Annotated in this window: 58 protein-coding genes (1 of these 58 cut by a window edge); 18 read left to right on the top strand and 40 right to left on the bottom strand. The window is 73.7% G+C overall.

Annotated elements, in window-relative coordinates:
• Positions 1–125 precede the first annotated feature (125 nt).
• Both ABD990_RS08445 and ABD990_RS08450 read right to left on the bottom strand, forming a co-directional pair.
• Positions 126–257: a hypothetical protein gene (locus tag ABD990_RS08445; protein ID WP_345379564.1), complete on the bottom strand. Its 132-nt coding sequence runs from the start codon at positions 255–257 to the stop codon at positions 126–128.
• Between the two features lie 87 nt (positions 258–344).
• Positions 345–1,097: a Crp/Fnr family transcriptional regulator gene (locus ABD990_RS08450; RefSeq protein WP_345379565.1), complete on the bottom strand. Its 753-nt coding sequence runs from the start codon at positions 1,095–1,097 to the stop codon at positions 345–347.
• Positions 1,098–1,214: 117 nt separating this feature from the next.
• Between ABD990_RS08450 and ABD990_RS08455 the strand changes: the two genes are divergently transcribed.
• The 3 genes from ABD990_RS08455 (at position 1,215) to ABD990_RS08465 (ending at position 5,825) form a co-directional block, all read left to right on the top strand.
• The gene (locus ABD990_RS08455; protein ID WP_345379566.1) at positions 1,215–1,958 is read left to right on the top strand and encodes a hypothetical protein; all 744 of its coding nucleotides are present in this window, start codon (positions 1,215–1,217) and stop codon (positions 1,956–1,958) included.
• The gene (locus ABD990_RS08460) at positions 1,955–3,988 is read left to right on the top strand and encodes a hypothetical protein (protein WP_345379567.1); all 2,034 of its coding nucleotides are present in this window, start codon (positions 1,955–1,957) and stop codon (positions 3,986–3,988) included. Before ABD990_RS08455 ends, ABD990_RS08460 begins: the two co-directional genes overlap by 4 nt.
• Positions 3,989–4,187: 199 nt before the next feature.
• Positions 4,188–5,825: a flavin-containing monooxygenase gene (locus tag ABD990_RS08465; protein WP_345379568.1), complete on the top strand. Its 1,638-nt coding sequence runs from the start codon at positions 4,188–4,190 to the stop codon at positions 5,823–5,825.
• A gap of 128 nt (positions 5,826–5,953) precedes the next feature.
• Here ABD990_RS08465 and ABD990_RS08470 read toward each other — a convergent pair whose 3' ends face one another.
• Genes ABD990_RS08470 through ABD990_RS08495 form a run of 6 tightly spaced genes read right to left on the bottom strand, consistent with a single transcriptional unit; the run spans position 5,954 to position 12,427 of the window.
• Positions 5,954–7,873: an oxidoreductase gene (locus tag ABD990_RS08470; RefSeq protein ID WP_345379569.1), complete on the bottom strand. Its 1,920-nt coding sequence runs from the start codon at positions 7,871–7,873 to the stop codon at positions 5,954–5,956.
• Positions 7,870–8,064: a ferredoxin gene (locus ABD990_RS08475; protein WP_345379570.1), complete on the bottom strand. Its 195-nt coding sequence runs from the start codon at positions 8,062–8,064 to the stop codon at positions 7,870–7,872. The genes ABD990_RS08470 and ABD990_RS08475 overlap by 4 nt, the downstream gene beginning before the upstream one ends.
• Before the next feature lie 10 nt (positions 8,065–8,074).
• Positions 8,075–9,298, bottom strand: a complete 1,224-nt coding sequence (locus tag ABD990_RS08480) for a cytochrome P450 (protein WP_345379571.1) — start codon at positions 9,296–9,298, stop codon at positions 8,075–8,077.
• Complete coding sequence (locus ABD990_RS08485) at positions 9,295–10,098, bottom strand: ester cyclase (RefSeq protein ID WP_345379573.1); 804 nt, start codon at positions 10,096–10,098, stop codon at positions 9,295–9,297. Before ABD990_RS08485 ends, ABD990_RS08480 begins: the two co-directional genes overlap by 4 nt.
• An 8-nt stretch (positions 10,099–10,106) precedes the next feature.
• A complete protein-coding gene (locus tag ABD990_RS08490) occupies positions 10,107–10,916 on the bottom strand; it encodes an enoyl-CoA hydratase/isomerase family protein (RefSeq protein ID WP_345379574.1) in 810 nt (269 codons plus the stop codon).
• Positions 10,913–12,427: an acyl-CoA carboxylase subunit beta gene (locus tag ABD990_RS08495; RefSeq protein ID WP_345379576.1), complete on the bottom strand. Its 1,515-nt coding sequence runs from the start codon at positions 12,425–12,427 to the stop codon at positions 10,913–10,915. Before ABD990_RS08495 ends, ABD990_RS08490 begins: the two co-directional genes overlap by 4 nt.
• Positions 12,428–12,622: 195 nt before the next feature.
• Here ABD990_RS08495 and ABD990_RS08500 point away from each other — a divergent pair, with 195 nt between their 5' ends.
• Positions 12,623–14,479, top strand: a complete 1,857-nt coding sequence (locus tag ABD990_RS08500) for an acetyl/propionyl/methylcrotonyl-CoA carboxylase subunit alpha (protein ID WP_345379577.1) — start codon at positions 12,623–12,625, stop codon at positions 14,477–14,479.
• 36 nt (positions 14,480–14,515) lie between these two features.
• Here the strand turns inward: ABD990_RS08500 and ABD990_RS08505 are convergent, their stop codons facing one another.
• A complete protein-coding gene (locus ABD990_RS08505; protein ID WP_345379578.1) occupies positions 14,516–15,169 on the bottom strand; it encodes a TetR/AcrR family transcriptional regulator in 654 nt (217 codons plus the stop codon).
• Positions 15,170–15,225: 56 nt separating this feature from the next.
• Positions 15,226–16,059, bottom strand: a complete 834-nt coding sequence (locus ABD990_RS08510) for a mycofactocin-coupled SDR family oxidoreductase (RefSeq protein WP_345379579.1) — start codon at positions 16,057–16,059, stop codon at positions 15,226–15,228.
• A gap of 246 nt (positions 16,060–16,305) precedes the next feature.
• Between ABD990_RS08510 and ABD990_RS08515 the strand changes: the two genes are divergently transcribed.
• The gene (locus ABD990_RS08515) at positions 16,306–16,725 is read left to right on the top strand and encodes a DUF7144 family membrane protein (RefSeq protein WP_345379580.1); all 420 of its coding nucleotides are present in this window, start codon (positions 16,306–16,308) and stop codon (positions 16,723–16,725) included.
• A gap of 70 nt (positions 16,726–16,795) precedes the next feature.
• Here ABD990_RS08515 and ABD990_RS08520 read toward each other — a convergent pair whose 3' ends face one another.
• From ABD990_RS08520 to ABD990_RS08550, 7 genes are all read right to left on the bottom strand, one after another.
• A complete protein-coding gene (locus ABD990_RS08520; RefSeq protein ID WP_345379582.1) occupies positions 16,796–17,647 on the bottom strand; it encodes a mycofactocin-coupled SDR family oxidoreductase in 852 nt (283 codons plus the stop codon).
• Between the two features lie 137 nt (positions 17,648–17,784).
• Positions 17,785–18,201 (bottom strand): nuclear transport factor 2 family protein, encoded by a 417-nt coding sequence (locus ABD990_RS08525; protein WP_345379584.1) that lies wholly within the window; start codon positions 18,199–18,201, stop codon positions 17,785–17,787.
• 32 nt (positions 18,202–18,233) lie between these two features.
• Positions 18,234–18,659: a nuclear transport factor 2 family protein gene (locus ABD990_RS08530; RefSeq protein WP_345379586.1), complete on the bottom strand. Its 426-nt coding sequence runs from the start codon at positions 18,657–18,659 to the stop codon at positions 18,234–18,236.
• Between the two features lie 66 nt (positions 18,660–18,725).
• Positions 18,726–20,285 carry a class I adenylate-forming enzyme family protein gene (locus ABD990_RS08535; RefSeq protein WP_345379587.1) on the bottom strand — a complete coding sequence of 520 codons (1,560 nt, stop codon included), beginning with the start codon at positions 20,283–20,285 and terminating at the stop codon, positions 18,726–18,728.
• Positions 20,285–20,695, bottom strand: a complete 411-nt coding sequence (locus ABD990_RS08540) for a nuclear transport factor 2 family protein (RefSeq protein ID WP_345379588.1) — start codon at positions 20,693–20,695, stop codon at positions 20,285–20,287. The genes ABD990_RS08535 and ABD990_RS08540 overlap by 1 nt, the downstream gene beginning before the upstream one ends.
• 112 nt (positions 20,696–20,807) lie before the next feature.
• Entirely contained in the window at positions 20,808–22,334 is a 1,527-nt protein-coding gene (gene glpK, locus ABD990_RS08545; protein ID WP_345379589.1) for a glycerol kinase GlpK, read from the bottom strand.
• On the bottom strand, positions 22,331–23,092 hold the full coding sequence (locus ABD990_RS08550; protein ID WP_345379591.1) for an IclR family transcriptional regulator: 762 nt from the start codon (positions 23,090–23,092) through the stop codon (positions 22,331–22,333). Before ABD990_RS08550 ends, glpK (ABD990_RS08545) begins: the two co-directional genes overlap by 4 nt.
• A 169-nt stretch (positions 23,093–23,261) precedes the next feature.
• On the opposite strand from ABD990_RS08550, the gene ABD990_RS08555 reads away from it, so the two are divergent.
• From ABD990_RS08555 to ABD990_RS08575, 5 genes are all read left to right on the top strand, one after another.
• Positions 23,262–24,089 (top strand): MIP/aquaporin family protein, encoded by an 828-nt coding sequence (locus ABD990_RS08555; RefSeq protein WP_345379593.1) that lies wholly within the window; start codon positions 23,262–23,264, stop codon positions 24,087–24,089.
• Between the two features lie 31 nt (positions 24,090–24,120).
• Positions 24,121–25,638, top strand: a complete 1,518-nt coding sequence (glpK, locus tag ABD990_RS08560) for a glycerol kinase GlpK (RefSeq protein WP_345379595.1) — start codon at positions 24,121–24,123, stop codon at positions 25,636–25,638.
• Positions 25,639–25,680: 42 nt separating this feature from the next.
• Positions 25,681–27,390: a glycerol-3-phosphate dehydrogenase/oxidase gene (locus ABD990_RS08565; RefSeq protein WP_345379596.1), complete on the top strand. Its 1,710-nt coding sequence runs from the start codon at positions 25,681–25,683 to the stop codon at positions 27,388–27,390.
• Positions 27,391–27,556: 166 nt separating this feature from the next.
• Positions 27,557–28,096 carry a DinB family protein gene (locus ABD990_RS08570; protein ID WP_345379597.1) on the top strand — a complete coding sequence of 180 codons (540 nt, stop codon included), beginning with the start codon at positions 27,557–27,559 and terminating at the stop codon, positions 28,094–28,096.
• Between the two features lie 2 nt (positions 28,097–28,098).
• Complete coding sequence (locus ABD990_RS08575) at positions 28,099–28,539, top strand: SRPBCC family protein (RefSeq protein WP_345379599.1); 441 nt, start codon at positions 28,099–28,101, stop codon at positions 28,537–28,539.
• Between the two features lie 41 nt (positions 28,540–28,580).
• On the opposite strand, the gene ABD990_RS08580 is transcribed toward ABD990_RS08575, so the two are convergent.
• The 6 genes from ABD990_RS08580 to ABD990_RS08605 form a co-directional block, all read right to left on the bottom strand.
• On the bottom strand, positions 28,581–29,597 hold the full coding sequence (locus tag ABD990_RS08580; RefSeq protein ID WP_345379600.1) for an LLM class flavin-dependent oxidoreductase: 1,017 nt from the start codon (positions 29,595–29,597) through the stop codon (positions 28,581–28,583).
• The gene (locus tag ABD990_RS08585) at positions 29,594–29,959 is read right to left on the bottom strand and encodes a nuclear transport factor 2 family protein (RefSeq protein WP_345379601.1); all 366 of its coding nucleotides are present in this window, start codon (positions 29,957–29,959) and stop codon (positions 29,594–29,596) included. Before ABD990_RS08585 ends, ABD990_RS08580 begins: the two co-directional genes overlap by 4 nt.
• The gene (locus ABD990_RS08590) at positions 29,956–31,068 is read right to left on the bottom strand and encodes an LLM class flavin-dependent oxidoreductase (RefSeq protein ID WP_345379602.1); all 1,113 of its coding nucleotides are present in this window, start codon (positions 31,066–31,068) and stop codon (positions 29,956–29,958) included. Before ABD990_RS08590 ends, ABD990_RS08585 begins: the two co-directional genes overlap by 4 nt.
• 19 nt (positions 31,069–31,087) lie before the next feature.
• Positions 31,088–32,473, bottom strand: coding sequence for a phytoene desaturase family protein (locus ABD990_RS08595; RefSeq protein ID WP_345379603.1), 1,386 nt, complete (start codon positions 32,471–32,473; stop codon positions 31,088–31,090).
• A gap of 96 nt (positions 32,474–32,569) precedes the next feature.
• Positions 32,570–32,944 carry a hotdog family protein gene (locus tag ABD990_RS08600; RefSeq protein WP_345379606.1) on the bottom strand — a complete coding sequence of 125 codons (375 nt, stop codon included), beginning with the start codon at positions 32,942–32,944 and terminating at the stop codon, positions 32,570–32,572.
• A complete protein-coding gene (locus ABD990_RS08605; RefSeq protein WP_345379607.1) occupies positions 32,941–33,393 on the bottom strand; it encodes a hypothetical protein in 453 nt (150 codons plus the stop codon). The genes ABD990_RS08600 and ABD990_RS08605 overlap by 4 nt, the downstream gene beginning before the upstream one ends.
• 114 nt (positions 33,394–33,507) lie before the next feature.
• On the opposite strand from ABD990_RS08605, the gene ABD990_RS08610 reads away from it, so the two are divergent.
• Positions 33,508–35,127 carry an AMP-binding protein gene (locus ABD990_RS08610; protein WP_345379608.1) on the top strand — a complete coding sequence of 540 codons (1,620 nt, stop codon included), beginning with the start codon at positions 33,508–33,510 and terminating at the stop codon, positions 35,125–35,127.
• 64 nt (positions 35,128–35,191) lie between these two features.
• Here the strand turns inward: ABD990_RS08610 and ABD990_RS08615 are convergent, their stop codons facing one another.
• Both ABD990_RS08615 and ABD990_RS08620 read right to left on the bottom strand, forming a co-directional pair.
• The gene (locus tag ABD990_RS08615; protein ID WP_345379610.1) at positions 35,192–36,787 is read right to left on the bottom strand and encodes an AMP-binding protein; all 1,596 of its coding nucleotides are present in this window, start codon (positions 36,785–36,787) and stop codon (positions 35,192–35,194) included.
• Positions 36,787–37,959: an NDMA-dependent alcohol dehydrogenase gene (locus ABD990_RS08620; protein WP_425569556.1), complete on the bottom strand. Its 1,173-nt coding sequence runs from the start codon at positions 37,957–37,959 to the stop codon at positions 36,787–36,789. The genes ABD990_RS08615 and ABD990_RS08620 overlap by 1 nt, the downstream gene beginning before the upstream one ends.
• A gap of 86 nt (positions 37,960–38,045) precedes the next feature.
• Between ABD990_RS08620 and ABD990_RS08625 the strand changes: the two genes are divergently transcribed.
• From ABD990_RS08625 to ABD990_RS08645, 5 genes are all read left to right on the top strand, one after another.
• Entirely contained in the window at positions 38,046–38,957 is a 912-nt protein-coding gene (locus tag ABD990_RS08625) for an AAA family ATPase (protein WP_345379612.1), read from the top strand.
• Positions 38,958–39,157: 200 nt separating this feature from the next.
• A complete protein-coding gene (locus ABD990_RS08630) occupies positions 39,158–39,946 on the top strand; it encodes a vWA domain-containing protein (protein ID WP_345379614.1) in 789 nt (262 codons plus the stop codon).
• Between the two features lie 16 nt (positions 39,947–39,962).
• Positions 39,963–40,283 (top strand): putative quinol monooxygenase, encoded by a 321-nt coding sequence (locus ABD990_RS08635; RefSeq protein ID WP_345379615.1) that lies wholly within the window; start codon positions 39,963–39,965, stop codon positions 40,281–40,283.
• 2 nt (positions 40,284–40,285) lie between these two features.
• Positions 40,286–41,266 carry a threonine ammonia-lyase gene (locus tag ABD990_RS08640; RefSeq protein WP_345379617.1) on the top strand — a complete coding sequence of 327 codons (981 nt, stop codon included), beginning with the start codon at positions 40,286–40,288 and terminating at the stop codon, positions 41,264–41,266.
• A gap of 28 nt (positions 41,267–41,294) precedes the next feature.
• Entirely contained in the window at positions 41,295–42,368 is a 1,074-nt protein-coding gene (locus ABD990_RS08645) for an NAD(P)-binding domain-containing protein (RefSeq protein WP_345379618.1), read from the top strand.
• On the opposite strand, the gene ABD990_RS08650 is transcribed toward ABD990_RS08645, so the two are convergent.
• The 13 genes from ABD990_RS08650 to ABD990_RS08710 form a co-directional block, all read right to left on the bottom strand.
• Positions 42,365–42,877: a DUF2127 domain-containing protein gene (locus ABD990_RS08650; RefSeq protein WP_345379620.1), complete on the bottom strand. Its 513-nt coding sequence runs from the start codon at positions 42,875–42,877 to the stop codon at positions 42,365–42,367. The two genes, ABD990_RS08645 and ABD990_RS08650, sit on opposite strands and share 4 nt — an antisense overlap.
• Positions 42,874–44,061 (bottom strand): YncE family protein, encoded by a 1,188-nt coding sequence (locus ABD990_RS08655; protein WP_345379622.1) that lies wholly within the window; start codon positions 44,059–44,061, stop codon positions 42,874–42,876. The genes ABD990_RS08650 and ABD990_RS08655 overlap by 4 nt, the downstream gene beginning before the upstream one ends.
• A gap of 89 nt (positions 44,062–44,150) precedes the next feature.
• The gene (locus ABD990_RS08660; RefSeq protein ID WP_345379623.1) at positions 44,151–44,933 is read right to left on the bottom strand and encodes an HAD-IIA family hydrolase; all 783 of its coding nucleotides are present in this window, start codon (positions 44,931–44,933) and stop codon (positions 44,151–44,153) included.
• 93 nt (positions 44,934–45,026) lie between these two features.
• On the bottom strand, positions 45,027–45,419 hold the full coding sequence (locus tag ABD990_RS08665) for an ester cyclase (protein WP_345379624.1): 393 nt from the start codon (positions 45,417–45,419) through the stop codon (positions 45,027–45,029).
• A 166-nt stretch (positions 45,420–45,585) separates the two neighbouring features.
• The gene (locus ABD990_RS08670) at positions 45,586–46,458 is read right to left on the bottom strand and encodes a DUF2182 domain-containing protein (RefSeq protein ID WP_345379626.1); all 873 of its coding nucleotides are present in this window, start codon (positions 46,456–46,458) and stop codon (positions 45,586–45,588) included.
• The gene (locus ABD990_RS08675) at positions 46,455–47,114 is read right to left on the bottom strand and encodes a DUF1326 domain-containing protein (protein WP_345379627.1); all 660 of its coding nucleotides are present in this window, start codon (positions 47,112–47,114) and stop codon (positions 46,455–46,457) included. The genes ABD990_RS08670 and ABD990_RS08675 overlap by 4 nt, the downstream gene beginning before the upstream one ends.
• Positions 47,115–47,232: 118 nt before the next feature.
• Positions 47,233–48,666 carry an NADP-dependent phosphogluconate dehydrogenase gene (gene gndA / locus ABD990_RS08680; RefSeq protein ID WP_345379629.1) on the bottom strand — a complete coding sequence of 478 codons (1,434 nt, stop codon included), beginning with the start codon at positions 48,664–48,666 and terminating at the stop codon, positions 47,233–47,235.
• Positions 48,667–48,762: 96 nt separating this feature from the next.
• Entirely contained in the window at positions 48,763–49,350 is a 588-nt protein-coding gene (locus tag ABD990_RS08685; RefSeq protein ID WP_345379630.1) for a hypothetical protein, read from the bottom strand.
• A gap of 100 nt (positions 49,351–49,450) precedes the next feature.
• Positions 49,451–50,320: a 4,5-DOPA-extradiol-dioxygenase gene (gene ygiD / locus ABD990_RS08690; RefSeq protein ID WP_345379631.1), complete on the bottom strand. Its 870-nt coding sequence runs from the start codon at positions 50,318–50,320 to the stop codon at positions 49,451–49,453.
• An 11-nt stretch (positions 50,321–50,331) separates the two neighbouring features.
• Positions 50,332–51,135, bottom strand: coding sequence for an SCO1664 family protein (locus ABD990_RS08695; RefSeq protein WP_345379632.1), 804 nt, complete (start codon positions 51,133–51,135; stop codon positions 50,332–50,334).
• Between the two features lie 6 nt (positions 51,136–51,141).
• On the bottom strand, positions 51,142–51,732 hold the full coding sequence (locus ABD990_RS08700) for a DUF3090 domain-containing protein (RefSeq protein ID WP_345379633.1): 591 nt from the start codon (positions 51,730–51,732) through the stop codon (positions 51,142–51,144).
• A 61-nt stretch (positions 51,733–51,793) separates the two neighbouring features.
• A complete protein-coding gene (locus tag ABD990_RS08705; RefSeq protein ID WP_345379634.1) occupies positions 51,794–52,525 on the bottom strand; it encodes a histidine phosphatase family protein in 732 nt (243 codons plus the stop codon).
• 25 nt (positions 52,526–52,550) lie between these two features.
• Complete coding sequence (locus ABD990_RS08710) at positions 52,551–53,372, bottom strand: undecaprenyl-diphosphate phosphatase (RefSeq protein WP_345379636.1); 822 nt, start codon at positions 53,370–53,372, stop codon at positions 52,551–52,553.
• A 93-nt stretch (positions 53,373–53,465) separates the two neighbouring features.
• Here ABD990_RS08710 and ABD990_RS08715 point away from each other — a divergent pair, with 93 nt between their 5' ends.
• Entirely contained in the window at positions 53,466–54,413 is a 948-nt protein-coding gene (locus ABD990_RS08715; protein WP_345379637.1) for an aldo/keto reductase, read from the top strand.
• Between the two features lie 110 nt (positions 54,414–54,523).
• Entirely contained in the window at positions 54,524–54,772 is a 249-nt protein-coding gene (locus ABD990_RS08720) for a DUF5703 family protein (RefSeq protein WP_345379638.1), read from the top strand.
• A gap of 2 nt (positions 54,773–54,774) precedes the next feature.
• Here ABD990_RS08720 and ABD990_RS08725 read toward each other — a convergent pair whose 3' ends face one another.
• Together ABD990_RS08725 and ABD990_RS08730 are read right to left on the bottom strand one after the other, a co-directional pair.
• Positions 54,775–55,551 carry an SDR family oxidoreductase gene (locus ABD990_RS08725; RefSeq protein ID WP_345379640.1) on the bottom strand — a complete coding sequence of 259 codons (777 nt, stop codon included), beginning with the start codon at positions 55,549–55,551 and terminating at the stop codon, positions 54,775–54,777.
• 34 nt (positions 55,552–55,585) lie between these two features.
• Positions 55,586–56,347: the 3' portion of a M20/M25/M40 family metallo-hydrolase gene (locus ABD990_RS08730; RefSeq protein WP_345379642.1), read on the bottom strand. It continues 555 nt past the right edge of the window; only the last 762 of its 1,317 coding nucleotides appear in the window; its start codon lies off the right edge, out of view — the gene reads right to left on this strand; its stop codon occupies positions 55,586–55,588.

A 56,347-nucleotide genomic window follows, 5' to 3' on the forward strand; every position in this document is an offset into this window, starting at 1 on the left:
GCCGGGCGGGCGGCCGCGGCGGCGGTCAAGCGGGCGGCGGCGCGGCGGGCGTCGGTGGCCGCGGGAGACCGGGCGGGCGAGGCGCGGGCGCGCCGGTGGCTCGCCGCCCTCGCCGGCCGGGACCCTCACCAGGACTCGAACGGGTGCTCCGTCGGCAGGGCGGCGCCGTCGTGGCCGAGCAGCGCGAGCATGTCGTCGTCCGTGGCGAAACCGGACGGGGCCGGGACGGTCCCCTCCTCGGGCTCGTCGGAGCTCACCGCAGGTCCTTCCGGTCACGGGTCGTCGGACCCGGATGATCGCCCGGAGCGGCGCCGGTGATGTCGCACCCGTGCCACCTGCGGCGATCAGCCGGCGGACTCCCCCAGCCGGCGCTCCAGACCGGCGACGTCGAGGACGCGCAGCTTCCGTGGCGAGGACCGGTAGCCCGTGTCGACCAGCCCCGCCTCCTGCAGCCGGGCCAGCTCCAGCCCCACGATCCGCGGCCGGGCGCCGACCAGGTCCGCGATCCGCGGCTGGGCCAGCGGCACGTCGACGACCACGGAGTCGCCGGGGCCCGGGACGCCGAACTCCCGGGCGTGGTCGAGCAGCACGCGGCCGATCCGGGTGCCGATCCGGCCCTGCGTGTACCGGACCCGCCGGTCCGTGACCGCGCGCATCTTCGCGACGACGGCGGCCGTGACCGCCCGCTGCGCCTCGGGGTCCGCCCCGAGGAACCGGTCGAGCACCGGACGGGGCAGCACCCGGCAGCGGGTGCGGGTGGCGGCCCGGACCATCGCGGACCGCGGCCGGCGGTCGACGTAGCCGAACTCGCCGAGCAGGGAGCCGGGCCCGCGGAAGGCGAGGAACACCTCCGCCCCGTCCGCGGCCGTGACGCTCACCGTGGCGAGGCCCTCCTCCAGCAGCAGCATCGACTCCGAGGCGGAGCCCTGGAAGAGGATCGTGGCGCCGGCGGCGAACTCGGCGGTGTGCCCGAGGGCGCGCAGCGCCTCCCAGAGCGCGGGGTCCAGGGCGGGGTCCGGGGCGGACCCCGGGGCAGCGTGCGGCGCGACGCCGGCCCGCGGGCCGTGCGTCCCCTCCGTCCGCTCCTGGGTCGTCACCGACCGGTCACCCCCCGGCGCCGTGCGGACCGGGCGGCCCGCACGCCGAACCTACCGGGACGGAGGCCCCACCTCGTAGGCTCCCCGTCGGCGGCGGTTCGGGGTACGGGGGAACGGGTGGTCGGACGCCGGGGGGACGCGGGCGAACGGTTGTGCGTCGCGGTCGACCTGGAGGGCTACGGCAGGCGCTCGGACGCGGCGCAGGAACGGGCGCAGGACGCGCTGGCCGGGCTGCTCGACGCGGCCTGGCGGGCGGCCGGTGCGGCCGAGCCGCTGCGCCAGCCCAACGGGGACGGCGAGGTCGCCCTGCTCGGGCCGGCCGCCGAGCCGGCCGCGGTCGTCGCGATGCTGGTGGCGCTGCGCGCCGGTCTGGAGGCGCTCAACCGGTCCGCCCCGGCCGAACGGCTGCGGCTGCGCGCGGCCGCCCACCGCGGCCCGGGCCGTCCGGCGCGCAACGGGTTCGCGGGCAGCGGCGTGGTCCGCACCTGCCGCTTCCTCGGGTCGCACGCACTGCGGGCCGACCTGGCGCGCCGGCCCGGCGCCGACCTCGCCGTCGCCGTGTCCGACCCGCTCTTCGCCGAGCTGCGCGGCGTGCTGCGGATCCGGGACTTCCGGCGTGTGCTGGTCGTGGAGCCGGGCAAGGTCTTCTCCGGTTGGGCCTGGCTGCACACCGGCGGCCCGCTCCCGGCACCGGTGACGGACGCGGTCGAGGCCGACGAGCCGGGCACGCGGGCGGCAGGACCGGAGGAGGCCGGGATGCGGATCGAGATCGCCGACGGCGGCCAGGCCGGGACCGTGATCCAGGCCCGGGAGCTGCACGGTGGCCTCACGATCACGCCGGACGTCCGGGACGGCCGGTGACCGGGCCGGAGCTGGACCTGCAGGTCAGCGGGCCCGTCGGGACGGTCGTGCAGGTGGGACGGGTGGTCCTCGAGCCCACGGGGGCGCCCCCGGTCGAGGGGGACGCCCTCGCCGGCCGGGAGGACGAGCTGGCCGCGGTCCTGCGGGCCGTCGCCGCCGGGGCCCCGGGCGTCGTGCTCGCCGGCGGGCCCGGGCTGGGGACCACGGCCCTGGCGCTCGCCGCCGCGGCGCGGCTGGCCGGGCGGTACCCGGGCGGGGTCCGCTTCGTACCGGTGACCGGCCCGGACGCGGCTCCGGTGCTGCGGGAGCTGCTTCGCGACCTCGGTGTGCGCGCGGGCGAGGTCCCGCCCTCGACGCCGCACCGCACCGCCCTGCTGCGCACCCTCCTCGCCGCCGCGCCCACCCTCCTCGTGCTCGACGACGCCCGCTCGGCCGCGCAGGTCCGCGCGCTGCTGCCCGGCGGCGGGTCGTCCGTGCTGGTCACGACGGCGGCTCCGCTCGACGAGCTGCACCTGGACGGCCTGGCCGCGGTCGCGGTGCGGGGCCTGCCGCCCGCGACGGCCGCGGCGCTCCTTCCCGCCGGTGCGCACCTCGACCTGCCGACGCCGAGCCCGCCGCCCGGCGACCTGATGGCGCCGGGCGCCGCGCTGCTCGCGGCCTGCCACGGCTCGCCGCTCGCGGTGCGCCTGCTCGGGGGCGCCTGCCGTACCCCGGCCGCGGCGCTGCGGGCGCTCCCCGCTGCCCCGCCGCACGACGCCCGCGCCGCCGCCCGCGCCGCGGCGCTGGTCGCGCTCGCCGCCCTGCCCGCGGCCGAGCGGGAAGTGCTGGAGGCCGTCCGGGCCACCGGGCTGCCGCTGGTCGACCCCGCCCGGTGCGCCGCGCTGCTCCCGGACGGGGTGCCGGTCGGCACGCTGCTGGGTGCCCTGCTCCGGCGCGGCCTGCTCAGCCCCCGCCCCGGTCCGGGCGCGGGCCCGTGGTGCGCGCTGCCCAGGGCCGTCGCCGACGTCCTGCCGGCCGAGGTGCCGCCGGGCGAGGCGCCGGCGTACGACGGACTGCCGGGCGGGGGGCCGGCGGACGACGTGCTGCCGTGCGAGGCGTCGTCCTGCGAGGTGTGGCGGGGCGCGGTGCTGCCGGGTGAGAGGCCGCCGGCCGATCACGAGGATGCGCCTCGCTCGTCGATCCGTCCGGCCTTCCTCTCCCAGCAGGCCGCCCCGCCGGAGCACCCAGCCCGTCCCGCCGACCACCCGGTCACTGACCCCACCGCGCTCACCACCGCGCTCCTGCAGCGTCTCGCCCGGAACGCCGCCGCGCAGGCCGACCCGGCCACGGGCGCCGACGCCCTGGTCCACCTCGCCGCCGCCCACACCCGCCGGGGCGACGGGACACCCGCGCTCGCCGCGGCGACCGCCGCCCTCGATCTCGCCGACCGCACGGGCGACCCGGTGCTGCTCGGCCGCGCCACCCACCGGCTCGCCGCCGCGCTCGCCGAGGCGGCGGATCCCGGCACGCCGGACGGGGCCGCGACCGCACTGCGCGACGCCCGCACCGCCTACGACCTCGCCGTCGAGCTCCTGGCCGGTCGCGACGACGCCGCCCACGCCCACGCCCTCGCCGATCGCGCCCGCCTGTCCCGCCGCCGCGACCGCCCGGCCGAGGCCCTTGCCGACCTGCACGCCGCGCTCGCCCTCTACCGCACGCTCGGCCTGCCCGCCGACGTCGCCGCGGCCTGGCAGGAGGTCGCCGCCGTCGAGCGGGCGACGGGGAACCCCTGCCGTGCCGTCGCCGCCCACCGGTCCGCCCTGGCCGCGCTCGCCGAGGCGGGCGACCCGACCGCCGCGGGCTGGGCCCGGCTCGCCGCCGGCCTGGTGCAGGTCGGCGAGCTGCCGGCGGGCGCGCAGGTGGACCTGCTCGCCGGCCGGCTGGCCGACTCCCCCGCCGCCCGGTCCGTCCGGGAGCTCCGCGAGCTGGATCCGGCCGCGCCGGACTGGGCGCTCGTCGCCGCGCTGACCGGGCCGACCGGGCCCCGGTGACCCGGGCACCGCCCGGTCGGTGGTCCTGGTGATCGACACAGTGATCCAGAGCACATCCGACCCGCCGCGGTCAAGGTGTCCCCGGAACGAAGCCGCGTCCGGGACTGCGTCGCCGCGCACGTCGCGTCCTTGTCAAACGATCGGTTGACTCGGTGCATGTCACCCGTCTGCAGAGTCGCAGCCTGGAGGTAGCACGCGCATGACCAACGACAGGACGGTCGACGCCGTCATCGTCGGGGCCGGGTTCTCCGGCCTCTACCAGCTCCACCGCTTCCGCGAGCTGGGCCTGTCCACCCGGGTGTTCGAGGCCGCCTCCGGCGTCGGCGGCACCTGGTGGTGGAACCGGTACCCCGGCGCCCGGTGCGACGTCGAGAGCCTCGCGTACTCCTACTCCTTCTCCCCGGAGCTCGAGCAGGAGTGGACCTGGAGCGAGAAGTACGCGACCCAGCCGGAGATCCTGAGCTACGCGAAGCACGTGGCCGAGCGCTTCGACCTGGAGCGTGACATCACCTTCGACACGCGGGTCGAGAGCGCGGTCTACGACGCCGAGAGCCGGCGCTGGACGATCACGACGAACACCGGCGAGGTCGTCGACTGCCGGTGGTTCGTGATGGCCACCGGCTGCCTCTCGGTGTCGAAGGCACCCGAGATCCCCGGCGCCGAGCGCTTCCAGGGCCCGACCTACCACACCGGGCACTGGCCGCACGAGGGCGTGGACTTCTCCGGGCAGCGCATCGCGGTGATCGGCACCGGCTCGTCCGGCATCCAGTCCATCCCGATCATGGCCGGGCAGGCCGCGGACACCGTCGTCTTCCAGCGGACGCCCAACTTCTCGATGCCGGCCGGCAACCGGCCGCTCACCGAGGAGGAGATCGCCGCCCGCAAGGCGACGTACCGGGAGTTCCGCAAGGACCAGCAGACCTCCGCGTTCGGCGTGCCGGTCCCGCTGCCCACGCAGTCCGCGTTGGAGGTCGACGAGGCGGAGCGCACCGCCGTGTACGAGGCGGCGTGGGAGCAGGGCAACCTCGTCGCGGTGCTCACCTCGTACACCGACACCCTGGTGGACAAGGACGCCAACGAGACCGCCGCCGAGTTCGTCCGGTCCAAGATCCGGGAGAAGGTGCACGACCCGGAGCTCGCCGAGCTGCTCTCCCCGCGCAGCTTCCCCTACGGCACCAAGCGGCCGTGCCTGGACAGCGGCTACTACGAGACCTTCAACAAGGAGAACGTCCACCTCGTCGACATCCGGCGCACGCCGCTGGTGGAGATCACCGAGAAGGGCGTGCGGACCTCGGAGCACGAGTACGAGGTCGACGCGATCGTCTTCGCCACCGGCTTCGACGCCATGACCGGCGCGATCACCCGGGTCGACATCCGCGGCAAGAACGGGGTGTCGCTGAAGGAGAAGTGGGGCGAGGGCCCGCGGTCCTACCTGGGCCTGTCGGTCGCCGGGTTCCCGAACCTGTTCACGATCACCGGTCCGTCGAGCCCGTCCGTGCTGTCGAACATGATGGTCTCGATCGAGCAGCACGTGGACTGGGTCACGGACTGCGTCCGGTGGATGCGGGACAACGGCGTCGAGGAGCTCGACGCGATGCCCGAGGCCGAGGACGAGTGGGTGCGCCACGTCGAGGAGGTCGGCGACACGACCCTCTACCCGACCGCGGACTCCTGGTACATGGGCTCCAACGTGCCCGGCAAGCCGCGGGTCTTCATGGCCTACATCGGCGGGGTCGGCGTGTACCGCGAGAGGTGCGACGAGGTCGCCGCCAAGGGCTACGAGGGCTACACCAAGGTCCCGGAGGTCGCGCCCGCGGAGGTGAAGCAATCCGCCTGAGCACGGCGAACGGCGCTCTCGCTCACATCTGGTGAGCGAGAGCGCCGTTCGCGCAGGTCGACCGCAGCCGCACCTATCTGAGCGAGCGGCGCTGTCGTTCACAGCTAGTGAGCGAGAGTGCCGTTCGCTCAGACGGTGAGGCCCGCGTCGGCCCCGGCATTGACGGCGCGGACGAAGTCGGCCGGGGAGTCGGCGTCGCCGAGCACCCGCACCTCGATCCCGCCCACGGCCCCACCGCCCCCGCCGAGCTCCAGCCCGGCGGTGACCTCCGGGCCGGTCGGCCGCCAGCCGATGGCCAGCGCGACCAGGTCGGCGTCGAGGGCGTGCGGCGTCCCGTCGGCCTCCTGCCAGTGCACGACCCCGGGTTCGATCCCGACGACCGTGGCCCGGGTCAGCACCTCGACGCCGTCCCGCTCGAGCTGCCGGACCAGTTGCCGGCGGGTGATCGCCTCGATGCCGCGGCCGATGCTGCCGCGCATCTCCACGACGGTGACCTCGGCGCCCCGCGCGCGCATCAGCTCCGCGGTCTCGCAGCCGGTGGCGCTGCCGCCGACCACGACCAGCCGCGTCCCGGGCCCGACCGGGATCTCGCCCCGCAGCAGCCGCTGGGCGTCGTGCACGGTGGGCCCGTCGATCCCGGGGATCGGCGGCACGAGCGGGTCCGCGCCCGTCGCGACGATCACGACGTCCGGCCGCTCCGCCGCGACCGTCGCGGCCGACACCGGCGACGACGTGTGGATCTCCACCCCGAGCGCGGTGAGCCGCCGCGCCTGGTGCTCGCGGAAGCGCAGCACCTCGCGCTTGCTCGGCGCCAGGCCGGCGACCTCCAGCTTCCCGCCCAGCTCCGCGTCCCGCTCCCAGATCGAGACCTCGTGCCCGCGCAGCCGGGCGAGCCGCGCCGCCTCCAGGCCCGACGGTCCGGACCCGACCACCATCACCCGCCGCGGCCGCGCCGCGGCCTCGACCTCCCAGGTCAGCTCCCGGCCGACCTCGGGGTTCACCGAGCACCGCGCCCGCTCACCGCGCCCGACGAGGTCGACGCAGGCGTTGCACGCGATGCACGGACGCAGTTCGTCCCCGCGCCCGTCCCGCACCAGCAGCGGCCAGTCCGGCTCGGCGATGAGGCCGCGGCCCAGCAGCACCATGTCCGCCTCGCCCGACGCGACGACGTTCTCGGCGAGCTCCGGGTCGTCGAGCCGCCCGACGGCCATCACCGGCACCGACACGGCCTGCTTCACGGCCCGGACCAGGGGCCGCATGTGCCCGCGCGGCACGGACATCGGCGCGAGCGTCTGCTGCAGCGTCAGCCAGGTGCCCGACGACACCGAGATCGACGCGACCCCGGCCTCCTCGAGCATCCGCGCGACGGCCACCGCCGACTCGAGGTCGAACCCGCCGGGCTCGGCGTCCGTGCCGTTGAGCCGCCACACGAGTGGCAGGTCGCAGGCCGCGACGATCGCCTGCGCGACCTCCACCGAGAACCGCGCCCGGTTCTCCGGCGAGCCGCCGTAGGCGTCCGTGCGGTGGTTGTGCTGCGGCGAGAGGAAGTTCGACGGCAGGTACCCGTGCGCCCCGTGGACCTCCAGGTAGTCGAACCCGGCCTCCTGCGCGTACCGGGCCGCCTGCGCGTAGTCGGCGACGATCCGCTCGATCTCCGGCACCGTCAGCTCGTGCGGGACGGGCGACGCCGAGTTCAGCGGCACCGGCGAGGGCGCCACGGAGGGCCCCTCGACGACCTGCCGGCCGGGGTGCATGAGCTGCACGCCGACCGTGACGTCGTACCGCCGGAGGGCCTCGACGACCCGGCGCAGCCCGGGCAGGTACTCCGGCCCGCAGATCCGCGGCTCCGGCCCGACCGTGTCGCCCGAGACCAGGCAGCCCTCCACCGTGATCGCCCCGACGCCGCCCTCGGCGCGCCGGCGGTAGTAGGCCACCGTGTCGTCCGTGATGTACCCGCCGTTGTCCAGGCAGGTCCCCATCGGGGCCATGACCAGGCGGTTCTTCAGCGTGAGCGGGCCCAGCCGGACGGGCGTGAAGAGCACGCTCACGAGAGGATCCGCAGCGCGCGCACCGGGCAGGCGTCCACACCGAGCCTGGCCGTGTCCTCCTCGCCCTCGGGCACCTCGCGGTCGGGCCCGACGGCGGAGTAGCCGTCGTCGTCGAGGGGGAAGAGGTCCATGTCGACGATCGAGCACTGGCCGTGCGCCTCGCAGACCTCGGGGTCGACCCCGATCCTCATCGCACGGTCCTCACGAGTGGGTCACCACCAGCTTCTCCATGGAGCGGGAGGCCAGCACGTCCTTCCACTCCGGCTCCTCCGCCAGCGTCAGTCCCGGCAGCCGCTCGACGATGCGAGCCACCGCGATCCGGGTCTCCATCCGGGCGAGCTGGGCGCCGATGCAGGCGTGGATGCCCTTGCCGAACGCGACGTGCGGGTTCGGGCTCCGCCCCAGGTCGAGCGCGTCCGGGTCGGCGAACTTCTCCGGGTCCCGGTTGGCCGAGGCGAGCACCAGGTGCACCCGCTCGCCCGGCCGGATGGCCTTCCCGCGGACCTCCGTCTCCGCGACCACCCAGCGGTTGAGCACCTTGATCGGGCCGTCGAAGCGCAGCAGCTCCTCGACGGCCGGGCCGATCAGGGCCGGGTCGCGGCGCAGCCGGTCGAGCTGGTCGGGGTGCCGCAGCAGGGCCAGGACCGAGTTCGCGATCGAGTTCGTGGTGGTCTCGTGGCCGGCGAAGAGCAGCAACGCGCACATGCCGACGAGCTCGTCGTCGGACAGCCGGTCGTCCCCTTCCGAGGACGGCGCAGCCATGAGGGCGGACAGCATGTCCTCGCCCGGCTCGGCGCGGCGTTTCTCGATCAGCGTGTGGAAGTAGGACTCCATCTCGCGCAGTCCGCGCAACGCGCGCTCGTGCCGGTCGGCCCGCGCGGCGCCGCCGGTACCGAACGCGACCAGCGCGAGCTCGTCCGACCACTCGCGGAACCGGTCGCGGTCCTCGGGCGGCGCGCCGAGCATCGTCGCGATGACGGTGGCGGGCAGCGGGTAGGCGACCTCGGAGATCAGGTCCTGCGGTCCGGAGCCGCGCAGGAACGCGTCGAGGTGCTCGTCGACGATCCGGGTGATCATCGCGTCCATCGCCGCGATCCGCTGACCCTTGAACGCGCCGGCCGCGAGCTTGCGCAGCCGGGTGTGCACCGGCGGGTCGTTGACGACCATCCAGCCCGTCATCAGGCCGAGCACGCCGGTCGCGGCGGACTCGGCCCCCGCCTGCTTCCTCCGCTCCAGCACGGGGCGGACCCGGTCGTTGGAGAAGGCCTTGTTCTGGAACGCGGCGGAGACGTCGTCGTAGCGGGTGATCAGCCAGGCCCGGTGCGCCTCGCTCCAGTGCACCGGGTCGCCCTCGCGTAGGGCGCGGAGGACGGCGAAGGGATCTGCGCTGGCCGCGGGCGTGGTGAGGTCGTCGACGACGGTCACGACGCGCTCCCGACGGTGGGCCTGGAGAGGCTCCGGGCCAGCCCCAGACGGTCCCGTACGATCCGCCCGCCGGCCACCCGGCCGTCGGCCACCGTGACCAGCCCGACGAGGTGCAGCGTGCCGGGGGCACCGGTGAGCGCGGCGTCGTCGATCCCGGCGTCGGGGCCCAGCCCGCCGACGTAGGTGCCGGTCCGGGTGACCCGGAAGGCCACCTGCGCCCCGGCCGAGAACAGGTCGTCGACCTGCGACGACGCGTCGGCCAGCAGGATCTCCGGCGCCCCGTCGTCGAGGGTCACCGCGCCGGTGTCCGCGCCGGAGGAGATCCACTCCCGCACCACGGTCTCGGCCTCCGGGTCCGGGTCGAGGGCCACCGTGTCCCACGGCGCCAGCGCCGGTGGCTCGACGACCGCCGGCACGCCGGAGGCGAGCTGGCGCCGCCGGGCGAGGTAGTCCTGCTCCACGAAGTTCTCCACGAGCTTCCGCCCGTTCCACCGGTACAGGCCGAGCCCGGTCCACGCGGCCCCGCGTCCCTCGTGCCTGACCGACCGGCCGTGCTCGGAGAACCGCATGGCCAGCCGCTCGCCGTTGGTCACGATCTCGTGCACGGTCAGGCACAGGCCCGGGAACTGGGCGAACTGCTTCTGCGACGCCGGGATGTACAGCTCGTCGCGGCCCGCCACCTCGTGCGGACCCATCCGCAGCGTGTAGCCCGGCTCCATGATCTCGGGGCAGACCGAGACGTCGTGCCGGTTGGTGTAGTCGTTGACGTAGCGCCGCATGAGCGCGACGAAAGGCTCCATCGCCGAGTTCACCGCCCCTCGAACGTCGGCGCCCGCTTCCCGACGAACGCCGCGATCCCCTCGGCGGCGTCCGCGGTGGCGTGCAGGGTGGTCAGCGCGGCCGTCGAGTGGTCGAACTCGCCGCGGTCCACACCCCGGTTGACCAGGTTCTTCCCGGTGGCCAGCGCGAGCGGCGCCATCCCGGCGATCCGCACGGCGATCTCTCGCGCGGTGTCCATCAGCTCCGCCGCCGGCACCACCTTCTGCGCCAGCCCGATGCGCAGCGCGGTCTCGGCGTCGACCCGCTCGCCGGAGAACATCATCAGCTTGGTCCAGTGCCGCCCGATGACGGACGGCGCCCGCAGCACCCCGAAGCCGGGCACCAGTCCGACCGCGCTCTCCGGCATGCCGAACGTCGCGCTGTCCGCCGCCACGACGACGTCGCACGCCAGGGCCAGCTCGCAGCCGCCGCCCATGGCGTAGCCGTTGACCGCGGCGATCACCGGCAGCGGGGTCTCCTCGACCGCGGCGAAGGTGCGCATGCAGTCCTGCTGGAAGGCGCGCTTGGCGGTGACGTCCGTCAGCTCGGCGAAGCTCGCGATGTCCCCGCCGGCCGAGAAGGCCTTCTCCCCCGCGCCGGTGACGATCACCGCGCGGGTCCGGCCGTCGGTCTCCAGGGTGGCCAGTGCCTCGCGCATCTCCGCCCAGAAGGTGCGGCCCATGGCGTTGAGCTTCGCCGGGTCGTCGATGGTGAGCACGGCGATGGCCGCGCGGCCGTCGCCCACCTCCTCGACCTCCACCCGCACGTTGCGGATGGAGGTCCCGTTCCTGCTGGTCAAAGCCGTCCTCCGAGCGCGATGTCGATGCTCGCCGCCACGACCTCCCGGGTCCGGCCCGGTTCGATGACGTCGTCGAGCGAGAGGTGCGCGGCGGCCTCCCAGGGCTCCGCCTCGCTGATCCATTCCGCCGTGAGCTCCGCGACGAGCGCGGCGTGCGCCTCGGGGCCCTGCTCGGCGAGCACCTTCTCCAGCCGGCGTCGGTGGATCGTGCGGATCCCGGTCTCCGGTGCCATGAACCCCAGCTCGGCGCTCGGCCAGGCGTAGAGGAAGTCCGGCCTGGTGGGACGCCCACCCATCGCGAAGTGCCCGCCGCCGTAGGCCTTGCGCAGCACCACGCCCACCTTCGGCACCGTCGCCTCGGCGATCGCCGAGACCAGCGCCTCGTAGCCGTGCAGGATCCCGCCGCGCTCGGCCTGCGTGCCGATCATCAGGCCCGGGACGTCGTGCAGGAACACCAGCGGGAGCCCGAAGGTGTCGCACAGCTGCACGAACACCTTCTCCTTCGCCAGCGCCGCCGGGTCCAGCGCGCCCGCGCGCACGATCGGCTGGTTGCCGACCAGCCCCACCGGGCGGCCCTCGATCCGGGCCAGTGCGCACAACAACGACGACCCCCAGCCGTCCGCCCAGGGCAGGATGCTGGCCTCGTCGGCGAGGCACGAGAACACGTCCCGCATGTCGTAGCCGGAGCGCGCCCCGAGCGGGACGATGCTCACCAGGTCGCGCGGGTCCCGCCCCGGCGGCAGCGGCGGCGCCGTCGGCGGGCGCTGCGTGGAGTTCTGCGGCAGGTAGGAGAGGAACGCGGCGATGGCGTCCATCGCGTCGGCCTCGGTGTCCACGACCAGGTGCGCGTTGCCGGCCTCGGTCGCCGCCGCCGGCCCGCCCAGCTCCTCGTCGGTGACCTTCTCCCCGATCGCCGGCTCCACGACCGACGGGCCGGACAGCGCGATCGAGCCGCTGCGCACCATCACCACGTAGTGGGCGGTGGAGGCGTGCAGGGCGGAGTCGCCGTAGCTCGGGCCGAGCACCGCGGCCGCGCGCGGCACCACCGGCTGCCCCGGCGGGGGCTTGAGGAACGTGGTGAAGTCCAGGGGCAGCCCGGAGAACCGCCAGCCCGAGACGTCCGGCATCCGGCCGCCGTCGGCGTCGCAGAGCAGGACCAGGGGGAAACCGTGCCGCTGCGCGTGCTCGATCAGCCGCCCCTGCTTGCGCATGCTGATCGGGGCCGTGGTGCCCGCGACCACGCTGGAGTCGATGCCGATGACGCCGATGCGACGCCCGTCGAGCAGCCCGAACCCGGTCACCACGGCGTCGCCCGGGATGGGCTTCTCCCGCCGCAGCTCCGGCAGCGCGAGCGCGCCGATCTCGAACCAGGTGCCGGGGTCGACGAGCAGGTCGATCCGCTCGCGCACGGGCAGCCGGCCGGACTCGCGGTGCCGGCGCAGACCCTCGGGCCCGCCACTGGCGTGGGCGGCCTCCTGCTTCTCGCGCAGGAGCGCGATCCTGTCCGCCATGCTGTCCCCGTGGTGCGCACTGCCGGTGTCCGCACCATGGGGAGCACCGCCTCGTGGCGCCGTGGGGCTGTCCGTTGCCGTCACGGGACCTCCGCTCGTACCGGTGTCCGTCGGGTCTCACCGACGGACGCTAGACTACCAGACGGTCGATTGGTAGACAGACCTCGTCGACCCCCGAGTAGAGCGGAGCGGCCCGTGTCGATCCAGACCGTGCTGGTGGCCAACCGCGGCGAGATCGCCGTCCGGATCATCCGGTCCTGCCGGGAGCTCGGCCTGCGGTCGGTCGCCGTGTACTCGGACGCCGACGCCGAGGCGCTGCACGTCCGCCTCGCCGACGAGGCGCACCGGATCGGCCCGGCCCCGGCGCGGGCGTCGTACCTGGACGTCGACGCCCTGCTCGGCGCGGCCAAGGCCGCCGGCGCCGACGCCGTGCACCCCGGGTACGGCCTGCTCAGCGAGGACGCCGGGTTCGCCGAGGCGGTCGCGGGTGCCGGACTGGTCTTCGTCGGCCCGTCCGCCGAGGTCATCGCACGCATGGGCGACAAGGTCGCGGCGCGGGCGCTCGCCGAGGAGTGCGGGATCCCGGTGCCGCCCGGCACGGGGGACCTCACGGTCGACGAAGCGGCCGCGGCGGCCGAACGGCTGGGGTTCCCGCTGGTGGTCAAGGCGTCGTTCGGCGGCGGCGGGCGTGGGATGCGGGTGGTGCACTCCGCCTGCGAGCTGGCCGAGGCCATGGCCGCCGCGGGGCGCGAGGCCGGCGCCGCGTTCGGCCGGTCCGAGGTGCACCTCGAGCGGTACCTGGAGCGCCCGCGGCACGTCGAGGTGCAGGTGATCGGGGACGCCCACGGCAGCGTCGTGCACCTCGGCGACCGGGACTGCTCGGTGCAGCGGCGGCACCAGAAGCTGATCGAGGAGGCGCCGGCGTTCGGCCTGTCGGAGGGGCTGCGGTCGCGGCTCCTCGACTCGGCCGTGACCCTGGCGCGTGAGGTCGGCTACGTCGGGGCGGGGACCGTGGAGTTCCTCGTGGTACCGGAGACCGTGCGAACCGAGGGGGAGTTCTTCTTCCTGGAGATGAACACCCGGCTGCAGGTCGAGCACGGGGTGACGGAGCTGGTCACCGGCCTGGACATCGTCGCCACCCAGCTACGGGTGGCGGACGGGGCGCCGCTGCCCTTCGGCCAGGAGGACGTGCGGATCTCCGGGCACGCCGTGCAGGCGCGCATCGCCGCCGAGGACCCGTGGGCGGACTTCCGGCCCGCACCCGGCGCGATCACGGGGCTCGCGCTCCCGGTCGGGCCCGGCGTGCGCAACGACTTCGGCGTCGACGCGGGCGGGGGCCCGGGCAGCAGGGTCGCGCCGGAGTACGACTCGATGTTCGGCAAGGTCCTCGCGCACGGCGCCGACCGCGACGCCGCCCGCCGTCGCCTGATCGCCGCGCTCGACGAGCTGCGGGTGGAGGGCGTCCCGACCACGGCACCGTACCTGCGTGAGGTGCTGCGCTCGGAGTCCTTCACCGCCGGGACCCACGACACGGGCTCGGTGCAACGGGAGTGGGCGCCGGACCCGGCCACCCGGCCCGCGCCCGCGGGTGGGCCCGCCGGCGCCGCGACGACCGGAACCACTGGTCGGGGTGGAGCCGTGGGTGCGGGCGGAGCGGGGTCGCTGCTGGGCGCGGGCAGGGCTGTCGTCCCCGCCCGCCGGGTCCGCATCGCGACGGATCGCGGCCCGGTGGAGGTGGCGGTCTACGGCCGCACGGTCCGCCCGGGGGCCGCGGTCACGGCGTCGTCCCGCCCGACCCGCGAGTCGGCCGCCGGGTCGGGGGCCGCCGCCTCCGCCGCCGGCACCGTGCCCGTCGCGCCCATGGACGCCACCGTCGTCGAGGTCCGGGTGCAGCCCGGCCAGGAGCTGGGGCCCGGCGACGTGATCGCGGTGCTCGAGGCGATGAAGATGGAGATGGTGATCCGCACGGAGGTCGGCGGCAGGGTCGGCGAGGTCCTCGCGGCCCCCGGCGCCCCGATCGCCGCCGGCTCCCCTCTGATCACCCTGACCTGACGACCGTGATCACGGCCTTCGCGATCACACCGGGGATCAGCGGGAGGCGCGGGCCGCCAGCGTCTCCTCCGTCGCGATCCCCCGGATCGCCATCTCCGCCATCTCCGCCCCGATCTGCTCCGGGGTGAAGGTGCCGCCGGGGCGGAACCAGCGGTAGACCCAGTTCGTCGAGCCCAGGATGGAGAGCGCGGCGAGCCGCGGGTCGAGGTCGGCCCGGACCAGCCCGTCCGCCTGCCCCTGCTCCACGAGGTCGCGGAACACGCCCTGGTAGGCGTGCTCCGAGCCGAGGATCTCCTCCCGCCGCTCGGGCGGGAGCGCGGACAGCTCGTGCAGGAAGACCGCAGTGGGCACGAGGTTGCGGCACGTGTGCTCCACGTGCCCGCGGATCACGCTCTCCAGCCGCTCCAGCGGCCCGCCGGGCACCTCCGCCCGGGACCGCACGACGGCAAGGCCCTCCTTGTGGACGGCGCTGATCACGTCGAAGAGGAGGTCCTCCTTGGACTGGATGTAGTAGTAGAGGCTGCCCTTGAGCATCCCGAGCCGGTCGGCGATGTCCTGCAGGGAAGCGCCGTCGTAGCCCTTCTCGTAGAACACCTGGGTGGCGACCTCGATGAGCTCGGCCCAGCGCTCCTCGCGGGGTTTACGCTCTCCCCCGGAACGCCGCGCGCTCCGCCCGGCCGGCTGCCGCATCCCCGCTCCCCTCGACGCGGTCGAATCGCGCGAGCCTACCAAACGGTCGACAGTCACTACTTGACGTTCGCGCCGGCGTCGACCGGCAGCGTGACGCCGGTGATGTAGCGGGCCTCGTCGCTGCCGAGGAACAGCACCGCGTTGCTGATGTCGATCGGCTCCACCCAGGGCACCTCCATCGCGTTCAGCGACAGGAAGCCGGGCAGCGCCTTCTCCTGCGTGGGCTCCGGGTCGTCCGGCGCGAAGAGCTTCCAGGTGCCCGGGTTCTGGATCATGTCGGTGTCGACGTTGGTCGGGTGGATGGTGTTGACCCGGATGCGGTGCGGCGCCAGTTCGTTGGCCAGCGTGCGCATCAGCCCGACGATCCCGTGCTTGGTCGAGACGTAGTGCCCGACGTTCATGATGCCCTTCAGCCCGCCGATCGAGCTGGTGAACATGAGGGAGCCGCCACCCCGCGCGATCAGGTGGGGCACGGCCGCCCGGGCGGTGTTCCAGACGCCGGTGAGGTTGACGTCCAGCATCTCCTGCCACATCTCGTCGGTGATCTCGAAGGCGGCGCCGAAGCTGGCGATGCCCGCGTTCGCCACCGCGATGTCGAGCCCGCCGAGCTCGGTGACGCCCTCGTCGACGGCGGCGGTGAGCGCGGCCCGGTCGCGGACGTCGGCGACCCGCGCGACGATCCGCCGGTCGAGCTTCTCCACCTCGGCGACCGTCTCGTCCAGGTCGGCGCGGGTGGCCGGCGGGTACATGTCCACCGTGGCCAGCGGGCCGCAGAGGTCGACCGCGATGATGTCGGCCCCCTCCTGCGCCAGCCGGACCGCGTGGCTGCGGCCCTGGCCGCGCGCCGCACCGGTGATCAGCGCGACCTTGCCCTCGACCCGTCCCGCCATGGCACGCCTCCTCGCATCGTCGGTCGTCCTTGTCTACCAAACGACCGTCCGAGGCGGAAGTGGCGACGCCCCGGGCCGAGATCGGGACACCTCGGCAGCCCTTGAGCGAACGGCGCTCTCGCTCATTCCTGGTGAGCGAGAGCGCCGCTCGCTCACCGTTCACCCGCGGCGGATGACGACCCGGCCGGACGGCCGGGTCAGCCTGCGCGGAGGGGCCGCCGAGGGGCGCGCCGGAGGAGGACCGACGTGACCGGAGATCTCACCGCCGGGGAGCCGCGAGCACCCCGGCGGACCCGATGGGTCGTGGTGGTGCGGCTGGCGGCGGTGCTGCTGTTCCTGCTCGGCTGCTGGAACGTGTGGGACGGGATCAGTGCGCTCGCCCGGGGCGGGTTCGTGGTCGCCGACGCCGACCGGGTCCTGCTGCTGGAGGTGACCAAGTGGGGCTGGGTCCTGCTGGCCCTCGGGGTGGTGGAGCTCGCGGCCGCGTTGGCCCTGCTCCGCGGAGCCGGTTGGGCACGGGTCGTGGCGGTCCTCGTGGCCGGCTTCAACGGGGTCGTCCAGCTGGCCTTCCTCGTCGCCTATCCGGTGGGAGCGGCGCTCATCCTGGTCCTGTCCGCCCTCGTCGTGTGGGCGGTCGTGCGGCACGGTCAGGAGGTGGGCGGCTGAGCGCGCGGGCACCGTCCGCCCCCGGCCGCGCCTCCCGGGCGGCACCGCACGGGTGCCGCCCGGGACCGCGCTACGCGTGCGGGATCTTGAACGGCGCCAGGGCCCCGGCGTCGACCACGTGGGTCGTACCGGTGACGTACCGCGCCTCCTCGGAGGCCAGGTGGAGCACGGCGTTGCTGATGTCGATCGGGTCGACCCACGGGATCGGGATGGCGTTGAGCGCGGTGAAGCCGGCCTCCGCGTCGGCCCGGGTCGCGCCGCGCTGCCCGCCGAGGAAGAGCGAGTAGATCGGCTCGTTGTTGACCATGTCGGTGTCGACGGTCGTCGGGTGGACGGAGTTGCAGCGGATCCGGTGCGGCGCGAGCTCGACGGCGAGCGTGCGCATCAGGCCCGTGACACCGTGCTTCGCCGCCGTGTAGTGCGCGAGGTTGCCGAACGCGACGAGTCCGGCGATCGAGCTCGTCAGGATGATCGACCCGCCGGTCCCCTGCTCGATCATCGCGGGGATCGCCGCCCTGGTCGTCTTCCACACCCCGGTCAGGTTGATGTCGATCATCTCCTGCCAGGAATCCTCGGTGATCTCCCAGGCCGGGGCGAACGCGCCGATTCCGGCGTTGGCGACCACCACGTCCAGGTGCCCGAACTCGGACAGCCCGTCCGCGACCACGGTCTCCAGCGCCCGCAGGTCACGGACGTCGGCGACCCGGCTCAGCACCCGCCGGTCCAGGTCCTCGACCTGCTTGACCGTCTCGGCCAGGTCGGCCTCCGTCGCCCCGTCGTAGGGTGCCGTCGCCACGTCGGCGCAGAGGTCCACGGCGATGATGTCCGCGCCCTCCTGCGCGAGCCGCAGCGCGTGGCTGCGCCCCTGTCCGCGCGCCGCCCCGGTGATCAGAGCGACCTTGCCCTCGACCCGTCCCGCCATGGGGAACCTCCCGCGTCCGTGCGGGCCCCGTCGCCCGCTCCCCCACCGTCCGGACGATCCCCCGGCAGGTCAACGGCACGGAACGATCACCTTGGCGATCTCGACGAGGGGTCCGCCGACTCGTCGATCGGGAGGGGTCAGGCCGGCAGTGCCACCGTGGCGCCCTGGGCCTGCAGGAACACGAGCGGGTCGAAGAACTCCGCGAAGGCCGAGATCCGCCCGTCCCGCACGGTGAAGGTGCTGATGTAGGAGTTCCGGTAGGGCTCCCCGGTGGCGAGCATCGTGGTGTCGCTGCGGTACTCCGCGACGAACTCGCCGTCGGCCGCCAGCGGCGAGATCCGCAGGTCGTGGAAGCCCAGCGGCCCGACGAGGTGCGGGAAGCCGGAGTACAGCGCGAGCACGGCCTCCCTGCCCTCGGTCACCTTCGGCACCGGGTCGGGCGCGAACGGCAGCCGGACCACGACGTCGTCGGCGAGGATCTCCCCGAGCGCGTCGATGTCGAGCTCGTTCATGATCTCGATGTACCGCTCGATCACCGCGCCGCCGGAGCTCATGCCGCCTCCGCGGGAAGGAGTGTCGGCCGGGGTCATGCGTCGAACCCCTCCATCTGCGGGGACGTGAGCGGCGAGATCACCCGGCCGGAGATCTTCCAGGTGTCGCCGACCCGGCGGTACTCGTCCCGGTTGAGTGCGATCGCCTTGATCGTGGCACCGGACTTCGTCCTCCCCTCCGCGTAGACGTAGTTGGTGCCGTGCGCGGCGTCCGGACCGTCGAACTCGACGATGTGGTTGGTCATGATGTGGCACTGCTCGGCCATCGACTCGGCGTCGGCCTTGAAGAAGCCGTGGATCTCGTCCCGACCCTCGAACCGCTTGAGGCCCACCGCCGTGGCGTCCCAGTACGCGTCGTCGGTGTACGCCGAGAGGGCCTCGTCCGGGTCGAACAGGTCCAGTCCGCGGGCGTAGAGCAGGGTGGCGTTGATGATCTGCTGAACGTCGTCTGCGCGGGTCATCCTCGGTCCTCGGGCACGATCACGGTCTTCACGGATGCTCCCCTTCGAGCACGGTTCGGGCGGGGCTCAGACGGACCGGTCGCGGTCCGCCCAGTACGGGGCGCGCAGGTCGCGCTTGAGGATCTTCCCGGTGGGCGCCTTGGGCAGGGCGTCGACGAACTCGACGGACCGGGGCTTCTGGTACGAGGCCAGGTGCGCCTTCGCGGTCTCGATGATGTCGGCCTCGGTGGCCGTGGTCTCCGGCTTGAGCACGACGAACGCCTTGACGGCCTCGCCCCACTCGTCGTCCGGGACCCCGATCACGGCGCACTCGAGCACGGACGGGTGCTGGTTGACGGCCTCCTCGACCTGGATCGAGTAGATGTTCTCGCCGCCCGAGATGATCATGTCCTTCGCGCGGTCGACGATGAAGACGTACGAGTCCGCGTCCCAGGTCGCCACGTCGCCGGTCCACATCCAGCCGTCCTGCAGCGTCGCCGCGGTGAGGTCCGGCCGGCCCCAGTAGCCCAGCATGTTCGCCTCGGACCGCACCACGATCTGCCCGGCGGTCCTCCCGTCCTTCGGCACCTCGACGCCGTCCGGGTCGACCACGCGCACGGTGGTCACGAACCCCTCGCGACCGCAGGACATCAGGCGTTCGGGATGGATCCCGCGCACCGCGTCGAGATGGTCCTCCTGGGAGAGGAAGCACATCGTGGTGCCCTCGGTCTGCCCGTAGCCCTGGATCAGCGTGCACGGGAAGTGGTCCAGCGCGGCCTTGACGACGCTCGACGGCATGGGTCCGCCCCCGTACTGGATGTTGCGCAGGGAGGAGAGGTCGTAGGAGGAGAAGCCGGGCACGGCCATCATCCAGTTCAGCATCGTGGTGATGCCGAGGAAGGCCGAGACCTTCTCCTCCTGGATCAGCTCCAGCGCGGTGCGGGCCTCGAAGTTCATCAGCACCAGCGGGCAGCCGTGGCGCATGTAGTTCATCGAGAGCACCACCGGGATGTGGTACATCTGCCCGGTCAGCATGTAGACGTCCGTCGGGACGATCCGCTCCGCGACGGTCTGGTTGAGCATTCCGAACGCGGCGCTGGTGTGGCTGTGCAGCGCGCCCTTCGACTCCCCGGTGGTGCCGCCGGTGTAGAGGATGAAGAAGGGGTCCGCGTCGCCGACGGACGCCGAGCGCTCCGGCTCGTCCGTGCTGCTCCGCGCCAGCAGGTCCTCGTAGCTGCCGTCGCCGCCCCGGCCGTACTGCAGCCAGTGCGGCACGTCGACCGCGGCCTGCAGCTGCTTCGCGGTGTCGAGCCACTCGTCCGAGGTGACGATCGCCCTCGGCGCCCCGTCCGTGACGATCCTCGTGAGCTCGGGGACGCCGAGCCTCCAGTTGAGCGGCTGCGCGACCAGCCCGGCGCGCCCGGCGGCGTAGTACAGCTCCTGGTACTCGATCGAGTTCTTCGCGAGGATCGCGACCCGGTCGCCCTTCGCCAGGCCCAGGTGGTCGGTGAACCCGTTCGCCAGCCGGCGCACCCGCTCGTCGAGCGTGCGCCAGTCCGTCCGGCGCCCGTTCGGCGCGTCGACGATCGCGTCCCGGGTGGGGGTGAGCGCCGCCCACTTCTCCGGGATCCGCCCGATGTTGACCATCAGTAGGGCAGGTCGAGGTAGATGTGCCGGGAGGCGATCAGCCAGGCGTCGCCCTGCTTGACCAGCTCGTCCCGGTACCAGCCGCTGGAGAGCACGCGCAGTGCGCCGTTCTCGATCGACAGCAGCGTGAGGTTGGAGGTCGTCGACGCGCTGTCCGCGGTCTCCTTGACGATCACCAGGTTCGAGATGTTGTGCCGGCGCTGGTCGGTCTGCCCCTGCAGCGAGTCGGCGTGGAGCTTGCGGATGGCCTCGCGGCCGTCGAACGGGCCGATCGTGTCGCCGTCGCGGCCGATCTGCATGGTCATCGTCGCGTTCTCGGTGAACTGCGCCGCGATGAGGTCGACGTCGTTCTCGTCGTAGCCCCAGGCCGCGCGGCCCAGGGTGTTCTCGATCTCCGCACGAGCGGTCATGGGGGCCTCCGGCAACGCTGGTCATTCATCGTCTAACGGCCGTTTGGTAGCGATGAGGCTAGCACCAGCCCGGAGTGGCCCACAACACTCCGGTGCGCCCGGCGAACGGCGCTCAGCGCACCCAGTCGTAGCTGCGGGCCACCGCGCGGGCCCAGTTCTCGCGCTCGCGCTCGCGCACTCGCGCGTCCATGTCCGGCTCCCACATCGCGGCCCGGTGCCAGTTGGCGCGCAGCACCTCCAGGTCCGGCCAGTGCCCGACCGCGAGCCCGGCGACGTACGCGGCCCCGAGCGAGACCGCCTCGGAGCCGAGCGGGCGCTCCACCGGCACGTCCAGCACGTCGGCGACGTACTGCATGAGCAGGTGGTCGGCCGTCATGCCGCCGTCGGCCTTGAGCCGGGTGACCGGGATGCCGGACTCGGCGTTCATCGCGTCGACGACCTCGCGGGTCTGCCACGCGGTGGCCTCCAGCACCGCCCTGGCCAGGTGTCCGCGGGTGATGTAGCTGGTCAGGCCGACGATGACGCCGCGGGCGTTGGCCTGCCAGTGCGGGGCGTAGAGCCCGGAGAAGGCGGGCACGACGTAGCAGCCGCCGTTGTCCGGCACCGTCATCGCGAGCGTCTCGATCTGCGCCGCCGTGCCGATCATGCCGAGCGAGTCCCGGAACCACTGCACCAGCGAGCCGGTGACGGCGATCGAGCCCTCCAGTGCGTAGACCGGCCGCTCCCCGATCAGGTAGCCGACCGTCGGGATCAGCCCCTGCGCCGAGCCGCCGATCCGCGCGCCGGTGTTCTTGAGCAGGAACGCGCCGGTGCCGTAGGTGCACTTGACCTCGCCGGGCGCGAAGCAGGTCTGCCCGACGAGCGCGGCCTGCTGGTCCCCCAGCGCGCCGGCCACCGGCACCCCGGGCAGCACCTCCGAGCACACCCCGTAGACCTCGGCGTTCGACCGGATCTCCGGCAGCATCCGCTCCGGGACCTGCAGGGCGTCGAGGAGCTTCGGCGACCACTCCAGGGTGCGCAGGTCCATGAGCATCGTCCGGCTCGCGTTTGTCACGTCCGTGACGTGCACGCCCCCCGCCGGTCCGCCGGTGAGCCGCCAGATCAGCCAGCTCTCCATCGTGCCGAACAGGACGTCGCCCGCCTCGGCGCCCGCGCGGGCGCCCGGGACGTGCTCGAGCAGCCAGCGCAGCCGCGGCCCGGCGAAGTAGGTCGCGGGGCCGAACCCGCTGGTCGCCGCGTAGAGCGGGCCGAGGCCCTCCTCGACCAGCCGGGCGACGATCGGGCCGGTGCGGGTGTCCTGCCAGGTGATCGCGCGGGCCAGCGGCGCGCCGGTGTGCCGGTTCCAGATCACCGTGGTCTCGCGCTGGTTGGCGATCCCGAGCGCCACGATGTTCTCGGGCTCCAGCCCGGCCCGGCGCAGCGCCTCCGGCACCACCCGGGCGACGTTGCGCCAGATCTCCTCGGCGTCGTGCTCCACCCGCCCCGGCTCGGGGTAGTGCTGGCGGTGCTCGCGCTGGGCCACGGCGAGCATCCGGCCGGAGCGGGAGAACAGCAGGCAGCGCGTCGAGGTGGTGCCCTGGTCGATGGCCGCGACCACCCGCTCGCGCGCCGGGGAGGCCCGCTGCTCGGCGGCGCTCACCGGGGCGTCACCAGGGACGCGGAGATCTCGCGGCCGGCGTGCTGCAGCTGCTCGGCGAGGTGCCGGCGCGGCTCGCCGCCCCCGCCGAACAGCTCCTCGACGGGCCCGGCGATGCCGAGCGCGGCGACGGTGAGCCCGCCGCCCGAGCGCAGCGGCACGGCCGCCCCGCCGAACCCCGTCTCGAACTCACCCACGTCCGTCGCCAGGCCGCGGACCCGGGCCGCGGAGAGATGGGCCTCGAGCATCGCGACGGTGCTCGCCGTGCGGCCGGTGTAGCGGCGCAGCTCCAGCTCGCGGGCCGGCGGGGTCGCCACCGGTGCGAACGCGAGCAGGCACTTGCCCCAGGCCGTGGCGTGCAACGGCTGCTCGGTGTTGGTGCGCAGGGTCTGCGGCGAGCCGTCCGGACGGAAGACGTGGTGCACCAGGCTCGCCATCGTGCCCACCGGCACGGCCAGGTACACCGCGCAGCCGGTGCCGCCGGCCAACGCGTCGGCCCAGTTCATCGCGCGTGCCCGCAGGTCGTGGCGGTCCCACCCGCCGCCGAGCCGGCGCAGCCCGGCGCCGGGACGGTAGAGCGCGGTGGTCCGGTCCTGGTCGACGAGGCCCTCGTCCCGCAGGGTCCGGACGAGGCCGTGGACGGTGGGGCGCGGCAGGTCGAGCGCCGCGGCCAGCTCGGCGAGGGCGAGCGGCCGGCCCGCGCCGCCCAGCAGGCGCAGGATCGCGGCGGCGCGCTCGACGGACTGGATCGCTCCCGGCACGGGTGAGAGCCTACGGGGTGGTGTGACGGGGTCGACAGGATCAGTTCGACATTGTCGAACGTCAGCCGTTGTCGCGCCGCGCACGCATTCCTAGCGTCTGTCCCGTTCGGCCCCCGCTCGGCGCGTGACGCCCGGGCGGGGGCCGTCACGACCGGAAGGAGAGAGTTCGATGCGGAACTCCTATCTCGGCGAACTGAGCGCCGAGTTCGCCGGGACGATGATCCTGCTCCTGTTCGGCTGCGGCGTGGTGGCGCAGGTCGTCACCGCACCGGCGAACAGCCCCCTGGGTGATCACGACTCGATCGCCTGGGCCTGGGGCATCGGCGTCACCCTCGGCGTCTACACGGCCGCCCGGATCTCCGGGGCCCACATCAACCCGGCCGTCACCATCGCCCTGGCCGCCTACCAGGGCTTCCCGTGGCGCAAGGTCCTGCCCTACGTGCTGGCCCAGACCCTCGGCGCGTTCGTGGCGGCGCTGATCGTCCGCGTGGCCTACGCCGATCTGATCAACCGGGCCGATCCCAACCACACCTTCGCGACCCAGATCGTCTTCTCGACGCTGCCGGGCAACGGCGGCGGCGGGGTCTCGATCCCCACCGCGTTCCTCGACCAGGTGATCGGCACCGCGATCCTGGTGTTCGTCGTCTTCGCCCTGGTCAACGCGCGCAACAACCCGCCGCTCGCCAACCTGGGCCCGGTCGTCATCGGCCTGCTGGTCGTCGCGATCGGCATGGCGTGGGGCGCCAACGCGGGCTACGCCATCAACCCGGCCCGTGACTTCGGCCCGCGGCTCGCGTCCTTCATCACCGGGTACTCGACGGCCTGGGTCGATCCGAACGGCACACCGTACTGGTGGTTGCCGATCGTCGCGCCGATCGTCGGCGGGCTGGTCGGCGGCGCGTTCTTCAAGGTCCTGATCGAGCGCTACCTCACGGCCGACGAAGGCCCCCAGCCGGTCGGGCGCGAGCCGATCGAGGCCCCGGGCCGCGAGGCCTGACCCCCGCCGAGCTCTCACCGAGGAGAAGAAGATGCCCGAGTACGTCGGCGCCGTCGACCAGGGGACGACGAGCACCCGGTTCATGATCTTTGACCACGGCGGCAACGAGGTGGGCCGCCACCAGCTCGAGCACGAGCAGATCCTGCCCGAGGCGGGCTGGGTCGAGCACAACCCGGTGGAGATCTGGGAGCGCACCTCCTCGGTCATCCAGACCGGTCTCAACAAGACCGGACTGTCCGCGAAGGACCTCGCTGCGCTGGGCATCACCAACCAGCGCGAGACCACCGTGGTGTGGGACAAGAACACCGGCCGGCCGCTGTACAACGCGATCGTCTGGCAGGACACCCGCACCGACCGCATCGCCTCCCGGCTGGAGCGCGAAGGCCACGGGGACACGATCCGCCGCAAGGCGGGCCTGCCGCCGGCCACCTACTTCTCCGGCGGCAAGATCCAGTGGATCCTGGAGAACGTCGACGGCGTCCGGGAGGTCGCCGAGCGCGGCGACGCGCTGTTCGGCAACACCGACAGCTGGCTGGTCTGGAACCTCACCGGCGGCCCGAACGGCGGGGTGCACGTCACGGACGTGACCAACGCCAGCCGGACCATGCTGATGGACCTCGAGACCCTCGACTGGGACGACGAGCTGCTCGCCCTGTTCGGGATCCCGCGCTCGATGCTGCCGAGGATCTGCTCCTCGAGCTCGCCCGAGCCCTACGGGAAGACGCTGGCGAACGGCCCGCTCGGCGGCGAGGTGCCGATCACCGGCATCCTCGGCGACCAGCAGGCGGCCATGGTCGGGCAGGTCTGCCTGGCGCCCGGCGAGGCCAAGAACACCTACGGCACCGGCAACTTCATGCTGCTCAACACCGGTACCGAGCTCGTCCGGTCGGACTCGGGCCTGCTGACCACGGTCTGCTACCGGTTCGGCGACGAGCCGGCGGTCTACGCCCTGGAGGGCTCGATCGCGGTCACCGGCTCCGCCGTGCAGTGGCTGCGCGACCAGCTGGGCATCATCTCCGGCGCCGCGCAGTCCGAGTCGCTGGCCCGCCAGGTCGACGACAACGGCGGGGTGTACTTCGTGCCGGCCTTCTCCGGCCTGTTCGCCCCGTACTGGCGCTCCGACGCCCGCGGCGCGATCGTCGGGCTGTCGCGCTACAACACGAACGCCCACCTGGCCCGGGCCACGCTCGAGGCCATCTGCTACCAGAGCAAGGACGTCGCCGACGCGATGGCGAAGGACTCCGGGGTCCACCTGGACATCCTCAAGGTCGACGGCGGTGTCACCGCCAACGAGCTCTGCATGCAGATCCAGGCGGACGTCCTGGGCGTCCGGGTCTCCCGGCCCGTCGTCGCCGAGACCACCGCGCTCGGGGCGGCCTACGCCGCGGGTCTGGCCGTCGGCTTCTGGAAGAACACCGACGAGCTCCGCGAGAACTGGAACGAGTCCACGCACTGGGACCCGCAGTGGTCCGACGAGCAGCGTGAGACCGGCTACGCACAGTGGAAGAAGGCGGTGCAGCGGACGTTGGACTGGGTAGAGGTCGACTAGGCACACGGCATCGACCTCCCGCTGGGAAAGGAAGACCTGATCATGAGATCCGTCGCGCTCTCCCCCTCCGCCCGCACGCGGGCGCTGGAGGACATGGCCCGGGAGGAGCTCGACGTTCTCGTCGTCGGCGGCGGCGTCGTGGGCAGCGGGGCTGCCCTCGACGCCGCCACGCGCGGCCTGCGCGTGGGCCTCGTCGAGGCCCGTGACTTCGCCGCCGGGACGTCGAGCCGCAGCTCGAAGCTCATCCACGGCGGTTTGCGCTACCTGGAGATGCTGGACTTCCGGCTCGTCGCCGAGGCCCTCCAGGAGCGGGGGCTGCTGATCCAGAAGCTCGCGCCGCACCTGGTCCACCCGGTGCCGTTCATCTACCCGCTCCAGCACCACGTGTGGGAGCGGCTGTACGCCGGCACCGGCGTGGCGCTCTACGACACCCTCGGCCTGCTCTCCGGGCAGTCCCGTGGCGTGCCGCACCACCGCCACCTCACCCGCCGCGGCGCGCGCAGGATCGTGCCGTCGCTGCGGAAGGACGCCCTGGTCGGCGCCCTGCAGTACTACGACGCCCAGGTCGACGACGCCCGCCACACCATGTTCGTCGCCCGGACCGCGGCGGCCTACGGCGCCCGCGTGGCCAACCGGGCCCGCGTGGTGGGGCTGCTCAAGGAGTCGGGCCGGATCATCGGCGCGGAGGTCCACGACCTCGAGACCGGCGAGCTGATCAAGGTCCGGGCCAAGCAGGTCATCAACGCCACCGGTGTGTGGACCGACGAGACCCAGGGCCTGGCGGGCGAGCGCGGCCGGTTCCACGTCCGCGCCTCCAAGGGCATCCACCTGGTGGTGCCACGGGACCGGATCCGCTCGGACTCCGGGCTGATCCTGCGCACCGAGACGTCGGTGCTGTTCGTGATCCCGTGGGGCAGGCACTGGATCATCGGCACCACCGACACCGACTGGGACCTCGACAGGGCCCACCCCGCCGCGTCCAAGGCCGACATCGACTACCTGCTCGAGCACGTCAACTCCGTGCTGGAGCAGCAGCTCACCCACGAGGACGTCGAGGGCGTCTACGCGGGGCTGCGGCCGCTGCTGGCCGGAGAGTCGGACACGACGTCGAAGCTCTCGCGCGAGCACGCCGTCGCCACCCCGGTGCCGGGGCTGGTGGTCGTCGCCGGCGGGAAGTACACGACCTACCGGGTGATGGCCAAGGACGCCGTCGACGCCGCCGTGCACGGGCTCGACGCCAAGGTGCCCGAGTCCGTCACCAAGGACGTGCCGCTGCTCGGCGCCGAGGGCTACGAGGCGCTCAGGAACTCGGTGCACGTCATCGCCGAGCGGTCGGGGCTGCACCCCGCCCGCATCGAGAACCTGCTCGGCCGGTACGGCTCGCTGATCGACGAGGTGCTCGACCTGGTCGCCGAGGACAAGACCCTCGGCGAGCCGCTGGCCGGGGCGCCGGACCACATCCGCGCCGAGATCGTCTACGCGGCGAGCCACGAGGGCGCCCGCCACCTCGACGACGTCCTCACCCGCCGGACGAGGACCTCGATCGAGACCTTCGACCGCGGCCTGGGCGCCGCGCAGGAGGCCGCGGACCTGATGGCCCCGGTGCTGGGCTGGACCGAGGAGCAGAAGGCCAAGGAGGTCGAGCACTATCGCGGGCGGGTCGCCGCCGAGCGGGAGAGCCAGACCATGCCGGACGACGCCACCGCCGATTCCGCCCGGATGGGTGCGCCGGACGTGGTGCCCGTCAGCTGATCGGTTCCGTCCCCGGCGAACGGCGCTCTCGCTCACACCTACTGAGCGAGAGCGCCGTTCGTGTGTTCCGGGTGACCGCTGGATGACCGGAGATCGCGGTACGGTGCCCGCCCGACCTGCTGCCCGACGCGTGGAGGCGACCGTGACAGAGCGAGCGACGGAATCCGTGGCAGGCACCCTCTCGCGCGAACGCGCGGACCTGCTGGAGTCGCTGCGCCGGCACCGCGGTTTCCTGCGGCAGACCGTCGCCGGCGTGACCGAGGAGCAGGCCCGCACCCGCAGCACCGTCAGCGAGCTGACCCTCGCGTCGCTGATCAAGCACGTCGCCGACACCGAGCAGGGCTGGATCGACTTCGCGCTCGGCAAGCCCGGCGCGATGGGCGGCGACGTGGAGTTCGACGAGGCGGCGATGCGGGCCGCGATGGAGTCCGGAGACTTCGTCGACACCCGGTTCCAGCTCACGGACGCCGACACCCTGCCCGCCCTGCTCGAGCAGTACGACCGGGTCGCCGCCGCCACGGACGAGGTGGTGGCCACCGCGGACCTGGACGCCACGCGGCCGCTGCCCAGCGCGCCCTGGTTCGAGCCCGGCGCGGCGTACTCGGTGCGCCGCGTGATCCTCCACGTGATCGCCGAGACCTCGCAGCACGCGGGCCACGCCGACATCATCCGCGAGGCGATCGACGGCGCGAAGACCATGGGCTGAGCGTGGCCGTCGACGTCCTGACCCGGACGACCATCGCCCGCCCGGTCGCCGAGGTGGCCGCGTTCGCCGCCGACCCGGACACGGCCCCGCGCTGGTACGCGAACATCCGCTCGGTCGAGTGGCGCACTCCGCCACCGCTGGCGGAGGGGAGCGAGATCGCGTTCGTGGCCCGGTTCCTGGGCCGGACGCTGGCGTACACCTACGAGATCGTCGAGCACGTCCCGGGCGAGCGCCTGACCATGCGCACCGCACAGGGGCCGTTCCCGATGGAGACGACCTACACCTGGGCGCCGGCCGCGGACGGCGGCACCACGATGACGCTGCGCAACCGCGGCGAGCCGCACGGGTTCCGGGCGGTGGCCGCCCCGGTGATGGCCGCCGCCATGCGCCGGGCGAACGAGGCCGACCTCCGCCGCCTCAAGGAGATCCTGGAGGGCGGCTGACCGGGCCGGCAGTTCCCGGTGAACGGCGCGTTCGCTCACATCTAGTGAGCGAGAGTGCCGTTCGTCCGGTCCAGCAGGGCGGCGTCGGCGGTGCGGGTGAGGGTCTGGAGGGGACCGTCGAGGTCGCCGGCGACCGCCCCGGGGGTCAGCAGGACCGCGAGGTCGACGCCGGCCTCGTGCATCGCGGCGGCGCGGGCGGCCACCGCGGCCCCGTCGCCCACCGCGCACAGCCGGTGCACCAGCTCGTCCGGCACCAGGGCGAGCGCGCCGCGGCGGTCGCCGGAGCGCCACAGCGCGGTGGCCCGGGCGATCTCCGGGAACACCCCGGCGAAGGAGCCGGCGTGCGTCGGGACCATGGCGTACTGCAGGCACAGCCGGCGCATGCGCTCGGTCGCCTCGGCGACCCGGTCGCCCGCGTAGGCCCAGAAGGAGACCATCGCCCAGACGCTGCCGGGCTCGCGGCCGGCCTCCTTCTCGCCCTCGCGGACCAGGGCGAGCTTCTCCGCGATCTCGCCGACCGGGGACCAGGTGAGGAACACGCCGTCCGCCACCCGGCCGGCCAGCCGCAGCATCCCCGGGTTCATCGCCCCGACCACGATCGGCGGCGGCTCCGGCGGCAGGAGCGTGGCCCGGAAGCCCTGCGTGCGTGGGTGCTCGACGGCGACCCGCTCGCCCGCCCAGGCCGCCCGCAGCACCCGCACGTACCCCTCGATCGTGGCGAGCGGGCGGGCGTGGGCGCGGCCGTGCCAGTCCTCGGTGATCATGCGGCTGCTCGCGCCCAGCCCGGCGAGGATCCGGCCGGGGGCGGCGGACGCGAGCGTCGCGAAGCCCATCGCCGCGAGCGCCGGCGAGCGCGGGTAGACCGTCGCGATCCCCGACCCGAGCCGGATCCGTGACGTGCTCGCGGCCAGGATCCCGAGCATCGAGAAGACCTCGGGGCCGGTCACCTCGCCGACCCACGCCGAGTCGTACCCCGCCTCCTCCGCGGTGCGGACGAGCCGGAGGTACTCGGGGACGCCCAGCCCGTCGTCGACCGGCAGGGTGACCCCGAGCCTCACGGGAGCACCTGGCGCCGCACGTCCCGGGTGTCGTACCAGGTCGTGACCCTGACGATCCGCCCGTCGCGCAGGTCGAACACGTCGAGCGCGGAGAAGACGACCGGCCGGCCGTCGACCAGCTTCCCCTCGAAGTCGATCTCGGTGACGATCGCCTCGGGGGTCTCGATCCAGCGCGTCACCCGATCCTCGTGCTCGGCGTAGTTCGCCAGGACCGCCGGGAAGTGCGCGAGCGCCGCCTCCCGCCCGACGACGGGCTCCGCGCCGACCGTGCGGATCTCCACGTCCTCCGCGAACACGTGCCTCAGGTCCGCGAACGAGTCCGCGTTGATCGCCGCGAAGTAGGCCTCGACGACGGCTCTCACGAGCCCACCAGCTTCTTCAGCTCCGCCATCGCCTGGAAGGACCACCGGGCCAGCGAGGGGTCGCCGAACGCGGTGATGTTCCACATGACGAGGTGCTCCAGCCCCGCCTCGCGGTACTCGTGGAGCTCCTCGGCGACCTGCTCGGGGGTGCCGCAGAAGGCGTAGTGCCGCACCACCTCCGGCGGGATCGCGTCGATGATCCGCAGGGACTCCTCGCGCGGGATCGTCGTCGGGATGAAGTCGTGGAAGCCCGACCCCGCGTCCAGCGGCGGCTCGACGCCGAGGTCCCGGAACACCTGGCTCGGCAGGAGGACGCAGAGCGCGCGCACCAGCGGGGCCTCGGTGAGCCGGCGGACGGTCTCCTGGTCCGGGCCCATGAGGATGTACCCGAGCATGCCCGGGGTGATCCCCCCCGGGTCGCGGTCGGCGTCCTGTGCGGCCTGCTGGATGGTGGTGAGCGCCTTGCCGTAGTCCGGCGCCGTCATCTTGGTGGGCAGCCAGCCGTCCGCCTTGGTGCCCGTCAGCGACAGCATCCGCGGACCGTGCGCGGCGGTCCAGATCTCCGGCGGGGTGTCGCCGTAGGGCTGCAGCCCCAGCACCGCCTTCTCCAGGGTGTGGAATCTCCCCCGGTAGTCGACGGGCCCGTCGGCCTCCCAGAGCAGTCGCATCACGTCGATGCCCTCGGAGAGCTTCGCGACGGGCTTGTCGAAGTTCATCCCGTACGGCGTGACGTTGAGCTTCTCCCCCGAGCCCAGCCCGATGATCGCGCGGCCCCTGGTCACGTGGTCCAGGGTCAGCGCCGTCGCCGCGGCCATGGCCGGGTTCCGCCGGATCAGGTCGGTGACGACCACGCCCACCTTGATCCGCTGCGTCTGCGACCCGACCACGCCCATCATGATCATCGGGTCGAAGTAGGTGTGCGGGTTGGCCTGCACCGTCGCCAGCGGCGTCAGGTCCGGGGTCCACATGGTGTCCGCGTGCCAGCCCATGAGGTGGTCCGGCCACCACACGGCGTCGTAACCGTCGGCCTCGCTGCGCTGCGCGAACCTCACCGCGGCGTCGGCCGGCGGCATGATCTGCCCGGGGACGCCCAGCTGCAACCTGTTCACGACTCCCTCCTGGACAACCTCAGTACCTCCACCCGTCGCCGAAGGTCGGGATGCGGCCCCCGAGGTAGTCCTCGACGCAGGTCAGGGCCGCGCGGGCGGCGCGGTCCGTGCCGATGCCGCGGCTGCGGAAGGTCTCGGAGGCGAACCACAGCCCCTCGACGTTCGGGGCCCGCCAGTGCGGCCGGTACTTCCCGACCAGCCCGGGCATCTGGATCACCCCGAAGCTCGGCTCGAAGACCAGGTGCCGGCGCCGCCAGATCGGCTTCGCGAAGCCCGGCCACATGGTCTCGACGTCCCGCTCGAACGCCTCCATCGTGCTCCGGCACCACTCCCGGTCCCGCCCCCTCGCGCCCGGGATGATCGCGCCCATCACGTGCAGGTGCGTGCCCTCCGGGGAGCACGAGGGGTCCATGGCGGACTGGTCGAACATGAAGCCCGAGCACTCGGTCGACGGCGTGGCGGTCCAGGTGGCGAGCTCGCGCGGGTCGAACTGCGTGACCGGCTCCTCGGTCGCCAGGTAGAGCCCGAGCCAGGCGATCCGGAACTTGTCCTGGGCGAGGAACTCGATCTGGGAGGCGTACCACTCGGGCAGCGCGGACCGCGGGACCACGTCCAGGACGTTCCACACGGGCAGGGTGGAGATCACCGCGGGCGCCTCGAGGATCTCCTCCTCGAAGAACTCGTTGGGCAGCACCTTCGGCTCCCGCCCGACGGCGACGCCCTTCACGGACCCGTTCTCGATGACCACGCGCTCGACGGAGGTGCCGAGCCGCAGCTCCCCGCCGTTCTCGGTGATCGCGTCGGCCAGGTCGCGCCAGATCCCGTCCCAGCCCTGGCCGGGCCAGCAGGAGTAGGCGGCGGTGTTGCGCTCCTCGAAGTGCATCTTGCGCACGTAGAGGTTGTCGCTGGCGGAGTGGTCGTACCAGTTGTCGGTCATGCACTCCAGGACGGAGATGAACTCGAAGAGGTCCACCACGCCCTGGTCGTGCGTGTACTGGTGGATCCACTCGCGCAGCGACCGGTCGTCCCAGTCGTCGAGCTCCTCATACGGGGTGTTGACCAAGGCCTTGATCACCTTCTTGAGCTCGGTCCGGTCGGTGTAGCGGTCCCGGATCGAGCCCCAGCCCTTGCCGTTCTCCCAGATCGGCATGTCGTTGCTGACCTCGCCGTGGATCAGCTCCTTGCCGACGTGGGAGAACACCTTGGTGATGCCCGACCCGCCGTCCTCGATGAGGTGTCCGCCGAGGTTGACGGTGAACCCCTCGTCCGGCACGGCCATGGCCCGCCCGCCCAGGTGCGGGCTGCGGTCGAGCACGACGACCCGCTTGCCCTCCTTGGCCAGCAGCGCTCCCGCGGAGAGCCCGGCGGCCCCGGCCCCGATGACCACGACGTCGTAGCTCGGCATGACACCCTCTCTCTACCAACCGACCGTTTGACACGGTGTCACGGCGGGTCGGATCGCGCAAGCACCCGCGCGCGAGATGCGTTGCCCCGACACCACTCACCGCGCACGGATCCGGGCCGTTCCCGAGACTGCCCGGGCGCCACCCACCACGTCCAGCCACACCTCGCAGTCGACGAGGTCCCCGTCCACCGCCGTGACCCGCGCGCCCGGCACGACCCGGTCGCCGGCGAGCACGTTGCCGTGGAACCGGAAGCGGGAGGAGACGACCCGCCCGAACTCCTCGAGCAGGGTGTGGACGTAGCCCAGGTTCAGCGGCCCCTGGTTCACCACCCGCGGACCCAGACCCAGCTCGTCGGTGACCGCCGGGTCGAGATGGATCATGTTCGGGTCCCGCAGCAGCGCCGCGGTGACCTTCATCGGCTCCGGGCGCACCTCGACCGTCCGCCCGGGCAGGACGTCCCCCACCTTCACGCCGGCCTCCCCGTCGCCCGACGCGGGAACACGTACGTCGGCCGGACGGTGACGTGCACCCGCCCGTCCGGCCCGGTCAGCTCGATCCGCACGGTGACCAGGTCGAACACGCCGGTGCGTGCGCCGGTCTTCCGGCGCGCGGACTCGACCACGCACGTCACGGCGTAGTCGACGTCCAGCCGCAGCGGCTCCGCGAAGTCCACCGCCCACTCGCCGAGCATCGGGCCGTCGGCGGAGGAGGCGCCGAAGCGGGCGAAGACCTCCTCGAGGCTCAGCCCCACGCCGCCCTGCGCGGCGACGAACGCGAAGGTGGGGTGTGCGAGACCCGGCTCGCCCGGCGGGGCACCCAGGGCGTCCCGGAGCAGCCAGTCCGCGTAGTACTCGACCCGGGCGGTCCCGCCGGGCATGCTGTGACCGACGGTGCCCGCGAGCTCCTCCTCGGAGATCACGGGAGCAGCCTACCTACTGGCCGGTTGACAGTCAGTCGTGTCGACGCCTCCCAGGCGCCCTTGCTACCGTCCACTGTCAAACGATCGTTAGACAGATCGGAAGGGCCGCCGACGATGCCGGACACCACCGTTCCCGACCTGCTCGAGCGGCGCGCGGTGGACGCGCCGGACCAGGGCGTCGTCTTCCCCGACGGTCGCGAGACCTACCCGGAGCTGGCCCGGTCGACGCGCCGGCTCTCGGCCGCGCTGTGGGCGCTCGGCGTCCGCCCCGGGGACCCGGTGGGACTGCTGCTGCACGGCTGCCTCGACAGCTACCGGCTCTGGCTCGCCGCGGCCCGGATCGGCGCGGTGACGGTGCCGCTCAACACCCGGCTCAAGCCGCGCGAGCTCGGCTACATGATCGAGAACGCGGACCTGCGGCTGCTGCTGACGACCGCGGAGTTCGCCCCGGTGCTGCACGAGGCGCTGCCGGGGCTGGCGACGGGCACCCCGGGACGGCTCGCGCTCGAGGCGGCACCGCTGCTCCGCGCCGTCGTCGCGCTGGACGGACCGGCGCCCGGGTTCCTCACGGGGCTCGACGAGAGCGCGGACCCGGCCGGGGCCGACGAGGCCCGGGCCGCGCTGCGGGCGTCGGACCCGATCCTGATGCTCTACACCTCCGGCACCACCTCGCGCCCGCGCGGATGCGTGCACGACCACGCGTCGCTCGTCGCGGAGGGCGGGGCGGTCGCGGAGCGGCTCGGCCTGCGGCCGGACGACCGGTTCTGGGCCCCGCTGCCGATGTTCCACTGCGGCGGGTTCGACGTCGCGATCGCCGCACTGGCCGGACGCTGCGGCATGGTGCACGTCGGCACGTTCGAGGCCGGGCGGGCGCTGCGCCAGCTCGAGGAGGAACGCTGCACCATCGGCTTCCCCGCCTTCGAGACGATCTGGGTGCCGGTCCTGGAGCACCCGCGCTTCCCCGAGGCCGACCTCTCCGCGCTGCGACTGGTGATCAACGTCGGCGCGCCCGAGCGGATGCGGGCCATGCAGGCCCGGCTGCCGCAGGCGGTGCAGACCTCCTGCATGGGCATGACCGAGTCGTTCGGGTTCTGCTGCATGGGCTCCCCCGACGATCCCGCCGAGGTCCGGGCGACCACGAGCGGCGTCCCGCTGCGGCACATGGAGGCGAAGGTCGTCGACCCGGAGACCGGGGAGCCCGTCCCGCCGGGCGTGCCGGGCGAGTTCCGGTTCCGCGGCGCGTCGCGGATGGTCCGCTACCACCGCGACCCCGAGACCACGGCCGCCCGGATCGACGCCGACGGCTGGTTCGCCTCCGGGGACCTCGTCGTCGCCGACGAGGCCGGCCGGCTGCGGTTCGTGTCGCGGCTGAAGGACATGCTCAAGGTCGGCGGGGAGAACGTCGCCGCGGCGGAGGTGGAGGGCTTCCTCTGCGAGCACCCGGCCGTCGGGCTGGTGCAGGTGGTCGGCGCGCCGGACGCCCGCTACGGTGAGGTCCCGGCCGCGTTCGTGCAGCTCCGCCCGGGAGCCACCGCCACCGAGGAGGAGCTGATCGCCTTCTGCCTCGGCCGGATCGCGACCTTCAAGGTGCCGCGGCACGTGCGGTTCGTCGACGAGTTCCCGATGTCCGGCACCAAGGTGCAGAAGTTCCGGCTCAAGGAGCGGCTGGCGGACGAGCTGAAGGCCGCGGGCATCACCGAAGCGCCGGTCCTGAGCTCCCGCGCGGCCTCCTGAGCCGGGCCGGGACCTGCACGAACCACACTCTCGCTCACCAGGTATGAGCGAGAGCGCCGTTCGCTCAGGTGGTGCGGATGCGGGGGGCCTCGGTGATGCCGCGGTGCTTCAGCTCGTCGGCGATCCGCTCCCGCAGCAGGTACTTCTTGATCTTCGTGCCGGACATCGGCCACTCCCCCGGCGCGACCCAGCGGACGTAGCGCGGCACGCGGTAGGTCGCGATCCGCCCCACGCAGAAGTCGATCAGCTCCTGCTCCGTGACCGTCGCGCCCGGCTTGAGCTGCACGAAGGCCGCCGGCACCTCCACGTAATGGGCGTCGGGCGCCGCCACCACCGCGACCAGGTCCACCGCCGGGTGCCCCAGCAGGTACCCCTCGACCTCGGCGGCCGCCACGTTCTCGCCGCCGACCTTGAGCATGTCCTTCAGCCGGGAGCGGAAGGTGAGCCGGCCGTCCGCGTCGGCGACGACGAGGTCCCCGGTGTGGAACCACCCCGCGGCGTCGATCACCTCGGCCGTCCGCCCCGGGTCGCGGAAGTAGCCGTCGAAGGCCGTGGGGCCGCGGAAGAGCAGCTCACCCGGGGTGTCCGGCGGCAGGTCGACGCCGGTCTCCGGGTCGACCACACGGACCTCCATCCCCGGCATCGGGTGCCCGCCGGTGGTCACGCGCTTCTCCAGCGGGTCGTCCGGCCGGTTGAGCGAGAGGAAGGCCGACGACTCGGTCATGGCCACGCACGACACGTGCACCGCACCGGGCAGCCGGGAGGCCATGTCCCGCAGCCGCTCCGGCACACCGACCGCCATCACCAGGCGGATCCCGGCGAGGTCGAAGTCCGCGAAGTCCGGCCGGTTCAGCACGGGCATCCAGATCGTCTCGAACGCGGCCAGGGCCACCGTGACCCGCTCGGTGGTGAGCAGGTCGAGGGTGGTCGCCGGGTCGAAGTAGCCGGGATGGACGAACGCGGCGCGGGCGGCCAGGCAACTGAGCAGGAAGGTGATGCCGCCGCCGTGGAAGAGCGGGATGGCCGTCCACACCCGGTCCGCCGGGGTGAGCGCCATCCGCTCGCCGATGCCGTCGGCCAGCCGGGTGAGGGCCTCGTGGCTGAGCATCGCGCCCTTCGGCGCGGCCGTCGTCCCCGACGTGTAGACGATCACCGCGGTGTCCCGGACCCGGACGCCGGCCTGGCGGGCCCACACCTGCTCGTCCGGTGCGGCCGTGCGGTCGGCCGCCGCCGGCGAGTCGGGGTCGTCGAGCACGAGCAGGTGCTCGAGCTCGGGTGCGCCCTCCGCCGTCGCCTCGCGGACGAGCGGGACGGAGGCCGCGTCCGTGACCAGCGCCCGCATCCCGGAGTGCACCACGATCTGGCGCAGCTCCACGGCCTTGAACCGGGCGTTCACCGGCACGGTGACCGCCCCGATCTTCGCCGCCCCGATCATCGCGGCGACCAGGTCGACGGAGGCCGGCAGCAGCGTCCCGACCCGGTCGCCGCGGCCGACGCCGAGCCCGAGCAGCCGGCGCGCGTACCGCTGCGCCCGCTCCGCGAGCCCGGCGAAGGTGGCCCGGCCGTCCGGGAGGACCAGGGCCTCGTCCGCCGGATGCTCCGCCGCGCGCCGGTCGACGAGGTCGCCCAGGGTCGTCGGGGCGATCCAGCGGCGGGTCATCAGCGGTCGAACTCCACGATCCCGCGCACGATCGTGCCGGCGTGCATGTCCTCGTAGCCCTGGGCCACCTGGTCGAGCGAGTACCGCTTGGTGATCATCTCGTCGAGCTTGAGCCGGCCGCTCGTGTACATCTGGGTCAGCCACGGGATGCTGGTGAACGGGCTGGCCGCGCCGAACAGCGCACCGACGATCTTCTTCTGCGCCATGGTCAGCTCGAGCAGGTTGATCGGCACCTGGGACAGCTCCGCCTTGCCCGCCCCCGTGACCACGACCGTGCCCGCCTTGCGCACGGCGGCGACGGCCTGGCCGACGTGGTCCGCCGTCGTCACGCCGACGGTCACGATCACCGAGTCCGGCCCCTGCCCGTTCGTGAAGTGGCCCGCCAGCTCGGTGGCCTCCTCCATCGTCTCGGCCGTGTGGGTGGCACCGAACTCCATGGCGCTCTCGCGCTTGAACGCGACCGGGTCCACCGCGATCACGTTCGTCGCCCCGGCGTGCGCCGCGCCCTGCACCGCGCTGGTGCCGATGCCGCCGATCCCCATCACGACGACGGTCTGCCCGGCCTGCACCTGGGCGGCGTTGACCGCCGAACCCCAGCCCGTCCCGACGCCGCAGCCCAGCAGGCACAGCGGGACGAGCGGGACCTCCTTCGGCACCTTGACCGCGGAGTTGACGCTCACGGTGGTGAACTCGCTGAAGGTCGAGATGCCGCACATCTGCCCGACGGGCTGCCCGTCGAGCGTCATGCGGAAGCTGGTGGGGTCCTCGAAGCGGGAGCCGATCAGCATGTTCGCGCCGAGGTCGCAGAGGTTCTGCATGCCCGCGGCGCACCAGCGGCAGCGCCCGCAGGAGGGCACGAAGGTGAACACGACGTGGTCGCCGACCTCGAACCCGGCCGTCTCCGGGCCGACCTCGGTCACCACGCCGGAGCCCTCGTGGCCCCCGCAGAGCGGGTAGGTGCCGGCGGGGATGTCCCCGGTCGCCATGTGGTCGTCCGAGTGGCACAGGCCCGAGGCGGCGAGCTTCACGGTGATCTCGCCGCTGCGCGGCCCTTCGAGGTCGAGGTCCGCGGGCTCGAACTTGCCGGGGGCGCTGCGCAGGATCGAGGCGTGCGTCTTCACGGTGGTGCCCTCCTGGGGGGACCGGGCCACGACCGCCGTGACCCGGGTCACCATGGCTACCAAACGCCCGGTAGTTACACAAGGCCGGGGTTGACGAACGTTCGCCAGGCCTGTCGGATGGTGATGTGAGTGCATCAATGACGAGCCCCACGGTCGACGGCGCCGCGCGCGACGCGGTCGCCCAGGCCGTGGTGGGCCGGGACCGCGAGCTGACCCTGGTGCTGGCCGCGGTGGCCGCGGGCCGGGACATCCTGCTCGAGGGTCCACCGGGGACCTCGAAGTCCACGATGCTGCGCGCCATCACCGAGCACTGGGACGTGCCGTTCGTGCTGGTGGAGGGCAATGCCGAGCTCACCCCCGCGCGGCTCGTCGGGCACCACAACCCCGCCCGGGTGCTCCAGGAGGACTACTCCGCGGAGAACTTCGTGCCCGGCCCGCTGGTCGAGGCCATGCAGCGCGGTGGGTTCCTCTACATCGAGGAGCTCAACCGCGCGCCGGAGGACACGCTCAACGTGCTACTCGGCGCGATGGCCGAGCGCGCGGTCACCGTGCCCCGCGTCGGCACCCTCTCCGCCGGCCCGACCTTCCGGGTGCTGGCCTCGATGAACCCGTTCGACAACGTCGGCACCGCGCGGATCTCCGACTCGGTCTACGACCGCTGGTGCCGCCTGGCCGTGGGCTACCAGTCCGCCGAGGAGGAGGGCGACATCGTCGCCCGCCGCACCGGCTGCGGCGACGATCAGGGCGACCGGGCCCTGATCGACGACGGCGTGGCCCTCACCCGGGCCACCCGCAGCCACCCGGAACTGCGCCGCGGCTCGTCGGTGCGCGGCGCGATCGACCTGGTCGCCATCGCGATGGAGCTGCAGCGCATCGACCCGTCCGCCGAGCACAGCCGGGTCGTGCTCGACGCCGCGCTGCTGGCCCTGTCCGCGCGAGTCGGGGTCGACGAGGCCTCCGACGCCACCCCGGAACGGGTCATCACCGAGATCTGGGAGAACCATTTTTTCTCCGCCCCCGGCGGGCAGCGCCGGGCCCGCACCGCCTGAACCTCGACAACGCCGTCGCGCTGCCCACCGCCGACTCCGGTGAGCGACGGAACCTGGCCCCGCTGCGCCGCAAGCCCAAGCGCCTCGACACCGCGCCCGAGCTGTTCTCCCAGGGCAAGGGCGCGCCCGTCGTCGCCGAGCTGAACCCGGACCGGTCCGGCGGGCAGGACGAGCTGCCCGCCGGCGGGCAGGGCGTGCTCGTGACCTCGCAGACCGCGCGGCAGCGCGAGCTCGGCGAGCTGCTCGAGGACACCCCGCCCGACCCGGTGGTCGCGTCCATGGCCCAGGCCATCGCCCGGCGGCTCTCGGTGCGCCGGCGCCCGCGGGACGCCCGGGCCGAGCGCGGCACGGGCGCGCTGGCCTCGGTGCCCTACGCCTACCGCTCCGACGACATCGACCTCGACAAGACCATCGAGATGCTCGCCGAGCGGCCCCGGCCCGAGGACACCGACATCATCGTCCGGGAGCGGATGAGCTCGCGGCGGGCCGCGGTGCTGATCGTCGACGTCTCCGGGTCGATGCGCGGGGAGAAGGTCCGCATCGCCGCGGCCACCGTCGCCGCCCTGTCCGCGGACCTGTCCGGGGCCTCCGACCAGCTCGCGCTCGTCGCGTTCTGGTCCGACGCCGCCGTCCTCAAGCCGCTCACCACCCCGGCCACGCCCTCGACACTGCTCGACCAGCTGCTGCGCATCCCGGCCCGCGGGCTCACCAACGTCGGCTTCGGGCTCTCGGTCGCCCACGCCGAGCTCGCCCGCTCGGCCGCCCGCAAGCGCACCGCCATCCTGCTCACCGACGCCGTGCACAACGCCGGTCCCGACCCCCGCGAGCTGGCCCGCCGCTTCCCCGAGCTGCACGTGCTGCTCGAGACCGACGGCGAGCACGACCTGCCGCTCGGCCGCGACCTCGCCCGCCTCGGCCACGGCACCCTGCACCCGGTGCACACGCACCGCGACGTCGCCCCCGCCCTGAACCGCATCCTCAACCGCTGAAGGAGAAGAACACCCGATGAGCCCCGTGATCGTCGTCGCCACCATCTCGCCCAAGCCCGGTGAGGAGGAGGCCGTCCGCGAGGCGCTCCTCGCCGCCATCCCGAAGGTCCACGAGGAGCCGGGCTGCGGGAAGTACGCCCTGCACGAGACCACCGACGACTCGACCGACCTCCTGTTCGTGGAGCGCTGGGAGTCGCCCGAGGCGCTCAAGACCCACGGCGCCGCACCGGCCCTCGCCGAGGCCGGGGCCGCGCTCAAGGGCCGGCTCGCCCGGCCGATCGACGTGAAGACCTTCACGCCGATCCCCGCCGGCACCACCGAGCAGGGCACCATCTGAATGTGACAGTCAGCAGCTCCCTGATCGGCCTCCCCGAGATCACCGCCGCCGCCGAGCGGATCGCCGGGCACGTCGTCCGGACGCCGACGGTCGGGAGTCCGGGGCTGTCGGCGCTGCTCGGGGTGCCGGTCACCGCCAAGCTGGAGCTGCTGCAGCGCACCGGGTCGTTCAAGGCGCGCGGGGCCACCGCGAAGCTGCTCTCGCTCACGCCCGAGGAGCGGGCCGCGGGTGTCGTCGCGGTGAGCGGCGGCAACCACGGCATCGCCGTGGCGGAGATGGCGGCCGCCCTCGGCATCGACGCGGCGGTCGTGATGCCGGAGTCGGCGTCGTCGCGCACCGTCGCGGCGTGCCGCGCCACCGGCTCGGACGTGCGGCTCACCCCGGACATCGCCGGGGCGTTCGCGCTGGCCGCGGAGCTGCAGGAGGCCGGCCGCACGATGGTGCACCCCTTCGACGACCCGGTCGTCGTCGCGGCGCAGGGCACCGTCGGCCTCGAGCTGGCCGACGACGCCGGTGAGCTCACGGACGTGCTGGTCAGCATCGGCGGCGGCGGATTGATCTCCGGGGTGGCCGCCGCGCTGCACGCCCGGCGGCCGGGCGTGCGGATCTGGGGCGTGGAGACGACCGGTGCCGAGGCCATGTCCGCGGCGGTCACCGCGGGCGGGCCCACGCCCGTCGCGCTCTCGTCGATCGTGACCTCGTTGAGCGCGCCGTCGGCCTCCCGGCTGACGTACGAGCACGTCACATCGCTGGTCACGGACGTCGTCGTGGTGCCCGACGCCGAGGCGGTGCGCGGGACGCTCGACCTCGCCGCGCACGCCAAGCTGTGGACGGAGCCCGCCGCGGGGTGCCTGGTCCCGGCCGCGCGCCGGATCCTGGACCGGGTGGGGCCGGGCGCCCGGCTCGGCCTGGTGGTGTGCGGCGGCAACGCCACGTTCGCGGACGTCGTGGCGTGGGCCGAGCGGTTCGGCGTCCGGGACTGACCGCTCCCGCCCGCGCGTTGCACCGGGCGTGGACACGCAGGTCGTGGTGATCGGCGCCGGGCAGGCCGGGCTCTCGGCCGCCTGGGGACTGCGCCGCGCCGGGCTCGAGCCCGGTCCGGGGTTCGTGGTGCTCGACGCCGAGGAGGCGCCGGGCGGGGCCTGGCGGCACCGCTGGGACACCCTGAAGGTGGCCGGCGACGCCTTCTCCGCACACCGCATCCATCCCCTGCCCGGGCTGGAGTTCGCCCCCGAGGATCCCGACCGGCCCGCCAACCGGGTGGTGCCGGAGTACTTCGCGGCGTACGAGCGGGAGTTCGACCTGCAGGTCCGGCGGCCGGTGCGCGTGAGCGCGGTGCGGTCGGTGGGCGAGCTGCTGCGGGTGGAGGCGGAGCTCACGGACACCTGGACCGCACGGGCCCTGGTCAACGCCACCGGCACCTGGACCCACCCCTTCGTGCCCGCCTATCCCGGAGCGCGGGAGTTCCGCGGCCGCCAGCTGCACGCCGTCGACTTCCCCGGCCCGGAGGCCTTCGCCGGCGACCGCGTGGTCGTGATCGGCGGCGGGACCTCGGCCGTGCAGTTCCTGCTGCAGATCGCGCCGGTCGCCGCCGCGACCACCTGGGTCACCCGCACACCGCCGCGCTGGCGCGAGGGCCCGTTCGACGACCTCGCCGGGCGCGAGGCGGTCGCGCTCGTCGAGGAGCGGGTGCGGGCGGGCCTGCCGCCACGGCCGGTGGTGAGCGTGACCGGCCTGCCGCTGACCCCGGCGTACCGCGAGGGGATCGAGAGCGGCGTGCTCGACCGCCGCCCGATGTTCTCCCGCATCACCCCGGACGGCGTGGCCTGGGCCGACGGGACCACCGAGCCCGCCGACGTCCTGCTGTGGGCCACGGGCTGGCGGCCGGCGATCGGCCACCTCGCCCCGCTGCACCTGCGCTCGCCGCACGGCGGGATCGCGCTCGACGGCACCCGCGCCGTCGCCGATCCGCGGGTGCACCTCGTCGGCTACGGGCCCTCCGCCAGCACCATCGGGGCCAACCGGGCAGGCCGGGCGGCCGCACGCGAGATCGTGCGACGGCTGCGGGAGCCGGCGGCCGCCTAGCTCACCCGGCGTTCGCGGCGCAGCATCCGGTACTCGCGGATCACCAGCACCGTGATCGCGAGGTCGAGCGCGGCGAGGAAGGGCAGCACCAGCGAGCCCGTGTGGACCGCGCGGATCACCTCGTACACCACGAACAACAGCAGGACGGCGATCGCGACCGGGTAGGCGGGCAGCCACTTCCGCAGCAGCGCCACCACCAGCGCCAGCTTCACCACCCCGTGCAGGGCCAGGTAGAGCACGGCGAAGGTGCGGTCGCCGGACACGAACTCCGCGGTCCCGGCCACGAGGTGCCGGGCCAGCGTGCCGTCCGGCGGCCCGAGCAGGTCGTGGGCCAGGATCTCGGCGACGAGGTGATGCACCGCCGCCCCGGACACCAGGACCAGCACGACCGCGCCGATCAGCTCCGCCGCGCCGTCGATCCCCTTGACGAGCAGGGCGAGCCGGAACAGCCGCTCGGTGCGGCCGGCCGCGCGGGACCCGGGGACCGTGCCCTGCTCCTCCGCCGTCACCGGGTGATCCCGGTGTGACCGAGCGAGTAGCGCCCGGGCTGGGGCCACACGCACAGCCCGTGCGGGCCGTTGCCGACGGGGATCCTCCGGAGGAGGCTGCCGTCCGTCGTCGAGAGGACGTAGACCTCGCGGTCGTAGCGGCCGGACAGCCAGAGCTGGGAGCCGTCCGCGGACACGTTGCCCATGTCGGGGCTGCCGCCGGGGATGTGCCAGGTCGTGAGGATCGCGCCGGTGTAGGCGTCGAGGACGCTGATCGAGCCGTCGTGCCGGTTCGTGACGAACAGCCGGGTGGCGTCCCGGGACAGGTAGAGACCGTGGGCGCCCTGCCCCGTCGGGATCTCGCGGAGGACCCGCGTGGCCGCGCCGTCGAGCACCCACAGCCCGTTCTGGTCGTGGTCGGCGATGTAGAACACCGAGCCGTCCGGGGCGAGCTTGATGTCCTGCGGGCCCATCCGGGTGTTGCGCGTCGGCATGTCGATCATCCGAAGCAGGGTGCGGCGGGGAACGTCCACCACCGCCACCCGCCCGGCGAACTCGCAGGTGAACACGGCGGTCCGGCCGTCCGGGGTGAAGTCGGCGTGGTCGATGCCCGCACAGTCCGGCGTGGGCAGGTCGCCCTGCTGTGCCCAGGTGCGCGGGTCGTAGAAGACCAGCCGCTTCTGCGCCTCGGCCACCGAGATCGCGGTGGAGCCGTCCGGGGTGAAGTACATGTTGTACGGATCCTGCACCGGGATCGGCGCACCCGGCCTGCCCGTCACCGGATCGAAGGGCACGACCTTGTTGAGGATGTCGTCCGTGGCGTAGAGCGTGCGCATGTCCCACGAGGGCACCACGTGCTGCAGCTCCCCGCCCAGCCGGTAGGTCCCGACGGTCGCGAACGTGGCCGGGTCGATCACGCGGACCTCGCCGGACTTGGTGTGCGGCACGTACACCAGCGGCTTCGCGGCCTTCGCCGCATCGGAGAGCATGCCTGCCCCGGCACTGGCGTAGACGTTGCGCGCGTCCGTGACCGGCGGCATGCCGGGCAGCGCGTCGCGCGCGGCCGCCGGGGCCGGGGAGACCCCACCGCCCGGCGCCGGGGCGGCCGTGCCCCCTGCCCCGCCGCCGCCCGCGCTGCAGGCCGCGAGCAGCACCGACACCCCGATCACGGCCGCCAGCGCGAACCGCCGTCTTCCACCCGTCATGTATGCCCCCCACCGGATCGCCGCCCGCCCGCCAGCCTGCTCGCCGGGAGCGGCCGAGACCAGGGGCGGCCGGCGGGTCGGCGCGGGCCCTACAGCCCGAGCAGCGCCGGGACGTCCGCGAACGAGTCGACGACGCGCTGCGGGCGCTCCCCGCCGACACCCTCCTCCGCCTCGGGCCGGAACTTGCCGGTCCGCACGAGGACACCGCCGATCCCGGCCGCCTGCGCGCCGAGCACGTCGGCCTCGACGTCGTCGCCGATCATGACCGTCTCGGCGGCCTCGGCCCCCAGCCGGGACAGCGCCGCCGCGAAGAACGCCTCCGACGGCTTGCCGAGCACGGTGGCCTCCACGCCCGCGGCCTCCTCGAGGCCGGCGAGGAAGGCACCGGTGTCGAGCTGCAGCCCCGACGAGGTGCGCCAGTAGAGGTTGCGGTGCATCGCGAGCAGCGTCGCGCCCTCCTGCAGGCGCGCGAAGACGGCGTCGAGGGCCTCGTAGGTGAACTCCGGCCCGGCCCCGCCCAGCACCACGACGTCCGCGCTCTCCGTGAGGTCCACGAACCGGACGTCGCCGAGGTCGGCGGCGACGTCCCCGCTGCTCAGCAGGGCCACCCGCGCGCCGGCGTGATGGGTGCGCAGGTGCTCGGCCGTGGCTGCGGGGGCGGTGAGGACGTCGTCCGGCCCCACGGGGAAGCCCGCGTCGGCCAGCGTGCCGGCGATCTCGTCCCGCGTGCGCGAGGTGGTGTTGGTGACCAGCGCGAACCGCAGCCCGGCCTCGCGGATCCGGCACAGGGCGTCGACCGCACCCTCGATCGGCTCCCACGAGACGGTGAGGACGCCGTCGATGTCGATCAGCAGGGCGCGGGCGTCGGCCATCCGCGAACGCTACCGGGGGTACGGGACGCCGTCCCCTCGACGCGGCGACCTGCGGGCTCTGCTCGGAAGACCGGACCCGAGCCGGCTACAGGATCACAGCCCGAGCTGGTCGGCAAAGGTCTTCTGGTCGAAGTAGCCGACGATCGAGCTGATGCCGTCGGGACCGATGGTGATCACGTCGATGCCCGAGACGTCGCAGGTGCGCCCCGTGGGCTCCGGTAGGTCCGGCATCGGCCCGGTGTTCGTCCCCTGCATCCTCCAGGGCATGACGACACGTGGACCCTCGACGATGAGCTCGTCGACGGTGAAGCGCAGATCCGGGAAGGCGGTGGCGAGCCCGGCGACGTAACCGGCGATCGCGTCGTCGCTGATCGGGCCGGGTAGCGAGGGGTCGACGTAGGTACCGCCGGGGCCGAAGGTCGCCAGGACAGTCGGGCCGTCGTGGGCGTTCCAGCCGTCGACGTACGCCCGGATCTGCTCCACCACCGCTGTCCTCGTGGACGCAGGCGGTGCGCTCGTCTCCGTCATGTAGCTCCCCTTCACGGTCACCAAGGTCGACGCAGTGGGGTCGAGGGTCGCGCCCGAGACGCGGCCGCGTCTGTACGCAGTTCACGTCCCTGTTTCGAGCCCGCGTCGGGCTGACCTCACCGCACTAGGCAGCGGTGATCAGCTCGGGGGCGGCCAGGAGCAGTACCCCGACCCCGAGGAGCACTGCACCGATCACCCGGGCCAGGACCTCCCCGCGGGGCAACACCTTCTCGACGGTGATGACCGCGGCGATCACGGCCATCCACACGAGGCTCATGACGCCGGCAGCGAGGAGGACCAGCATCAGGGCCCAGCAGCAGCCGAGGCAGTAGGCGCCGTGGGTCAGCCCCGTGGTCAGGGCGCCGGCCCCGCTGCGGGTCGCGCGCCGGCCGTAGCGGACCACCAGCGCGAGCGGCGAACGGCAGCGCACCAGGCACCATCGCTTGAGTGGGGTGAACTGGTAGGCACCGGCGATCAGCAGCACCACGGCCCCCGTGCGCACCGTGGTCGGGCTCGGGTCCACGGCCAGCGCGTCGAATCCCGTCACCACGCCGAGGGCCGCCAGGCCCACCACGCTCCACACGGCCAGGTAGCCGGCGGTGAGCGCGGCCAGCCGGCGACGCCGCTGCGGATGGTCCCCGAGCAGCCGGGCGAGCCCGATGGTGAACGGGGTGATCGCGGGCAGCATCATCGCAGCCATCATCACCACCCAGGTGGCCAGGAACAGCGCCGCGGCGAGCGCCGGGCCCGCACCCGCCGAGGGCTCCGCTCCCGGCGTCGCCGGCATGTCCCGCATTCCTGGCGTCGGCATGTCCGGCATGGCCGGCATCGGCTGACCACCGGTGAGGATGCCGGTCTGCATGTCCGGCATCGACAACGCCCCGGTGAGTGCCCAGGCGCCGGCCGCGGCGGCGAGCAGGACGCCGGCGAGGACCAGCTCGAACCGGGTCCACGCGGGCAGCGCGGGTATGCCGCGCGGCCGCATCGACCGGGTCATCCGCCGTCCGGCCCGGTCCAGTCGAACGGGATGAGCTTGGAGGAGTAGCCCGAGCGGTCCCACCGGAAGCCGAATGCGTCGGCCCGGTCGACGGTCGCCCGGCCCCACGTCGCCGGGCCCTGGCCCGGTCCGGTCTCGGAGCCGGGCAGATTGTGCACCTGCACCCGGACTCCCTCGGTGGAGGTGGGCCCGCTCAGCGCCTCGATCGTGGCCTCGGCGCGGCCCGGGATTCGCACGCTCCAGGACGCCAGGTCGTCGTCGATCGACACCTCGATCGGCGCGACCTCCATCCCGCGCATCTCGGGGTGGAACATCGCCCCGAACTCGGCCGGCCAGCCCCCCGCCTCGCCCCCGAAGATCGTCTGCAGCGCCGCCTTCTGGGTCTCGTCGGCGCGCTCGTCGATGAACACCGCCGCGAACGGGTCGGTGTGCTCACCGCTCCAGACGTTGCCGGTGAAGGAGGCGAGCATCGCGACGTTGAGCCCGTCGAGCCGGGTGTCGCCGTAGCTGCCTTCGTCGACGTGCCAGAGCAGGACGCCGTCGCAGTCGCCGTAGGTCGGCGGCTGCGCGAACGAGCACGGGCACGGGATCGCGCACTTGCAGGCGTCGAACCACCGTCCCTGCAGGTGCCACGGAGTGGTCGTCGCTGTCGTCATCGTCAGCCCTCCCCGCAAACGTGCCGTCGCCCCGTCACGGGCGTCGTGCACTGGCCCCAGGGTGCGCGGAGTACCGGCAAACCGGCATCGACCATTCGGATGGCGCCGGGCCCACGGGTCAGTCGGTGCGGACCTCCGAGCCGTCCTGCGCCCAGCGGGTGTGGAAGGAGCCCTCGGCGTCCGTGCGCCGGTAGGTGTGGGCGCCGAAGTAGTCCCGCAGGCCCTGGATCAGGTTGGCCGGGCCGCGCTCGCGGCGGTAGCCGTCGTAGTAGCTCAGCGAGCTGGAGAAGGCCGGGATCGCCACGCCCTGCTCGGTCGCCACGGTCACCACCCGCCGCCACGCGTCCTGCGCGTGCGCCACGGCCTCGGTGAAGTACGGGACCATGAGCAGGTTGTCCAGGTCCGGGTGCTCGGCGTAGGCGTCCCGGATCCGGTTGAGGAACTGGGCGCGGATGATGCAGCCGCCGCGCCAGATCGTGGCCATGTCGCCGAGCTTGAGGTCCCAGTCGTTCTCGATCGAGGCCGCGCGCATCTGGGCGAAGCCCTGCGCGTAGGCGACGACCTTGGACGCGTAGAGGGCCTGCCGGATGTCGTCGACCAGCTGGTCGTCCGCCTTCTGCGCCGGCGAGGGGCCGGCCAGGGTGGTCGACGCGGCCTTGCGCTCGTCCCGCAGCGCGGACAGGGTCCGGGCGAACACCGCCTCGGTGATGCCGGTCAGCGGGACGCCGAGGTCCAGCGCGTCCTGCGAGGTCCAGCGGCCGGTGCCCTTCTGCTCGGCCTGGTCCACGATGACGTCGACCAGCGGCCGGCCCGTCCTCTCGTCCGTCTTGGCGAGGACCTTGCCGGTGATCTCGATGAGGAAGGACTCGAGGTCGCCGGTGTTCCACTCCTCGAAGATCTTCCCGATCGCGGGTGCGTCGAGCCCCGCCACGTGGGTGAGCAGGTCGTACGCCTCGGCGATGAGCTGGATGTCGGCGTACTCGATGCCGTTGTGCACCATCTTCACGTAGTGCCCGGCGCCGCCGGGGCCGACGTGCACGCAGCACGGGGTGTCGTCGACCTTCGCGCTGATCGCGGTGAAGATCTCCGCCACCTCGGCGTACGCCTCGGGGTCGCCGCCGGGCATGATGCTCGGCCCGAGCAGCGCGCCCTCCTCGCCGCCGGACACGCCGACGCCCATGAACCGGATGCCGTTCGCGGCGCACTCCTCGGTGCGCCGCACGGTGTCCGGGAAGTGCGAGTTGCCCGCGTCGATGACGATGTCGCCCTCGTCGAGCAGGGGCGTGAGCTCCTCGATGACCGCGTCGACGGGCCGGCCCGCCTTCACCATCACGATGATCCGCCGCGGCCGCTCCAGCGAGTTCACGAAGTCCTCGACGGACTCCGACGCCGTGAACTCGCCCTCGCCGCCGTGCTCGGCCATGAACTGCTCGGTCTTCGCGGCGGTGCGGTTGTGCACGGCGACCGGGACGCCGCGGCTCGCGATGTTGCGGGCCAGGTTCGCGCCCATCACCGCCAGCCCGGTGACGCCGATCCGGCTCTTCTCCGCCATGCGCTGCTCCCTCGCTCCGGTTCCGGTTCGGGGGCCATCCTGCCCCCCGGGGGCGGGGCGCGGCGACCCGCCGCCCGCGCGGGGACGTGTGATCCGCTACCGGCAGGGCGGGTCGTCGCCCAGGCCCGCGCGCCACAGGTGGAGCACGCGCGCGGCGACGCGGTGGTGCGCGGCGAGCGCCTCGGGCGGCGGCGTCGCGACCACCGGCCCGTCGGCGCCCCAGCGGCGCAGCACGTCGGCGTCCGAGCCGTGGTCGGTGTCGAGCAGCACGTGGACCAGCGTCATGTCGGGGACCAGCACGGTCAGCGCCGCGGCGGTTCCCGTGATCGGCGGGTCCAGCACGGGCGACGGCGCGGCGGGGTCGGCGGGCCCGGGCGTGTGGGGCAGCAGCCGGCTGCCCAGCTCCCGCGCGGCGGCCCCGAGCACCGCGACGTCGCCGGGGTCCACGGTCACGTACACCAGGTGCGGGCTCAGGTGGCGCTCGCCGCGACGGGCCGACCGGCAGGCCGGGTCGAGCACGGCGACGAGGTGACAGCCGCACTCCAGCGCCAGGCCCGGGGGCAGCGCGCTCGGGCGGGCCGTCCCGGCCAGGGTCGCGAGGCCCATGACCATCGAGGCGACCAGCCGGGTCCACTCCCCCGGCGCGTACGGCAGCGCGCGGCGCACGCCCGTGCCCGGATCCACCGCCCCACCTCCTCGTCACCCAGCGTGGCGAACGGGGGGCGGAGGGGGCCATACGTCGAGGTGCGTACACAACTCTACGTACCGGGCCGGCCGGCCGTGACTAGATGTTGGTCGATCCCGGTGGGACCCCGTCGGGCAGCGGCGCGGCGTGCTCGTCCCCCGACGCCGGGGGCACGCCGTCGAGGCCGAGGGTGTACGAGGTCATCGACAGCGAGCCGTAGGTGTACCCGTCGACCAGCACGTCCGCGCCGTGCCCGGCGGCCGCGCCCAGCCCGGCGAGGTAGAGCACCGGGACGAGGTGGTCCGACGTCGGCACGGCCGCGGCCCAGTCGGCCGCCTCGCGCAGGCGCAGCACCTCCTCCGGCTCGCCGGTGAGCACCGCGCGGGCGGCGTCGTCGAACCGGTGGGCCCAGTCGAAGCCGGAGTCCGCGTGGGCGGGGTCCATCCCGGCGAGGTTGTGCACCACGTTGCCGCTGCCCAGCACCAGCACGCCGCGCTCGCGCAGCGGGGCGAGCCGCGCCCCGAGGTCCACGTGGTACTTCAGCGGCTTGGCCGCGTCGATCGACAGCTGGACGACGGGCACGTCCGCCTCGGGGAAGACGTGCGCGAGGACCGACCAGGTGCCGTGGTCGAGCCCCCAGCTGTCGACGTCCGCCCCCACCCACGTCGGCCGGACGATCTCCGCGACCTCCTCGGCGAGCTCCGGCGCCCCGGCCGCCGGGTACTCGACGGCGAACAGGTCCTGCGGGAAGCCGAAGAAGTCGTGGATCGTGCGGGGCCGAGGCATCGCCGTGACGGCGGTGGCGTTGATGTACCAGTGCGCGGAGATCACCAGCACCGCACGGGGCCGGGGCAGCGCCTCGCCGAGGGCCCGCCAGGACTGCGTGTACCGGTTGCGCTCCAGGGCGTTCATCGGGCTGCCGTGCCCGACGAACGCCGCCGGCATGAGGGTGCCCGCGGCCGTGCTCATGGCCGGGGATCCTAGAACGCCGGCCAGGGGATCGCGGGCCCGTAGCCCGAGGGCTCGGGAAAGAGCGGCACGGCCAGCATCAGGTCGACGCGGTCGGTCAGCGCCTGGATCTCGGACAGCGTGACGTGCGGGCCCAGCTCCTCGCCGAGGGTGCCGGCGAGCTCGGCGCGCAGCTTGGAGAGGGCCTCGATCTCCGCGTCGTCCAGCTCCTCGCCGACCCAGCCCCAGAGCACCGTCCGGAGCTTGTCCTCGACGTGCAGGGTGAGGCCGTGGTCGACGCCGTAGACCCGGCCGTCGTCGCCGGCGAGCACGTGCCCGCCCTTGCGGTCGGCGTTGTTGACGACGACGTCGAACACGGCCATCGCCCGCAGCCGCGGGTCGTCCGCGTGCACCAGCACGGCCGGCGCGCCGTCGTTCCCCCGGGCGCGCAGCACGCCCCGCCAGCCCGGCGGGACCTCCTTGGGCGTGCGGATGTCGACCAGGTCCTCGGACCTCCCGGTCTCCACCCAGGCCTGCACCATGCCCGGGCCGAACGGGCCCTCGCGCAGCACGGTCGGCGGCACGACGTGCCAGCCGGCGGCCTCGGAGATCAGGTAGCTGGCCACCTCGCGCCCGGCCAGCGTCCCGTCGGGGAAGTCCCACAGCGGGCGCTCACCGCGCACCGGCTTGTAGACGCACTGCACAGTGCAGCCGTCCGCGGAGACGGTGCCGAACAGGGTCGCGTTGGAGGCGTCGACCATCCGCCCGGTGATCTCGATGCGCCCCCTGCGCAGGACGTCGAGCACCGCGGGATCGCGCAGGTCGGAACCGGTCAACCGCGCTTACTCGCCCGAGCCGGAGACGTCCCCCATCGGGGAGCGCTGGTGGTAGCCGTTGAGCCGCACGCACACGTGTCCCTGCGGGTCCAGCGGCTCGGCGCACAGCGGGCACGGGGCGCGCCCGGCGGACACGACCTTCTCGGCCCGGTCGGCGAACTCGCGGGCCTGCACCGGGGACAGGAACACCCGCAGCGCGTCGGGCCCCTCCTCGGTGTCGTCGAGGACGACGGACTCGTCGACCTCCTCCTCGGTCACTGCGAGCAGCTCGACCACGATGGACCTGGAGTCCGCGTCCCAGCCCAGGCCCATGGTGCCGACCCGGAACTCCTCCTCCAGCGGCACGGCCAGCGGGTCGTTGTCGGAGGACTCCACCTCCTGGCCGGTGTCGACCTCGGTGCCGAACCGCCGCGCGATCTCGGCGAGCAGCGCCTCGATGCGCTCCGCGAGCACCGAGACCTGCTGCTTCTCGAGCAGGACGCTGATCGTGCGCGCGTCCTCGATGGCCTGCAGGTAGAAGGCCCGGTCGCCGGGCTCGCCGACGGTGCCCGCGACGAAGCGCTCGGGCTGGCGGAAGACGTGGATGACGCGTGACATGGCGAAACCCAGAGTAGGCCAAGGCCGCGGGCGAGGCACCCCGGTGGGGCGGACGAGCTCGTCAGGCCCCCGTGGAACCCCCGACGACGGCGTCGGACGAGGGTTCGGCGACCGGTTCGGCCACCCCGTCGCCCTGTCCCTCCTCGCCCTCCTTGGGCGGCGGCGGCAGCAGCGACGCGACGTCCCCGCCGACGTCGTTCACCCGGGCCACGAACGGGCGGGTGCGGGTGTAGGTGACCACCGACATCGAGCAGGTGTCGACGACGATCCGCTGGAAGTTGTCCAGGTGGCTGGCCAGCGCGTCGGCCAGCACGGCCTTGATCACGTCCCCGTGGCTGCAGGCGACCCAGAGCGCGGCCGGCCCGTGCGCCTCCGCGATCCGCCGCTCGTGGTGCCGGACCGCGGCGACCGCCCGGGCCTGCATGCCGGCGAGGCCCTCGCCGCCGGGGAACACCGCCGCCGACGGGTGCGCCTGGACGACCTTCCAGAGGTCCTCCTTGGCCAGCTCGGCGAGCGTGCCGCCGGTCCAGTCGCCGTAGTCGACCTCGGACAGGTCCTCCTCGACGACCGGCACCAGGCCGCGGGCCTCGGCCAGCGGCGTGACGGTCTGCCGGCAGCGCAGCATCGGCGAGGTGACGATCTCGGCGATCGGCAGCGGGGCGAGCCGCTCGACCACCGCCGCCGCCTGCTCGCGGCCCTTGTCGTCCAGCTCGACGCCCGGCGTCCGCCCGGCGAGCACGCCGGCGGTGTTGGACGTCGACCGGCCGTGCCGGAGCAGGATCAGGGTGGTCACGACGATCGAGCGTACGTGCCGGGGATCAGGTGGCGGACACGGCGCCGATGGCCAGCGCGGCCATCAGCGCGACGCCGAGGGCGATCCGGTACGCGACGAACACGTAGACGGTGTTCTTCTCCACGAACCTCAGCAGCCAGGCGATCACGGCGTAGCCGACCACCCCGGCGATCAGCACGGCCACGGTCATCTGCACCGGCGACGGCCCGTCGCCCGCGAACACGTCCGGCAGCGTGAACAGGCCCGACGCGAACACCGCGGGGATGGCGAGCAGGAAGGAGAACCGCACGGCCGCCGCCCGCTCGAGCCCGAGGAACAGCCCGACCGTGATCGTGCCGCCGGACCGGGACACGCCGGGCACCAGGGCCATCGCCTGCGCGAAGCCGAGGACGATCCCGTCCCGCATCGTCAGCTGCTCCAGCGGGCGCTCCTGCCGGCCGTAGCGCTCGGCCAGGCCGAGCAGGACGCCGAACACCACGAGGGTGGTCGCGATCAGCCAGAGGTTGCGCGCGACCGTCTCGATCTGGTCCTTGAACAGCACCCCCAGGACGCCGATCGGGATGCTCCCGACGATGACCATCCAGGCCATCCGGTAGTCCTGGCTCGCCCGGACCTCCGGGTCGCGCAGCCCGCGGAACCACGTCGCCACGAGGTGCCCGATGTCCTTGGCGAAGTAGACGAGCACCGCCAGCTCGGTCCCGATCTGCGTGACGGCGGTGAAGGCGGCGCCGGGGTCGTGCCCGAAGAACAGCCCCGACACGATCCGCAGGTGGCCGGACGAGGAGATCGGCAGGAACTCGGTCAGCCCCTGGACCAGGCCGAGCACCACGACCTCGAGCCAGCTCATCGGACGTCTCCCCCGGTCTCGGTCACGGGGCGTCACCGTAGCGAGGGCGGGGCCGGGCACCACGGGCCCACCCCCGGATGGCAGGCTCGTCGGGTGCTGCGCAGGAGGGTCGGCGGGTCCGGGTTGCAGGTCTCGCGCATCGGCCTGGGCACCATGACCTGGGGCGAGGACACGGACGCCGAGGGCGCGGGCGAGCAGCTCCTCGCCTTCGTCGAGGGCGGGGGCACGCTCGTCGAGACCGCGGACGTCTACGGCGACGGCACCGCCCAGGAGGTCCTCGGCGCGCACCTCGAGGCCGGCCTCGTCGACCGGGACGACCTGGTGATCGCCGCCCGCGGCGCCCCGCCGGAGGGGGCCCTGGGACAGCGGGCGGCCCGCGGCGCGCTGCTGCACGGGCTCGACGCCACGCTGCGCCGGCTGCGCACCGACCGGCTCGACCTGTGGCAGCTCCCCGGCTGGGACCCGCAGGTCCCCCTCGAGGAGACGCTCTCGGCGATCCAGGTCGCGGTGCTGAGCGGGAAGGTCCGCTACGCCGGGCTGGTCGCGCCCGCGGGCTGGCAGCTGGCGACCGTCGCCGAGCGGGCCCGCGCCGTGGGCAACGTCGTGGTCCCGGTGTCGGCGCAGGCGGAGTACTCGCTGCTGCACCGCGCCCCCGAGGACGAGCTGCTGCCCGCGGCCCGGCACCACGGCCTGGGGCTGTTCGCGTGGGCGCCGCTCGGCCGCGGCGTGCTGACCGGCAAGTACACCGACGGCACCCCCGCGGACTCGCGCGCCACCTCGCCGGTGCTCGCGGCCTACGTCGAGGCGCGGCGCAACGAGCGCAGCGCCCGGATCGTGCAGTCCGTGCTCACCGCCGCGGACGGGCTCGGGACCTCGCCGCTGGCCGTCGCGCTGGCCTGGGTGCGGGACCGGCCGGGGGTGGCCGCGGCCGTCGTCGGCGCCCGGGACGCCGCCCAGCTCTCCGCCTCGCTGGCCACGGAGGCGGTGTCCCTGCCGCCGGAGATCAGGGCCGCGCTCGACGACGTCAGCGCCGCCACCTGACCGATTCGCGAAGGTCCGGACGAACCCTGGCCCCGCCCGCCGACACCCTCGTATGGTGGGTCCGTAACCCCCGGTTCACCGGGGGTCGCGAGCACGGCGGGAGGTGACCGGTGGCAGGTACCGGTGCGGTGGAGGCGGTCGATCTCGACGGGAATCCCCACGTGGAGGGGGACTGGGAGTACCGCCCCCTCCGGATCGACGGTGACGTGCCCCGGCTGACGGCCGCGGTGCGCCTCGCGATCCAGGCCGAGTACGCGGGGTGGGAGCTCTCCCGGGTCCGGCTCTACCCCGGCGGGGTGCGCAAGGTCTGGTTGCGCCGCCGGCGCACCGGCCAGATGCTCCCGGAGCTGTCCTACTAGCGTCAGCTCCGGCCGGTCTCCCAGTCCACCGGCGGCGGCGCCCCGGCCCCCTTCGGCCCGGGGACGCCGCGGAAGCCGTAGGGCGCGGGCTCCCGCCCGGGCTGCACGAACCAGCACTCCCCCGGCTCGCCGCGCTCGAGCACGGCCTCGACCGCGGACGCCACGTCCTCGGCGGTGAGCAGCGGGAAGTCGCCGAACTGCGCCTTCGCGCGGGCGATCAGCGGGGTGTCGGCGAAGCCCGGGCACACGGCGTTGACCACGATGCCCTCCGGCGCCAGCACCGGGGCGGCCGAGCGGACGTACCCGACGACGGCGTGCTTCGAGGCCGTGTAGAGCGCGTCGCCCGGCATCGGGACCAGGCCCGCGAGCGAGGCGGTGGCCACGACCCGGCCGCCGCCCGCCCGGCGCAGCGCCGGGACCGCGGCGGTCAGCCCGAACACCACGTGGTCGAGGTTGACGCCCATGATCGCCCGGTAGCCGGCCAGGTCGAGGTCCGCGATCCCGGACTGGCCGGACGTGATGCCCGCGTTGAGCAGCACCACGTCGAGGTGCCCGCGGACGGCCTCGGCGGCCTCGACCAGGGCGGTCACCGCCTCCGGGTCGGTGACGTCCGCGACCCGGGCCGTGCCGCCGATCTCGCCGGCCACGAGCTCGGCCGCGTCGCCGTCCCGGTCGGCCACGACCACGTGCGCGCCCGCCGCGGCGAGCCGGCGGGACGCGGCCGCGCCGATGCCGGAGGCGCCGCCGGTGACGAGGGCGACCTTGTCCGTGAGATCCATCAGGAGTTCCTCGGGCTTCGTCTCATGGTCCTGCTCACGCCGTTCGCAGGAAGCGATCGAGGACGCGGGCGCCGAACTGCAGCGCGTCGACCGGCACCCGCTCGTCGATCCCGTGGAAGAGCGAGGCGAAGTCCAGGTCCGGGGGCAGCCGCAGCGGGGCGAACCCGAAGCAGCGGATGCCCAGCTGCGTGAACGACTTCGCGTCCGTGCCGCCGGACAGCATGTACGGGATCGCCGTGGCGTCCGGGTCCTCGGTGCGCAGCGCCGCCGCCATCGCGTCCACCAGCGCACCGGAGAACTCGGTCTCCAGCGCGGGCAGGTCCTGGATCCACTCCCGCTCGACGTCCGGTCCGAGGAGCTCGTCGACCTCCCGGAGGAACGCGTCCCGCCGGCCGGGCAGCACCCGGCAGTCGACCGTGGCCTCGGCCGTCGACGGGATGACGTTGGCCTTGTAGCCGGCGCTGAGCATCGTCGGGTTCGCCGTGTCGCGGACCGTGGCGCCGACCATGCGGGCGACCGGGCCGAGCTTGGCGAAGGCGCCCTCGATGTCCTCGTCCGGGAACTCCATGCCGGTGAGCTCGCGGACGTGCTCGGCGAAGGCGCGCACCGTGTCCGTCATGATCAGCGGGAACCGGTGGTTGCCCAGCCGGGCGACGGCCTCCGACAGGATGGTCACGGCGTTGTCGTCGTGCAGGAAGGAGCCGTGGCCGGGCTTGCCCTTCGCGCGCAGCCGCATCCAGGCCATGCCCTTCTCGGCCGACTCGATGAGGTACACGCGGCGGTCCTGGCCCAGCGT

It is taken from the genome of Pseudonocardia yuanmonensis (assembly GCF_039542425.1).
GTDB lineage: Bacteria > Actinomycetota > Actinomycetes > Mycobacteriales > Pseudonocardiaceae > Pseudonocardia > Pseudonocardia yuanmonensis.

Bases quoted from the DNA above. Each gene is read 5' to 3' on its own strand.
- ABD990_RS08465 (WP_345379568.1), top strand. From the start codon at position 4,188: ATGACCAACGACAGGACGGTCGACGCCGTCATCGTCGGGGCCGGGTTC.
- ABD990_RS08475 (WP_345379570.1), bottom strand. From the start codon at position 8,064: ATGAGGATCGGGGTCGACCCCGAGGTCTGCGAGGCGCACGGCCAGTGC.
- ABD990_RS08485 (WP_345379573.1), bottom strand. From the start codon at position 10,098: ATGGAGCCTTTCGTCGCGCTCATGCGGCGCTACGTCAACGACTACACC.
- ABD990_RS08495 (WP_345379576.1), bottom strand. From the start codon at position 12,427: ATGGCGGACAGGATCGCGCTCCTGCGCGAGAAGCAGGAGGCCGCCCAC.
- ABD990_RS08505 (WP_345379578.1), bottom strand. From the start codon at position 15,169: ATGCGGCAGCCGGCCGGGCGGAGCGCGCGGCGTTCCGGGGGAGAGCGT.
- ABD990_RS08510 (WP_345379579.1), bottom strand. From the start codon at position 16,059: ATGGCGGGACGGGTCGAGGGCAAGGTCGCGCTGATCACCGGTGCGGCG.
- ABD990_RS08520 (WP_345379582.1), bottom strand. From the start codon at position 17,647: ATGGCGGGACGGGTCGAGGGCAAGGTCGCTCTGATCACCGGGGCGGCG.
- ABD990_RS08525 (WP_345379584.1), bottom strand. From the start codon at position 18,201: ATGAGCTCCGGCGGCGCGGTGATCGAGCGGTACATCGAGATCATGAAC.
- ABD990_RS08530 (WP_345379586.1), bottom strand. From the start codon at position 18,659: ATGACCCGCGCAGACGACGTTCAGCAGATCATCAACGCCACCCTGCTC.
- ABD990_RS08535 (WP_345379587.1), bottom strand. From the start codon at position 20,285: ATGGTCAACATCGGGCGGATCCCGGAGAAGTGGGCGGCGCTCACCCCC.
- ABD990_RS08540 (WP_345379588.1), bottom strand. From the start codon at position 20,695: ATGACCGCTCGTGCGGAGATCGAGAACACCCTGGGCCGCGCGGCCTGG.
- ABD990_RS08555 (WP_345379593.1), top strand. From the start codon at position 23,262: ATGCGGAACTCCTATCTCGGCGAACTGAGCGCCGAGTTCGCCGGGACG.
- glpK (WP_345379595.1), top strand. From the start codon at position 24,121: ATGCCCGAGTACGTCGGCGCCGTCGACCAGGGGACGACGAGCACCCGG.
- ABD990_RS08565 (WP_345379596.1), top strand. From the start codon at position 25,681: ATGAGATCCGTCGCGCTCTCCCCCTCCGCCCGCACGCGGGCGCTGGAG.
- ABD990_RS08595 (WP_345379603.1), bottom strand. From the start codon at position 32,473: ATGCCGAGCTACGACGTCGTGGTCATCGGGGCCGGGGCCGCCGGGCTC.
- ABD990_RS08610 (WP_345379608.1), top strand. From the start codon at position 33,508: ATGCCGGACACCACCGTTCCCGACCTGCTCGAGCGGCGCGCGGTGGAC.
- ABD990_RS08615 (WP_345379610.1), bottom strand. From the start codon at position 36,787: ATGACCCGCCGCTGGATCGCCCCGACGACCCTGGGCGACCTCGTCGAC.
- ABD990_RS08625 (WP_345379612.1), top strand. From the start codon at position 38,046: ATGACGAGCCCCACGGTCGACGGCGCCGCGCGCGACGCGGTCGCCCAG.
- ABD990_RS08635 (WP_345379615.1), top strand. From the start codon at position 39,963: ATGAGCCCCGTGATCGTCGTCGCCACCATCTCGCCCAAGCCCGGTGAG.
- ABD990_RS08655 (WP_345379622.1), bottom strand. From the start codon at position 44,061: ATGACGGGTGGAAGACGGCGGTTCGCGCTGGCGGCCGTGATCGGGGTG.
- ABD990_RS08660 (WP_345379623.1), bottom strand. From the start codon at position 44,933: ATGGCCGACGCCCGCGCCCTGCTGATCGACATCGACGGCGTCCTCACC.
- ABD990_RS08670 (WP_345379626.1), bottom strand. From the start codon at position 46,458: ATGACCCGGTCGATGCGGCCGCGCGGCATACCCGCGCTGCCCGCGTGG.
- ABD990_RS08675 (WP_345379627.1), bottom strand. From the start codon at position 47,114: ATGACGACAGCGACGACCACTCCGTGGCACCTGCAGGGACGGTGGTTC.
- gndA (WP_345379629.1), bottom strand. From the start codon at position 48,666: ATGGCGGAGAAGAGCCGGATCGGCGTCACCGGGCTGGCGGTGATGGGC.
- ygiD (WP_345379631.1), bottom strand. From the start codon at position 50,320: ATGAGCACGGCCGCGGGCACCCTCATGCCGGCGGCGTTCGTCGGGCAC.
- ABD990_RS08700 (WP_345379633.1), bottom strand. From the start codon at position 51,732: ATGTCACGCGTCATCCACGTCTTCCGCCAGCCCGAGCGCTTCGTCGCG.
- ABD990_RS08710 (WP_345379636.1), bottom strand. From the start codon at position 53,372: ATGAGCTGGCTCGAGGTCGTGGTGCTCGGCCTGGTCCAGGGGCTGACC.
- ABD990_RS08725 (WP_345379640.1), bottom strand. From the start codon at position 55,551: ATGGATCTCACGGACAAGGTCGCCCTCGTCACCGGCGGCGCCTCCGGC.